Origin of the sequence: Pseudomonas sp. IT-P258, from assembly GCF_949767825.1 — a bacterium.
Lineage (GTDB): Bacteria > Pseudomonadota > Gammaproteobacteria > Pseudomonadales > Pseudomonadaceae > Aquipseudomonas > Aquipseudomonas monachiensis.
The window spans coordinates 1-54489 of the sequence record NZ_CATKPU010000012.1 but is presented as its reverse complement, the minus strand read 5'-3'; the positions used below and the strand labels follow the sequence as shown (position 1 = coordinate 54489).

General features: G+C 60.5%; 55 protein-coding genes and 4 pseudogenes (1 of these 59 only partly in view). 27 read left to right on the top strand and 32 right to left on the bottom strand.

The features are described from left to right. Positions 1 to 157, top strand: partial view of an HAD-IA family hydrolase gene (locus ACM6G4_RS01455; RefSeq protein WP_414912876.1) — the end only. Its footprint begins 509 nt before the window's first position; 157 of the gene's 666 nt are visible here — the last part of the coding sequence; its start codon lies beyond the left edge, outside the window; the stop codon is at positions 155 to 157. Between the two features lie 142 nt (positions 158 to 299). Here ACM6G4_RS01455 and ACM6G4_RS01450 read toward each other — a convergent pair whose 3' ends face one another. After that, a complete protein-coding gene (locus ACM6G4_RS01450; protein WP_056723888.1) occupies positions 300 to 959 on the bottom strand; it encodes a methyltransferase family protein in 660 nt (219 codons plus the stop codon). Between the two features lie 224 nt (positions 960 to 1183). On the opposite strand from ACM6G4_RS01450, the gene ACM6G4_RS01445 reads away from it, so the two are divergent. After that, entirely contained in the window at positions 1184 to 2116 is a 933-nt protein-coding gene (locus tag ACM6G4_RS01445) for a pyridoxal-phosphate dependent enzyme (RefSeq protein WP_414912875.1), read from the top strand. A gap of 53 nt (positions 2117 to 2169) precedes the next feature. On the opposite strand, the gene ACM6G4_RS01440 is transcribed toward ACM6G4_RS01445, so the two are convergent. Beyond that, complete coding sequence (locus ACM6G4_RS01440) at positions 2170 to 2490, bottom strand: DUF2388 domain-containing protein (RefSeq protein WP_414912874.1); 321 nt, start codon at positions 2488 to 2490, stop codon at positions 2170 to 2172. A 118-nt stretch (positions 2491 to 2608) separates the two neighbouring features. Here ACM6G4_RS01440 and ACM6G4_RS01435 point away from each other — a divergent pair, with 118 nt between their 5' ends. Further along, on the top strand, positions 2609 to 3718 hold the full coding sequence (locus tag ACM6G4_RS01435; protein WP_414912873.1) for an NAD(P)/FAD-dependent oxidoreductase: 1110 nt from the start codon (positions 2609 to 2611) through the stop codon (positions 3716 to 3718). Positions 3719 to 3790: 72 nt separating this feature from the next. Continuing rightward, positions 3791 to 4387, top strand: a complete 597-nt coding sequence (locus ACM6G4_RS01430) for a DinB family protein (protein ID WP_414912872.1) — start codon at positions 3791 to 3793, stop codon at positions 4385 to 4387. Positions 4388 to 4471: 84 nt separating this feature from the next. Here the strand turns inward: ACM6G4_RS01430 and ACM6G4_RS01425 are convergent, their stop codons facing one another. Beyond that, a complete protein-coding gene (locus ACM6G4_RS01425; RefSeq protein ID WP_414912871.1) occupies positions 4472 to 5632 on the bottom strand; it encodes an RHS repeat-associated core domain-containing protein in 1161 nt (386 codons plus the stop codon). A 289-nt stretch (positions 5633 to 5921) separates the two neighbouring features. Here ACM6G4_RS01425 and ACM6G4_RS01420 point away from each other — a divergent pair, with 289 nt between their 5' ends. Together ACM6G4_RS01420 and ACM6G4_RS01415 are read left to right on the top strand one after the other, a co-directional pair. Next, positions 5922 to 6719: an SDR family NAD(P)-dependent oxidoreductase gene (locus ACM6G4_RS01420; RefSeq protein ID WP_046043620.1), complete on the top strand. Its 798-nt coding sequence runs from the start codon at positions 5922 to 5924 to the stop codon at positions 6717 to 6719. 29 nt (positions 6720 to 6748) lie between these two features. Then, positions 6749 to 6928 (top strand): annotated as a pseudogene (locus ACM6G4_RS01415) (SRPBCC family protein); the annotation flags it as partial. A gap of 122 nt (positions 6929 to 7050) precedes the next feature. On the opposite strand, the gene ACM6G4_RS01410 reads toward ACM6G4_RS01415, so the two are convergent. From ACM6G4_RS01410 to ACM6G4_RS01400, 3 genes are all read right to left on the bottom strand, one after another. Next, on the bottom strand, positions 7051 to 8454 hold the full coding sequence (locus ACM6G4_RS01410; protein WP_056723897.1) for a sensor histidine kinase: 1404 nt from the start codon (positions 8452 to 8454) through the stop codon (positions 7051 to 7053). Further along, positions 8432 to 9115 (bottom strand): response regulator transcription factor, encoded by a 684-nt coding sequence (locus tag ACM6G4_RS01405; protein ID WP_046043625.1) that lies wholly within the window; start codon positions 9113 to 9115, stop codon positions 8432 to 8434. Before ACM6G4_RS01405 ends, ACM6G4_RS01410 begins: the two co-directional genes overlap by 23 nt. Before the next feature lie 196 nt (positions 9116 to 9311). Continuing rightward, on the bottom strand, positions 9312 to 9917 hold the full coding sequence (locus ACM6G4_RS01400; protein ID WP_414912870.1) for a glutathione S-transferase: 606 nt from the start codon (positions 9915 to 9917) through the stop codon (positions 9312 to 9314). Between the two features lie 370 nt (positions 9918 to 10287). Here ACM6G4_RS01400 and ACM6G4_RS01395 point away from each other — a divergent pair, with 370 nt between their 5' ends. From ACM6G4_RS01395 to ACM6G4_RS01385, 3 genes are all read left to right on the top strand, one after another. Then, positions 10288 to 10692 (top strand): TraR/DksA family transcriptional regulator, encoded by a 405-nt coding sequence (locus ACM6G4_RS01395; protein WP_007907888.1) that lies wholly within the window; start codon positions 10288 to 10290, stop codon positions 10690 to 10692. Between the two features lie 235 nt (positions 10693 to 10927). Further along, positions 10928 to 12535, top strand: a complete 1608-nt coding sequence (locus ACM6G4_RS01390) for a methyl-accepting chemotaxis protein (protein WP_414912869.1) — start codon at positions 10928 to 10930, stop codon at positions 12533 to 12535. Positions 12536 to 12666: 131 nt separating this feature from the next. Further along, positions 12667 to 12870 carry a hypothetical protein gene (locus ACM6G4_RS01385; protein WP_056723901.1) on the top strand — a complete coding sequence of 68 codons (204 nt, stop codon included), beginning with the start codon at positions 12667 to 12669 and terminating at the stop codon, positions 12868 to 12870. A gap of 5 nt (positions 12871 to 12875) precedes the next feature. Here the strand turns inward: ACM6G4_RS01385 and ACM6G4_RS01380 are convergent, their stop codons facing one another. The 3 genes from ACM6G4_RS01380 to ACM6G4_RS01370 all read right to left on the bottom strand — a co-directional run bounded on the left by ACM6G4_RS01380 (position 12876) and on the right by ACM6G4_RS01370 (position 13882). Then, positions 12876 to 13112: a DUF2789 domain-containing protein gene (locus ACM6G4_RS01380; RefSeq protein ID WP_056723903.1), complete on the bottom strand. Its 237-nt coding sequence runs from the start codon at positions 13110 to 13112 to the stop codon at positions 12876 to 12878. Between the two features lie 129 nt (positions 13113 to 13241). Then, positions 13242 to 13472 (bottom strand): hypothetical protein, encoded by a 231-nt coding sequence (locus ACM6G4_RS01375; protein WP_056723906.1) that lies wholly within the window; start codon positions 13470 to 13472, stop codon positions 13242 to 13244. A 161-nt stretch (positions 13473 to 13633) separates the two neighbouring features. Continuing rightward, the gene (locus ACM6G4_RS01370) at positions 13634 to 13882 is read right to left on the bottom strand and encodes a hypothetical protein (RefSeq protein ID WP_414912868.1); all 249 of its coding nucleotides are present in this window, start codon (positions 13880 to 13882) and stop codon (positions 13634 to 13636) included. A gap of 414 nt (positions 13883 to 14296) precedes the next feature. Between ACM6G4_RS01370 and ACM6G4_RS01365 the strand changes: the two genes are divergently transcribed. From ACM6G4_RS01365 to ACM6G4_RS01350, 4 genes are all read left to right on the top strand, one after another. Further along, positions 14297 to 14767 (top strand): hypothetical protein, encoded by a 471-nt coding sequence (locus tag ACM6G4_RS01365; protein ID WP_007986246.1) that lies wholly within the window; start codon positions 14297 to 14299, stop codon positions 14765 to 14767. Continuing rightward, complete coding sequence (locus ACM6G4_RS01360) at positions 14767 to 14970, top strand: hypothetical protein (RefSeq protein WP_056723908.1); 204 nt, start codon at positions 14767 to 14769, stop codon at positions 14968 to 14970. Before ACM6G4_RS01365 ends, ACM6G4_RS01360 begins: the two co-directional genes overlap by 1 nt. Before the next feature lie 118 nt (positions 14971 to 15088). Continuing rightward, entirely contained in the window at positions 15089 to 16102 is a 1014-nt protein-coding gene (locus ACM6G4_RS01355) for a glycine betaine ABC transporter substrate-binding protein (protein ID WP_223541953.1), read from the top strand. A 117-nt stretch (positions 16103 to 16219) separates the two neighbouring features. Further along, complete coding sequence (locus ACM6G4_RS01350) at positions 16220 to 16657, top strand: DUF3995 domain-containing protein (RefSeq protein WP_056723913.1); 438 nt, start codon at positions 16220 to 16222, stop codon at positions 16655 to 16657. A 133-nt stretch (positions 16658 to 16790) separates the two neighbouring features. Here ACM6G4_RS01350 and ACM6G4_RS01345 read toward each other — a convergent pair whose 3' ends face one another. From ACM6G4_RS01345 to ACM6G4_RS01315, 7 genes are all read right to left on the bottom strand, one after another. Further along, a complete protein-coding gene (locus ACM6G4_RS01345; protein WP_056723915.1) occupies positions 16791 to 17153 on the bottom strand; it encodes a Na+/H+ antiporter subunit G in 363 nt (120 codons plus the stop codon). After that, a complete protein-coding gene (locus ACM6G4_RS01340) occupies positions 17150 to 17428 on the bottom strand; it encodes a K+/H+ antiporter subunit F (protein WP_007986253.1) in 279 nt (92 codons plus the stop codon). The genes ACM6G4_RS01345 and ACM6G4_RS01340 overlap by 4 nt, the downstream gene beginning before the upstream one ends. Then, positions 17425 to 17913 carry a Na+/H+ antiporter subunit E gene (locus ACM6G4_RS01335; RefSeq protein ID WP_056723917.1) on the bottom strand — a complete coding sequence of 163 codons (489 nt, stop codon included), beginning with the start codon at positions 17911 to 17913 and terminating at the stop codon, positions 17425 to 17427. The genes ACM6G4_RS01340 and ACM6G4_RS01335 overlap by 4 nt, the downstream gene beginning before the upstream one ends. Beyond that, positions 17910 to 19592, bottom strand: coding sequence for a monovalent cation/H+ antiporter subunit D (locus ACM6G4_RS01330; protein ID WP_414912867.1), 1683 nt, complete (start codon positions 19590 to 19592; stop codon positions 17910 to 17912). The genes ACM6G4_RS01335 and ACM6G4_RS01330 overlap by 4 nt, the downstream gene beginning before the upstream one ends. Beyond that, entirely contained in the window at positions 19589 to 19933 is a 345-nt protein-coding gene (locus ACM6G4_RS01325; RefSeq protein ID WP_007973781.1) for a Na+/H+ antiporter subunit C, read from the bottom strand. Before ACM6G4_RS01325 ends, ACM6G4_RS01330 begins: the two co-directional genes overlap by 4 nt. Continuing rightward, the gene (locus ACM6G4_RS01320; RefSeq protein WP_414912866.1) at positions 19933 to 22851 is read right to left on the bottom strand and encodes a monovalent cation/H+ antiporter subunit A; all 2919 of its coding nucleotides are present in this window, start codon (positions 22849 to 22851) and stop codon (positions 19933 to 19935) included. The genes ACM6G4_RS01325 and ACM6G4_RS01320 overlap by 1 nt, the downstream gene beginning before the upstream one ends. Before the next feature lie 218 nt (positions 22852 to 23069). Further along, positions 23070 to 24005: a DMT family transporter gene (locus ACM6G4_RS01315; RefSeq protein ID WP_414912865.1), complete on the bottom strand. Its 936-nt coding sequence runs from the start codon at positions 24003 to 24005 to the stop codon at positions 23070 to 23072. An 84-nt stretch (positions 24006 to 24089) separates the two neighbouring features. Between ACM6G4_RS01315 and ACM6G4_RS01310 the strand changes: the two genes are divergently transcribed. Together ACM6G4_RS01310 and ACM6G4_RS01305 are read left to right on the top strand one after the other, a co-directional pair. Next, entirely contained in the window at positions 24090 to 24653 is a 564-nt protein-coding gene (locus ACM6G4_RS01310) for a helix-turn-helix domain-containing protein (RefSeq protein WP_056723924.1), read from the top strand. A gap of 14 nt (positions 24654 to 24667) precedes the next feature. Then, the gene (locus tag ACM6G4_RS01305) at positions 24668 to 26086 is read left to right on the top strand and encodes an FAD/NAD(P)-binding protein (RefSeq protein WP_056723926.1); all 1419 of its coding nucleotides are present in this window, start codon (positions 24668 to 24670) and stop codon (positions 26084 to 26086) included. 402 nt (positions 26087 to 26488) lie between these two features. Here ACM6G4_RS01305 and ACM6G4_RS01300 read toward each other — a convergent pair whose 3' ends face one another. Together ACM6G4_RS01300 and ACM6G4_RS01295 are read right to left on the bottom strand one after the other, a co-directional pair. Continuing rightward, positions 26489 to 28738 (bottom strand): Ig-like domain-containing protein, encoded by a 2250-nt coding sequence (locus ACM6G4_RS01300; protein WP_414912864.1) that lies wholly within the window; start codon positions 28736 to 28738, stop codon positions 26489 to 26491. Between the two features lie 35 nt (positions 28739 to 28773). Beyond that, entirely contained in the window at positions 28774 to 30120 is a 1347-nt protein-coding gene (locus ACM6G4_RS01295; protein ID WP_414912863.1) for a hypothetical protein, read from the bottom strand. 280 nt (positions 30121 to 30400) lie between these two features. Here ACM6G4_RS01295 and ACM6G4_RS01290 point away from each other — a divergent pair, with 280 nt between their 5' ends. The 4 genes from ACM6G4_RS01290 (at position 30401) to ACM6G4_RS01275 (ending at position 36143) form a co-directional block, all read left to right on the top strand. Beyond that, on the top strand, positions 30401 to 31846 hold the full coding sequence (locus ACM6G4_RS01290) for a sensor histidine kinase (RefSeq protein ID WP_056723931.1): 1446 nt from the start codon (positions 30401 to 30403) through the stop codon (positions 31844 to 31846). 184 nt (positions 31847 to 32030) lie between these two features. Continuing rightward, complete coding sequence (locus ACM6G4_RS01285; RefSeq protein WP_056723933.1) at positions 32031 to 33146, top strand: SCO family protein; 1116 nt, start codon at positions 32031 to 32033, stop codon at positions 33144 to 33146. Between the two features lie 101 nt (positions 33147 to 33247). Beyond that, positions 33248 to 34741 carry a sensor histidine kinase gene (locus ACM6G4_RS01280; RefSeq protein WP_414912862.1) on the top strand — a complete coding sequence of 498 codons (1494 nt, stop codon included), beginning with the start codon at positions 33248 to 33250 and terminating at the stop codon, positions 34739 to 34741. Continuing rightward, a complete protein-coding gene (locus tag ACM6G4_RS01275) occupies positions 34710 to 36143 on the top strand; it encodes a sigma-54-dependent transcriptional regulator (protein ID WP_056723936.1) in 1434 nt (477 codons plus the stop codon). Before ACM6G4_RS01280 ends, ACM6G4_RS01275 begins: the two co-directional genes overlap by 32 nt. 269 nt (positions 36144 to 36412) lie before the next feature. On the opposite strand, the gene ACM6G4_RS01270 is transcribed toward ACM6G4_RS01275, so the two are convergent. Further along, positions 36413 to 36790, bottom strand: a complete 378-nt coding sequence (locus ACM6G4_RS01270) for a hypothetical protein (protein WP_223542260.1) — start codon at positions 36788 to 36790, stop codon at positions 36413 to 36415. A 172-nt stretch (positions 36791 to 36962) separates the two neighbouring features. Between ACM6G4_RS01270 and ACM6G4_RS01265 the strand changes: the two genes are divergently transcribed. Then, on the top strand, positions 36963 to 37769 hold the full coding sequence (locus tag ACM6G4_RS01265; protein ID WP_056723939.1) for a class I SAM-dependent methyltransferase: 807 nt from the start codon (positions 36963 to 36965) through the stop codon (positions 37767 to 37769). Between the two features lie 150 nt (positions 37770 to 37919). On the opposite strand, the gene ACM6G4_RS01260 is transcribed toward ACM6G4_RS01265, so the two are convergent. After that, the gene (locus tag ACM6G4_RS01260; protein ID WP_414912861.1) at positions 37920 to 38960 is read right to left on the bottom strand and encodes an AraC family transcriptional regulator ligand-binding domain-containing protein; all 1041 of its coding nucleotides are present in this window, start codon (positions 38958 to 38960) and stop codon (positions 37920 to 37922) included. A gap of 71 nt (positions 38961 to 39031) precedes the next feature. Between ACM6G4_RS01260 and ACM6G4_RS01255 the strand changes: the two genes are divergently transcribed. After that, positions 39032 to 39946 carry a LysR family transcriptional regulator gene (locus tag ACM6G4_RS01255; RefSeq protein ID WP_056723942.1) on the top strand — a complete coding sequence of 305 codons (915 nt, stop codon included), beginning with the start codon at positions 39032 to 39034 and terminating at the stop codon, positions 39944 to 39946. Positions 39947 to 40082: 136 nt separating this feature from the next. On the opposite strand, the gene ACM6G4_RS01250 is transcribed toward ACM6G4_RS01255, so the two are convergent. Further along, positions 40083 to 41000, bottom strand: coding sequence for a LysR family transcriptional regulator (locus ACM6G4_RS01250; RefSeq protein WP_414912860.1), 918 nt, complete (start codon positions 40998 to 41000; stop codon positions 40083 to 40085). Between the two features lie 97 nt (positions 41001 to 41097). On the opposite strand from ACM6G4_RS01250, the gene ACM6G4_RS01245 reads away from it, so the two are divergent. Beyond that, positions 41098 to 41937 carry an AraC family transcriptional regulator gene (locus ACM6G4_RS01245; protein ID WP_223542257.1) on the top strand — a complete coding sequence of 280 codons (840 nt, stop codon included), beginning with the start codon at positions 41098 to 41100 and terminating at the stop codon, positions 41935 to 41937. A gap of 769 nt (positions 41938 to 42706) precedes the next feature. On the opposite strand, the gene ACM6G4_RS01240 is transcribed toward ACM6G4_RS01245, so the two are convergent. From ACM6G4_RS01240 to ACM6G4_RS01205, 8 genes are all read right to left on the bottom strand, one after another. Further along, positions 42707 to 43270, bottom strand: a complete 564-nt coding sequence (locus tag ACM6G4_RS01240; protein WP_056723948.1) for an NUDIX hydrolase — start codon at positions 43268 to 43270, stop codon at positions 42707 to 42709. 1 nt (position 43271) lies between these two features. Further along, complete coding sequence (locus ACM6G4_RS01235; RefSeq protein WP_046042558.1) at positions 43272 to 44024, bottom strand: GntR family transcriptional regulator; 753 nt, start codon at positions 44022 to 44024, stop codon at positions 43272 to 43274. An 88-nt stretch (positions 44025 to 44112) separates the two neighbouring features. Then, on the bottom strand, positions 44113 to 44502 hold the full coding sequence (locus ACM6G4_RS01230) for a carboxymuconolactone decarboxylase family protein (RefSeq protein ID WP_414912859.1): 390 nt from the start codon (positions 44500 to 44502) through the stop codon (positions 44113 to 44115). A 19-nt stretch (positions 44503 to 44521) separates the two neighbouring features. Next, positions 44522 to 45973, bottom strand: a complete 1452-nt coding sequence (locus ACM6G4_RS01225; RefSeq protein WP_056723950.1) for an NAD-dependent succinate-semialdehyde dehydrogenase — start codon at positions 45971 to 45973, stop codon at positions 44522 to 44524. Between the two features lie 71 nt (positions 45974 to 46044). Continuing rightward, positions 46045 to 46530: a flavin reductase family protein gene (locus ACM6G4_RS01220; protein WP_056723952.1), complete on the bottom strand. Its 486-nt coding sequence runs from the start codon at positions 46528 to 46530 to the stop codon at positions 46045 to 46047. A gap of 12 nt (positions 46531 to 46542) precedes the next feature. Next, the gene (locus ACM6G4_RS01215) at positions 46543 to 48024 is read right to left on the bottom strand and encodes an aldehyde dehydrogenase (protein ID WP_056723954.1); all 1482 of its coding nucleotides are present in this window, start codon (positions 48022 to 48024) and stop codon (positions 46543 to 46545) included. After that, positions 48021 to 48854, bottom strand: a complete 834-nt coding sequence (locus ACM6G4_RS01210; RefSeq protein WP_056723956.1) for an alpha/beta fold hydrolase — start codon at positions 48852 to 48854, stop codon at positions 48021 to 48023. The genes ACM6G4_RS01215 and ACM6G4_RS01210 overlap by 4 nt, the downstream gene beginning before the upstream one ends. 44 nt (positions 48855 to 48898) lie before the next feature. After that, positions 48899 to 49489, bottom strand: a complete 591-nt coding sequence (locus ACM6G4_RS01205) for an amino acid synthesis family protein (RefSeq protein WP_007978708.1) — start codon at positions 49487 to 49489, stop codon at positions 48899 to 48901. A gap of 798 nt (positions 49490 to 50287) precedes the next feature. Between ACM6G4_RS01205 and ACM6G4_RS01200 the strand changes: the two are divergent. From ACM6G4_RS01200 to ACM6G4_RS01185, 4 genes and pseudogenes are all read left to right on the top strand, one after another. Beyond that, positions 50288 to 51134, top strand: a pseudogene (locus ACM6G4_RS01200) (DUF6861 domain-containing protein); the annotation flags it as partial. 42 nt (positions 51135 to 51176) lie between these two features. Further along, a complete protein-coding gene (locus ACM6G4_RS01195) occupies positions 51177 to 51755 on the top strand; it encodes a hypothetical protein (RefSeq protein WP_414912962.1) in 579 nt (192 codons plus the stop codon). Positions 51756 to 51763: 8 nt separating this feature from the next. Next, positions 51764 to 52078, top strand: a complete 315-nt coding sequence (locus tag ACM6G4_RS01190; protein ID WP_056723957.1) for a hypothetical protein — start codon at positions 51764 to 51766, stop codon at positions 52076 to 52078. A 291-nt stretch (positions 52079 to 52369) separates the two neighbouring features. Beyond that, positions 52370 to 52558, top strand: coding sequence for a hypothetical protein (locus ACM6G4_RS01185; protein WP_414912858.1), 189 nt, complete (start codon positions 52370 to 52372; stop codon positions 52556 to 52558). Between the two features lie 354 nt (positions 52559 to 52912). On the opposite strand, the pseudogene ACM6G4_RS01180 reads toward ACM6G4_RS01185, so the two are convergent. The 3 genes and pseudogenes from ACM6G4_RS01180 to ACM6G4_RS01170 form a co-directional block, all read right to left on the bottom strand. Next, a pseudogene (locus ACM6G4_RS01180) lies at positions 52913 to 53036 on the bottom strand (IS30 family transposase); the annotation flags it as partial. A gap of 15 nt (positions 53037 to 53051) precedes the next feature. Next, positions 53052 to 53252, bottom strand: a pseudogene (locus tag ACM6G4_RS01175) (IS66 family transposase zinc-finger binding domain-containing protein); the annotation flags it as partial. Between the two features lie 51 nt (positions 53253 to 53303). Next, entirely contained in the window at positions 53304 to 53420 is a 117-nt protein-coding gene (locus tag ACM6G4_RS01170; RefSeq protein ID WP_162252412.1) for a transposase, read from the bottom strand. Positions 53421 to 54074: 654 nt separating this feature from the next. Here ACM6G4_RS01170 and ACM6G4_RS01165 point away from each other — a divergent pair. Further along, positions 54075 to 54434, top strand: coding sequence for a DUF6124 family protein (locus tag ACM6G4_RS01165; RefSeq protein ID WP_056723962.1), 360 nt, complete (start codon positions 54075 to 54077; stop codon positions 54432 to 54434). Positions 54435 to 54489: the final 55 nt, after the last annotated feature.

Genomic DNA, 54489 nt, shown 5'->3' with positions numbered 1-54489 from the left:
GGGGATTCTGGCGGCCGAGGCAGCGGGGGCGAACTTGATGATTGTCACGGCGACCCATGAGCAGCCGATCGAGACGTTGCATGGGACGTTGGCGGGTTATGACATGGTTGTCGCGAGCGTGGATGCCGGCGGTCTGATTCGTTTGCAGCTTTTGTGAACGAAACATTCCCCTGTGGGAGCGGGCTTGCTCGCGAAGGCGGTTTGTCAGGCAATTGCAATGTCGACTGATACTCCGCTTTCGCGAGCAAGCCCGCTCCCACACTTTTAATGTGTTGCCTGCACTTTTTGTGATCGACGCTTCAGTAAATTTTAGGGATCAACCGCCAGCTGCGGGCGCAATAGGCCTCGTACTCACTGCCGAACTGCGCCCTGAGCAAGGCTTCTTCCGAGTGAATGCGCGCGATCAGCGGGATCAGCGTCAGCGCCACCAATATCAGCCCGACCCCCGAACGAAAGGCCAGCGCCCAACCCATGCCGATGACCATCATCCCCAGATAACTGGGGTTGCGCAGGTTGCGGTAGATCCCCTCCGTGACCAGTCGGTGCCCCGGCTGAATGGCCACCAGCCCACTGAAGCGCTTGCCCAGCACAAACACCGGCCACAACCGCAGCGCGCCGCCGACGATGAACAACAGTGCGCCGAGCCAGCGCACGCCTTCACCGCCAAAGGTCCAGAAATCGATGCGGTCGGTATAGGCCGGCAGAAAACCGCTCAGCAACCCGATCACGCCGAAGGCCGGGATGACCCAGCGGTTGTCCCGGTCTTCGCGTTCCCCTGAACTCAGGTTGACCTCGGTGAACAGTGATGCGACAGCCATGATCAGGGTGGCCAGGGCAACGACAACCAGTGAGCCGTGGCTGAAAAAGGCTGCGAAACCACCCAGCCCCCAGATCGCCAGGGTGAGGTAGGCGAGGGTGCTGACGACGGCGAAAAACGCCAGTTTGACCGAGATTTTCATGGTGCCTCCACGAATTGGCTTACGTAGGAGCTGCCGTAGGCTGCGATCTTTTGATCGTTCATTGGCCTTCGAGTTTCCATGGGTAAAAGATCGCGGCCTGCACCTGCGCCAGGCCGCTGAGACGGTCGCCCCGAGGCCGCGTGAACTAAACTTGCATGAGAGGACCGTTCACCGCTGGTTCGTTGATCTGTTCGGCGAGCCGGTGGCGTGAAACAGGAGCCTGTATGCTTCACATCCGCACGCCTTTGATCCTGCACCCTGGCCTCTCGACCCCGACCCGCCGAATCTGGCTGAAACTGGAAAACCTGCAACCTGGCGGCTCGTTCAAAATACGCGGCATCGGCTTGCTGTGCAGCCGGGCGGCGCAGCAGGGCAAGCGCAAGGTGGTCTGTCCCTCCGGCGGTAACGCGGGACTGGCCACGGCCATGGCCGCTGCATGCCTGGGGCTCAAGGCATGCATCGTGGTGCCGAATACCACCGCGCAAAGCACCCGGGCGCGGATCAGCAATACCGGCGCCGAGGTGATCGTCCACGGCAAGGTCTGGGACGAAGCCAATCAACGGGCCCGGGAACTCGCCCAGGACCCACGCAGTGAATTTGTGCCGGCCTTCGACCATCCGCTGTTGTGGGAAGGACACAGCACCATGGTCGATGAAATCCTTGAAGACTGCCCGCCAGTGGATGTGCTGGTGACATCGGTGGGCGGTGGTGGCTTGCTGGCGGGGCTGCTCACCGGCCTGATTCGTCATCGGCACACCGATTGCCGCATCGTAGCCTGCGAAACGGAAGGCGCGGCGTCGTTCGCCGCGGCGGTGGCGGCCGGGCACCCGGTCAAACTGGCGAAAATCGACACGGTCGCCACGTCCCTGGGCGCCGCGCAAGTGGCCGCCTGGCCGGTCAGGCACATCAGCGATTTTTCCCATGAGTGCGTGGTGCTCAGCGATGATGAGGCGATCATGGGCGTGGTGCGTTACGCCAATGATTTGCGTCAGCTGGTCGAACCGGCGTGCGGGGTTTCGTTGGCGATTGCCTACCTGGATCACCCGGCGATTGCCGATGCCAATGACGTGGTGATCGTGGTGTGCGGCGGGGTGAGTATCAACGCGCAACTCGTGGCCGGGTGGGCACGATTGTCCACTGGCACGCACGCCAGGTAGGGCTGGAAACGCTATCCCGGTGTCACAAGCCCCACCGCTGGCGATGACGATCTTCAGTGATCGGTGGCAACGCCCTCCTGGACGAGAATGGCGCGGGCCAGGTCTTCGTCGCTTGCGTTGTTGAGGGCGGGATTGTCCTGGCGGACCTTTTTCAACAGCGCCTCCAGGTAAGCACCACGAATCGCACCGCCGCTGGCGACGAAGCTGGAAGCGTCATCCCGGGCGGGAATCATCAGTTTGTCGTCTTTGAATGTCGAGTACAGCGAGGCGGAAACCCCGGCGGAAGTGGCGACGTCACCCGCATCCACTTTGGCCAGAGCCGAGCCGAAGGGTAAACAAAGTACCAGGGAAGAAATGATAAACATCCGGCGCATGACGGTGTCCTCCGACAGCATGAAGCATAAGGGAAGTACCACATAGTTTAGGATGCGTGACGGTCGCCGAGAGTTCCCTGGCATTAGCGAGGAACGGGCTGAGAGGGAGGCAAGGTCGTTGAACGTCGATATTCAAAGCGTGGTAGTCGGGGCCGGCGTGGTCGGGCTGGCGGTGGCCAGGGCGCTGGCCAGGAGCGGGCGGGAAGTGCTGGTGGTAGAGGCCGGAGGGGGTATCGGCACGGGCATCAGTTCGCGTAACTCGGAAGTGATTCACGCCGGCATCTATTACCCGGGCGGCAGCCTCAAGGCGCGGTTGTGCGTGGAGGGCAAGCAGCGTCTCTACGCCTATTGCGATGAGCACGGTGTCGATTACCGGCGCGTGGGCAAGCTGATCGTGGCCACCGACGAGCAGCAGCGCGCGGCTTTGCAGCGTCTGTTGCAGCAGGGGCGTGTCAATGGTGTCGATGACCTGCAATGGCTCGATGGCCCGCAGGCCCGGGAGCTTGAACCGGCGTTGTCCTGCGTCGCGGCGCTGTGGTCGCCGTCGACCGGCATCGTCGACTCCCGCGGGCTGATGCTGGCGCTCCAGGGCGATGCCCAGAGGCTCGGCGCCACGCTGGCCTTGCATACGCCGTTGCTGTCGGCCCGTTGCATCGAACGGGGTTTCGAGCTGCACATGGGCGGCAACCAACCCATGACGCTGTGCTGCCGCGAATTGATCAACTGCGCGGGACTGTCCGCTCCCGAGGTGGCAAGCAGCATCGTCGGACTGCCTGGGCAATTCATTCCCCGGGCGTATCTGTGCAAGGGCAGTTATTTCAGTTTCAGTGGCCGGGCGCCGTTTCTCCACCTCGTGTATCCGGCCCCGGAGAGCGCCGGACTGGGTGTGCACATGACCCTGGACCTTGGCGGGCAGGCGCGCTTCGGCCCGGATGTCGAATGGGTCGAGCACATCGATTACCGCGTCGAGCCTCACAGGGCCGAGGGCTTCTATCAGGCGATCCGCCGCTATTGGCCGGGTTTGCTGGACAACAGCCTGCAACCGGCCTACAGCGGCATTCGCCCGAAAATCAGTGGGCCGACTGAGCCGGCTGCCGACTTTCTCATCAGCGCTCGCGCCGAACATGGGGTGCCGGGGCTGGTCAATCTGTTCGGCATCGAATCACCGGGACTGACCAGTTGCCTGGCACTCGCCGAACACGTGGTGAAACGCCTGGACGACCGATGATCAGGGCTGGCACTGCCGGGCGGCCATCGGGTCTATGCTAGTGGGTGCGCTTACCGCCATCGGAGAACTCTGATGATCACCGTACGCACTGCCTGCCTGCTGGCCGATTACAAACGCTGGGCCAATCAGCGCCTCTTTGACAGCCTCGCGGCGCTCCCTCCGGGCGAAGTCAAAAAAGAACGGGTGTCGGTGTTCAAAAACATGATCGGCATCCTTAATCACGTCTACGTGGTCGATTGCATCTGGCAGGCGCACCTCGAAGGCCGGGGGCATGGCTTCAAGACCTCGCACGACCTGCTGCATGCCGATCTGTCCGAACTGCGCATGGCGCAAAAAGCCATCGATCGCTGGTACTGCGACTGGAGCGCCCGGCAAACCGATGCCTCCCTGGACAAGCCCCTGGAATTCACCTTTGTCTCAGGCGAAAGCGGCACCATGAGCGCCGGCGCGATGCTGATGCACGTGGTCAACCACGCCAGCTATCACCGTGGCTGGGTGGTGCAGATGTACTTCGAGATTCCGGCCATGCCACCGGTGACCGACATGCCGGTGTACCTGCGCGACTCCGAGCCGGTGTTCCTGCAGTCGATCAATGCCCCGATAGTGGCGCCGCCATGTGCTGTGCAATTTTCCAGTGCGACGAGTGTTTTGCCGGATCGGTATCGTTGATCAGTTGAATCATGCCCACTTGGCACAGATCGTTCGGGATATGGCGAAAATAGCAGATCCCCAAACTTGGTGGGTGCTGCAGGTTTAACTATAGTAATAATCAATATAGAAATGGCTTTTGAAGATTTCATCTCTGGTTTTCTTGAGTTTTAATCTATCACTGCCTTTCCTGATGCCATTTAATTTTTCACGGTACCTTTTTGCAAGCTCCATGTTTAATGGTACTTCTGTACCGTTTTTCATGAGGTGTGTTTGGTGTTCTGCGGCCTCATTGAGTCTGATATTCCAATCATGCTTTGAAGATGCTGGACTTCCATGTATGTATTCCATCAAGTTGATTTGGTCGGATAATTGACTCGGTGACATATTGTGCTGGTGGTCAGGGAAGGCGCGGCCAGATTGATGATTGTGTAGTTTTGGTGGAATTTCATTCATTGAAAGCCCGGATGAATATATTTTTTTTCGAGTGAGCGCTTCTAGATGAAGCGTGGGTGATTCAAAAATGCTGAAACTTTTTCTTAGTTTGAAGTCGGATATTAATGTGGCGCTTTTTCCTGTGGATTTTAGATATTCTGTCATTTTGTTTATTTGGTCTGCGGCGTTTTTAGCGTGAATTGGGGTTTTGACTGCTTTGTTTGTCGCGAATAGTTGGCCATAGTGGAACGTGGATGTGTGGTTGGTTAGGTCAAATGCATGAATCAGTTTATAAAATTTATGCCCGCCAGGGTCTGATCTGTTTATGGGGTCGCCCGCACAATACGCATACGCATTAAATCCTCCATCTCCGAACGGACTCCAGCTATCGGGGCTATTAAATCGCATCAACACCGGATTAAAAGCCCGATATCCATTCCCCAACAAATAATGCCCGGTCACCGGATCGGGCCGTTCGCCATTGAATCCCAAAAGACCAAGCCATCCGTTTTCAGGGTGGCGGTGTCCGAAGGGTGAATAGGCGATGGGTTTTGGCTGCGGATTCACATTGAGTATGTGCAACACCGAACGCTGTTGGTCGGTTGCCAGCAAGTGTGCATTGCGTTCATTACCTTCGCAGTGTTGCTGTGCAAGCAGCAAGTCGCCGTGCTGAATGATGGAGTGCTGTATCGCACCCTGTATCTCGGTCGCAAGCCGGCTTTTACAGTAGAAGCGCTGATGTTGTGGTGCTTGCTGTGGACTACATTCGATCAACCGGTCGAGGGCATCGTAGCGATACTGGCAGAGTACGGTTTCGTGTGAGGATGACATGGGCGAGTGCTCCGAAAGAACCAAGTGCAGACCGCTCAGTATTGACGGCTATGCAACCGGTTGGAACTATCAGAACTGATAGGTAGGCCACACTTGGATACATCTGGCGAGGGCGCAAGTTCCTCTCCGCAGTAAGGTCTGCAGCTTTCATGAAGTAACACTGGCATCCGCTGAACAATCCCTTCAAAACGAGTGAACAGTCTCTTGACCCGGGCGGCCGCTACACTCTTCCCGATCCTTTTGCGCGGCGTCCGAGCGCACTCCGTTATCCCCTCATTGGAGCTTGAGCATGAAAATCGATTTGAGCGGAAAACTCGCAATTGTCAGCGGCAGCACCGCCGGCATCGGCTTGGGCATCAGCAAGGCACTGGCCGAGGCAGGCGCCACGGTGGTGGTGATCGGCCGCGACACGGCCAAGGTCGAGCAGGCAATGGCGAGCATTCGTCAAAGCGTGCCCGGTGCGCAGTTGCGCGGCGTGACCGCAGACCTTGGCACCGTTGAGGGCGCCGAAAAACTGTTCGCCGCCGAACCACGGGCAGACATCCTGGTGAACAACCTAGGGATCTTCAACACGGTGGATTTCTTCGACGCCCCGGACAGTGAGTGGACACGCTTCTACGAGGTCAACGTGATCTCCGGCGTGCGCCTGTCCCGGCATTACACGCCGGACATGGTCAAGCAGGGCTGGGGGCGGGTGATCTTCCTGTCTTCGGAATCCGGCGTGGCGACCCCGGCGGACATGATCAACTATGGCGTGACCAAAAGCGCCAACCTGGCCGTGTCCCATGGCCTGGCCAAACGCCTGGCCGGCACCGGCGTGACGGTCAATGCGATCCTGCCCGGCCCGACCTTTACCGATGGCCTGGAAGACATGCTCAAGGACGCCACGGCCGAGTCCGGACGCAGCGCCCGGGACGAAGCCGATGCGTTCGTGCGCAAGGCCCGGCCGACATCGATCATCCAGCGCGTGGCGGATGTCGAGGAAGTCGCCAATCTGGTGGCCTACATCGCTTCGCCGTTATCCTCGGCCACCACCGGTGCCGCCTTGCGGGTCGACGGCGGTGTCGTCGACAGCCTGGCCATCTGAGCCCCAAAAACTTTGAGAGAGCCCCCGACATGGCAACTGCATCATCAACGATCGAGGTCCAGGCATCGGCCGATCAGGTCTGGCAATTGATTGGCGGTTTCAACTCGCTGCCGGACTGGATTTCGTTCATTCCCAAGAGCGAGCTCAGTGAAGGTGGGCGGGTACGCCGGCTGGAAACCGGCGATGGCGCGGTGGTAGTCGAGCGCTTACCCCTGTGAGAGCGAGCTTGCTCGCGATAGCGGAGTGTCAGGCGATACATCTTTACCTGATACACCGTCATCGCGAGCAAGCTCGCTCCCACAGGTACTGTGTCCGCTCAGGCAGATTTTTATCAGGCCTGCGGAATCAGACTCTCCCGACAATCAAGCACCAGCCGCGCGCCACCCAGTTCGCTATTGCCCACCTCCAGGGTAAACCCGTGCAGGCTGACAATCGCCGCGACGATGGACAGCCCCAGCCCGAAGCCGCTTTTGTGATTGCCCGCTTCGGCGCGGTAGAAACGCTGGAACACCGCTTCACGTTCCGCCTCGGGAATGCCCGGGCCGGAGTCGAGCACTTCGATTCGCGTGTGCCCGCCATCATTGACCCCGCGCAAAATCACTGCACCACCGGGCGGGGTGAATTTGATCGAGTTGCTGAGCAGGTTCGCCACCGCTTCGAACATCAGTGCGCGGTCGCCATGGAGGGGCGGCAATGACGCGGGCAGGTGCAACTGGAACACCAGGTCGTCGTCTTCCGCCAGGGGCAGGTAGAACTCATGCAGTTCTTGCAGCAGCGCCACCGGGTCCACTTGCACGAATCCGGAGCGACGCTGGCGGTCCTCCAGTTCGGAGATCCGCAGCAAGCCACGGAAACGCGCCATCAGCGTATCGGCCTCGGCCAGTACCAGGTCCAGTTGCATGGCCTGCGGCGAGCCTTCGCCGGCTTGCTGTTGCATGCGGTAAAGCTGCGCGCGCAGACGGGTCAGGGGCGTGCGCAGGTCATGGGCGATGTTGTCGCACACGCCCTTGACCTCGTTCATCAAGCGCTCGATGCGTTCGAGCATGGCGTTGACGATGGCGGCGAGCATGTCCAGTTCGTCACGCCGATTGGACAGTGGCAAGCGCCGGCTCAGGTCGCCGGCGACAATGGCTTCGGCACTGGCCTGAATCCCGCGAATGCGCCGCAACGGCCGGCGGCGCAGCAAATACCAGCCAACGATGCCCGGCACGATGGTCAGGGTCATACCCCAGAACAAGGCGTGAAGGATGATCCGGGTCACGGCGAACAACGATCCGTTGTCGCGTACCAGCACCAGCCAGCGGCCGTCGAGGGTGCGGGTCGCCACGGCGTCGCAACTGTCGGCGGGCAGCGTCTGTTCGTCGCTGTCGTCGGAGGCATCGCAATCGAGCAGCATGTGGATCTTGCCATCGAGCGGCAAGCCGTCCGGAATGTAGCGCAAGGCGCCGCTGAGATAACGGTGTTGGGCATCGAACAGGCCGTAGGCGTCGATGCCGCGGATGTCGAAGGTCATACTCACGGCGAGGGCGTCCACCAGTTGCTCGCCGGAGAAGCGCGAAAACAGGTGCTGGCGTTGCATCAGCGAATGCTTGGCCAGGTTGTCCAGGTAAGCGGAAACCTCGTAGTACATGACCCCCATGAGGATCCCGCTCCAGATCACGAACAGCGAACTGTAGAGCGCCAGCAGACGGCTGCTGGAAGAACGCCAGCCTTTAGACGGGTTCGGCAATGACATAACCCGAGCCTCGCACGGTCCGAATCAGTGGGGCATTGCCAGGCGGGTCGATCTTTTTGCGCAGACGGCCGATGTGGACGTCGATCAGGTTGGTGCCGGGGTCGAAGTGGTAACCCCAGACCTCTTCGAAAATCATCATCCGCGAGAGGATTTGCCCGGTATTGCGCATCAGGAATTCCAGCAGTTTGTATTCGGTGGGCAATAGCGTCAGCAGTTGACCGTCGCGGCTGGCTTCGTGGCTGATCAGGTTCAGCTCCAGATCCGCCACCCGCAGCGTGGTGGCCTGGGCGGTCACGGTGTTCTGCCGGCGCAGCAGGACTTCGACCCGGGCGGCCATTTCATCGGTGGCGAAGGGTTTGGTCAGGTAGTCGTCGCCGCCGGCGCGCAGGCCGCGTACGCGCTCATCGACGTCGGACAGTGCGCTGATCATCAGGATCGGCGTGGCCACGCCCATGGTCCGCAGCGTGGTGACAATCGCCAGGCCATCGAGCTCGGGCAACATGCGGTCGAGGGTGATCAGGTCATAGTTGCCGTTGACCGCACGTTCCAGCCCTTCGCGGCCATTGTCGACCCAGTCGACGTCGAGGCCGTGGCTACTCAGTTCGGCGACAATTTCCCGGGCGGTCACGGCGTCGTCTTCGATGGTCAAGATGCGGGTCATAGGGCTGGCCTGATTAAATGTTCACAACGTTGTGCAGCATTTTGCCAAGAAATGATCGCAGGCTTTCTAAATAAAAGTTCATGGACATACCGGGTTTCGGTCAATGCGCCAAGCTCGCTGAACCTACCGGTTCACCGCAATTCCCTGTGGGAGCGAGCTTGCTCGCGATGACGGCAGAACAGGCAAAGTGAATCCGTCAGTCAATCGGCGTACTGACAAACACCTCAAGCCCCTCGGCATACGTCGTGAATGCGGCGATCCGCGGAAACCGCGCCGCACTCACCTGGTCCGGCACCACCAGGTTGGTGAAGCTCCAGGCCACTGCCAGGGTGATGCCATCCTGCTCAATCGAACCGCCAGTCTTCAACGGCTGCTTTTCCAGCTCCCGCTCCAGCGCCGAATAGGCTGCCGTCAGTTGACCTTCGACCCGCTGTACCCAGGGCTCGAATTGAATATCCTCGGGCCGCAGGTTGCGCTCGTAGTAAAGCTGAACGGATTTTTCGCTGGCGGCCAGGGCCAGGCCGATCAGGCGCAACGCGCGCAGGCGCTGACCCGGCTCGACGGGCATCAGGCTGTTGCCGGCCAGGGTTTCCAGGTAGTCGATGATCAGTGTCGAGTCCATCAACACCTCACCGTCATCCAGCACCAGGGTGGGCGCCTTGACCACCGGGTTGATCTGCTGGAATTGTTCGAAGTGGCGGAACACCGAGACCGGTCGGTGTTCCAGCGCGATTCCCAGGCATTTGGCAGAAATGGCGGCGCGCCTGACATAGGGCGAGTCCAGCATACCGATCAGCTTCATGGTCCTTTCCTTTATATGGCCATTTCGGGAGGGACAACCTTAGCTGAGGTTCGCGGCCCTGCAAATGACCGTGAATAATGCCCGGTGCCAGCCGTTTGTCTTCTATATACAGCCGCTCGATTGAATTTCTTGCTATAAACGCACTCCGATTACCGCCTCAAAGCCTGCCTTAGAGCATTTTCAGGGCTTTGTCGGACAAATTCGCAGTCTTTTCGGTTGCTGAGGCCTCAAGTCGGCCGTAGACTGCCGCCCCTCGTAAATTGAGTGCCGGGTGGCGCTTGGAACAAACGGCGCCTTTCCGATGGCCTGCCCAGGTCTGCCGGAACGCTCCCTTATTCGCCTTAATGCACGTTTTTTTATAGAGATATCAATGACAAAGGACAAGTTGCTGGCCATGCCGGCGGATGACTACATGAATGCCGAGCAACATGCTTTTTTCTCCGAGCTGTTGCAGAACATGAAAGTCGAAACCCATGAGCGCATCGAGCAGAACCGCATCGCCATCGAAAGCCTGGACACCCCGGCCGATCCGGCAGACGCGGCCTCGGTCGAAGAAGAACGCACCTGGCTGGTGAATGCGATCGATCGCGACCAGCGCATGCTGCCTCAGTTGGAACAAGCCCTTGAGCGCATCAAGGAAGACAGCTTCGGCTGGTGCGACGACAGCGGCGAGGCGATTGGCCTCAAGCGCCTGCTGATCAGCCCGACCACCAAGTACTGCATCGAAGCTCAGGAACGTCACGAGCAAATCGACAAGCACCAGCGTCAGGCCTGATTCTGCGAGGCAGCCCCTTTGATCCGGGCTGCCTTGAAAAGATCGCAGCCTGCGGCAGCTCCTACTTAATTGAAGTCGGGCGCTGTTGCAGGCTGCGATCTTCGTTTTCTGCCGTCTTCGATTTCCCGGTTCTTCTATTGATCTGCTGCAACGTTCGCGACTAAAGGCTCATGGATAATGGCTTTATGGTGGCGTTTAATGCGAAGACAACAATTAGAAGCTTTACGGGGTGACGATGATGACAAGAGACGGGTCTCTGGTTGCGGCAGTGCCCGCACCCGTGCTGTTGCCGAAAAACCGCTGGCTGACGCCAACACTGCAAAGCATCGCCCTGATGCTGTTGTTATGTGGCATGACGCTGGGCGGATGGTCGCTCTACCTTGGCCTGCCCCTGGCCATATTGATTGTCTGGCTGCCTCGCCTGCGCGCGCGCGCGACCCCTGAGGCTGCTGCCCCCGCCAACCGCGATGCCATCGGCGAGTTGGCTCGCGATCTTTCCTGCACCACCAGCCATAACGCACTGTCGGCCGCCGGCGTGGCGTTTTCGGTTCGGCAACTGGCGGACAAACTGCAATCGCAGCTCACGGCGGCGGCACAGATCGTCAGCAATGCCGAGGTCATGATCACCACCGAACAGGCCACCTCGACCCTCAGTCGCCAGGCGCTCAGTGCCGCCAGCGAGGCGCATCAAAGCGGAGTGGTCGGGCGTACGGAATTGATCGAGTCCATCGCGCGCATGCATCAGCTCAGCCAGCGCGCCAGCAACAGTCGTGAACTGATCGAAGCCTTGAGCCTGCGCAGCGATGATATCCAGAGGGTGACCCTGGTGATTCAGTCCATCGCCAGCCAGACCAATCTGTTGGCGTTGAACGCCGCGATAGAAGCGGCGCGGGCGGGGGAGCACGGTCGCGGGTTTGCCGTGGTGGCCGACGAGGTACGCGGGCTCGCCGCACGCACGGCGACCGCTACGGGGGAGGTGGGCGAAATGGTGGCCGACATCCAGCATCGCACGGCGCAGGTGGTGGAGCAGATCCGCCAACTGTCCAGCGACCTTGACTCCGGCGTCGAGCAGGTCGAGCGCACGGGCCAGCACCTGGAGAACATTGCCCGACTGGCGGCCAGCGTCGAGTCCCAGGTCGGGGAAATCGCCCAAGGGGCAGACATCAACCGTTTGCAACTCGACAGTCTGTTTCACGCCATCGGGCAGATGCGCAGCGATCTGGTGGTCAGCGACCAGCAGACACAGCGCCTGGCCCAGGCGGCGGTGCAAATGGAAGGGCAAGCCGAAACCATCAGCGAGCGTCTTGCCGAAGTGGGGCTGGATGACTATCACCAGCGCATCTATGACCTGGCCCGGGAAGCCGCGAGCCAGATTGCAGCGCGTTTTGAAGCGGATATCGATGCCGGTCGAATCAGCATCGACGATCTGTTCGACCGCAATTACCAGGTCATCCCCAATACCAGCCCGACCAAGTACCAGACACGTTTCGACCGCTACACCGATCAGGTATTGCCAGCGATTCAAGAGCCGTTGTTACCGCGTCATGAAGGATTGGTGTTCGCCATCGCCTGCACCCAACAGGGGTATGTGCCGACCCACAACCAGCTGTTCAGCCAGCCGTTGACGGGAGATGCGCAGGTCGATGCCTTGCAGAACCGGACCAAACGCAAGTTCGCTGACCGCACCGGGATCCGCTGTGGCAGCCATCAGAAGGCCGTGCTGCTGCAAACCTATACCCGTGATACCGGCGAGTTGATGCACGATCTTTCGGTACCGATCATGCTCAAGGGCCGGCATTGGGGTGGTTTACGTCTGGGCTACAAGCCGGAAAAGCCGCGCTAAAAAACAAGGCTGCGGGGCGACTGTTACGAATTCTGCAATTAACCTGTGCAGGGTGTTGCTGTTTCCTCGCCGGAAAACTAATTAACATGCCTACTAATTAGGTTGCTAATTAAGTTCGGAGGGGGGGCAGCATGCAAGGCAAAGTTGATGTCGCGGTCATGATCGGCAGCGGGGTACCTGCCAACCTTCGCTCCATGGGACGCAAGGTTTGCTGGGTCGTGTTACTCAATGGCGAGCGCCGGGGCACGGCGTACTCCAGTCGCGACGAAGCGGAGGAGTGCAGGGCCGCCTGGCTGGCACAATTGAACGCCGAAAGTCCTGGCAGCCTGCATTGAGGTTGTCAGTGGGTCTGGTGCATGCGCAGGTTCAGGTCGTCGACCACCCGCGCCCAGTCTGCGTCTTCGCGAAGTTGTTCCTTGAGGAAGCCGGCCTGTTGCGGTGACCAGAAGTCGGCGTCGATGAGTTTCTTGTCGTCAGGCAGGAAATGGCCGGCAATGAAGTCGTCGATCGCTTTCTGGCTGGAGTCCAGGCCAAGCTGGTCGAACAGGCCTTTCAAGTCATGGGTCGGTGATTCCATCTTCATCTCCTTGCAGGTCATCAGTCGGGTCGAGGGACGAGGCGCACCCAGGATTCGAGGGCGCCGCAGCGGTGGAGTTCGATCACGATGTTCAAGTGCAACCATGAGCATAGACCGCCAACCCGATCATCAGGCTTTCAATGCGCCCGCATCGACCGCGGCCTTGAGCTCCCGGGCCGATTCCTGGGCCGCCATGGCGGCGACATCCGGGGTTTTGAACCAGCGATCCTTTTCGACCTGGTGATAGGTCACGGTCTTGAGCGGTGGTTTGGCGCGCATGACAATCACGGCCTGGAATTCACCCTCGACTTCTCTGGCTTCACCCCGGATGAAAAACTCGCCGATATCAAATTCCGTCACGTTGCAGACTTCCCTTGGAAAAACATTGTTGTTGTCAACGCAACCCGATTTTCTGCGGATCCGTTTTATTGGGCGGGCAGTATGGCAGCAGTTGCCCGTCGACGGCTGAGATAAGTCGGCGGGCAGACGAAACGTCGATAGAGGCGAGCGCGGTGGGCCTGTCAACCGTGTGATTCGAGGAGCCGGGCGAGGGCACAGGCTTCGTTATGATTGGCTCGGAAACCTCTTACACTGCCTGTAGAAATATCCTTGATGTGAAAGAAGGCAATGCCCGCCATAACCACTTGAAATCGTGGGCGGGCCGAGGTATCGGGAGCTGGTTCATGTAGGGCGAGCCTTGTCGGGTGCAGGGCCGGTGCTGTTTCCGAATCAGGCACCAAGGGATAGGCAAAGTGTGTCAGCGTGCACATATGAAGTCCTTTTCATTGTTTTACCGACGTATGTACGTCGTTTTGGCTAGTCTCCAAGAGCATCGCTGCTCTAGAATCACCCCTACTGGTGGGTGAATGATGTTTATCTAAAGCAATTTTTTGCGGACGATATGTAGGAAAAGTTTTTTTCTTGATGAGATTTTTCCCCGAAGTTGATAGTCCATAATTTTCCGGCAGCAGGAAGGGCGTTTTCCTTCAGTCTGTGGCGAACACCAGTCAGGACGACGCGAGTGACGTTCCAGTAGTCTTCTCAAGCTTCGTGATGAATGAGTGCACTGCTCATTCAGGACTCTCAACCCGGGTTCTTTGGCTACACCTTCGGCATTGCCGCTTTTTTGGCTGTGCGTTCATTTTTCGCGCACGGCACCATTATTCAGATGTGGGGATGTTTCCTTGGCAGTAAGTAATCTCGATATGCATGCCTTGTTTGTGCTGGGTGATTTGCGCGCAAAGCTGGTCAAGCAGTTTCAGTCTCGTTTCGTTTACATCACCGAACAGAACGCCGAAGGCATCTACATTGCCGAAATCGACACCGAATCAGCCCTGGTGGTGGACGACAAGCCCGGACTCAAGCTCAAGGTCGGCGACCATTTCAGCGCGTCCGTGCTGCCCAGTCGCGAAGGCGGCAAGCTGGACATCAAGTTCCGCGACATCAAGCTGACGGTTTACGGAATAGGCGACTACGCCTTCGTGACGACGGCCGACGGTCAGGGAATCGTGTTCAAGGAAGGTCACAGCGTGGTGATGGTGTTCGCCGCCCATCAACAGTTGCAGGAAGGCCTGACCAAGACCCTCAAGGCCGTGACGGCCAAAGCGGCCAAGTGGCGCAAAGGCGAGCTGGTGACCTTCAAGGCCAGCGAGTGATGACCCTGACCCGCGCCGATTTCCACGAACAGAACCTGGCCAGTGCTCAAGACGAAGCGCGGCGGCTGTTCGGGCAGAAGACCATTCTGCAGGGAGCCTGGCTGAACTGGGTGGCGTCACAGCTTTACCAACTGCAACCGGCGCCATACGCCAGCATGGTCAGACGAGAACTGATGCGTTTGCAGGACACTGGCGAAAACTGATCCACGCACCTCGAAAGCAGGAACCTCTACTACAGTCATTGGACTGAGTATTCAGAGGCTTCGCGGTCTACTGCCAGGCCATCCTGCTATTGCTGTGAACAGCACGAGGTGCAAAAGCATGAACGGATTTCGACGGTTGCTGGCTGCGGTCCTGGCCACTTTCGGTTTGCTGGCGACACCCGTCCCGGTGTCTGCCGCTCAGACGCCGATCCACTTCGCCGACCTGAACTGGGAAAGCGGCAGCCTGATTACCGATGTCCTGCGCATCATTGTCGAGAAGGGCTACGGGCTGCCGACCGACACCTTGCCGGGCACCACCATCACCCTGGAAACCGCGCTGGCCAACAATGACATCCAGGTCATTGGCGAGGAGTGGGCCGGTCGCAGCCCGGTGTGGGTCAAGGCGGAAGCCGAAGGCAAGGTCGTCAGCCTCGGCGACACGGTCAAGGGCGCTACCGAAGGCTGGTGGGTGCCGGAGTATGTGATCAAGGGCGACCCGGCCAAGGGCATCAAGCCGCTGGCGCCGGACCTGCGCAGCGTCAGTGACCTGCCAAAATACAAAGACGTGTTCAAGGACCCGGAAGCCCCGACCAAGGGACGTTTTCTCAACAGTCCCATCGGCTGGACCTCGGAAGTGGTCAACAAGCAGAAGCTCAAGGCCTACGGGCTGGACGACAGCTACGTGAACTTCCGCAGCGGTTCGGGGGCGGCTCTGGATGCCGAGATCAGTTCGTCAATTCATCGTGGCAAGCCGGTGCTGTTTTACTACTGGTCGCCCACGCCGTTGCTCGGCCGCTTCAAGCTGATTCAACTCGAAGAGCCGCCGTTCGACGCCGAAGCCTGGAAGACCCTGACCGACGCCGACAACCCCAATCCACGGCCGACTCGTTCTTTGGCCTCCAAGCTGTCGATCGGTGTGTCCACCCCCTTCCAGAAGCAATATCCGCAGATTGCCGAGTTCTTTGCCAAAGTCGACTTTCCGATCGATCCCTTGAACAAAGCACTGGCCGAGATGAGCGAGAAACATACGCCACCGCGTCAGGCAGCGCAGGCGTTCATGAAGGCTCATCCGGACGTCTGGCGGGCCTGGCTGCCCAAGGACGTGGCGGATAAAGTCTCCGCCACCCTGTAGGAGCTGGCGCAGGCTGCGATGTTTTGATCTTGTCTAAAAAAAGCAAAATCAAAACATCGCAGCTGGCGGCAGCTCCTACAATGTTCTGTTCATATCCCTTTCAAGGATCTCTGAACCATGACCCTGTTGTTGGCTCAGTCGCTGGTGACGATCTTCGCCGTGATCAGTCTGGTGCATGTGTATTGGGCGTTGGGTGGCGAGTGGGCGGCGGTGGCGGCGGTCCCGCAAGTACCGCTGGAGGGCACTGCGCAACTGAGGCCAGCGTTCAAGCCGCGAGGCTGGATCACCCTCGTGGTGGCCGGGTTGTTGCTGTTGATTGCCGTGCTGGTGTGCTTGCGGGTGGGTTGGTGCCTGCCACCCTTGCATCACTGGTCGTTGCAGTGGGTGATCAGCGCGATCGCGATTTTGCTGTTTGCCCGGGCCATTGGCGATTCGGAACTGGTGGGTTTTTTCAAAGAGGTCAAAGGATCGAGGTTCGCCCGGCTCGACACCTGGGTTTACTCGCCATTGTGTGTGGTGCTGGGGGCGGGGTTGTTGGCGGTGGCCTGGATTTGAGACAGACCGCTCTTGCTGTGTTGGCTGGTCTATAGCCTTCGCGAGCAAGCCCGCTCCCACAGGGATTGCGCTGAACCCTGTGGGAGCGGGCTTGCCCGCGAAGAGGCCGGTCCAGTCAATACAAAATTTTGGTTTAACTACCGCTCTCACTCCGCCGGCTGCTCACTTCGGCCGGTACATCATCCCCGGCCATGCGTTTGCGAAACAGCGCCGCCCGGGCCAGCAGCAAGGTCGTCACCGGCACGGTAATCGCCAGCAGGATCGGAATCAGCCAGGCGTGCAATACCGGCGCGGACTTGAGTGCCGAAAAATAGATGATCGAAGCCAGCGCCACGCACCAGGTCCCGAGCGTCGAGGCCAGGGCGGGTGGGTGCATGCGCTGGAAGTAGTCTTTCATGCGCAGCAGGCCCGTGGCGCCGATCAAAGTAAACAGGCTGCCGAGTACCAGCAGGATCGCCACCGGGATCTCCACCCACAACGACAATGGCATATTCATTCGATCACCTCGCCACGCAGCAGGAATTTCGCCAGGGCGAACGAGCCGACGAAACCGAACAGGGCGATCAGCAACGCCGCCTCGAAGTAGGTGTCACTGGCATAGCGAATGCCCAGCGCGAGCATCATCAGCATCGCGACGATGTACAGGTAGTCCAGCGCCAGGACCCGATCCTGGGCCGACGGCCCCTTGAACAGGCGGATCAGGGTCAGGATCATCGCCAGGGAAAAGAAGAACAGGCTCAACAGGATCGCGTTCGACAGCAAGGGGCTCATTCGAAGATCTCCATCAACGGACGTTCGTAGGTCGTCTTGAAGTGCTGGATGAACAGCACCTCGTCGTCCAGGTCGAAGACGTGCAACAGCAGAATGCTGCGGTCCAGCGCCAGTTCCGACCAGACCGTACCGGGTACCACCGTAGTGATCATCGACAGCGCGGCCAGGCCGTTGGCGTCACGCAAGTCCAGCGGCACCTTGATGAATTGCGAGCGGGGCGGGCGGCGACTGGCATTGAGCACGCTCCAGGCCACGGCGAGGTTGGACACCAGCACATCGCGCCCGACCAGCAGGATCAACCGCAGGATTACCATGGGACGACGGATGCGCACCGGCAGCGGACGCAGCCTGCGCATCATCAGTGGCGCACAGAAGCCCAGCGCGGCACCCAGCAGCAGGTTGCCGGGGCTGATCGACAGGTTCAGCAACAGCCACAGCAGCCACAGGGCCAGCGACAGCAAGGGTGCCGGAAACAGGCGCTTCATGGCTGTACCTCCTGCGGGGCCACGGCCGACGGGCTCGGTACAACGCGTGTGTCGAGCACCGCCATCACGTATTGCTGCGGGTTGTACAAGGCATCGGCGGCGGCCTGGGTGTAACGCAGCAGCGGATCGGCCTTGAAGGTCAGTGCAATGCTCAAGCCCAGCAGGGCGAAGATCGGCACGCATTCCAGGCGTCGCAGCAGGGGCGATGGTCGTTCCGCTGGCGTCCAGAAACGCTGGATGCCCAGGCGCGAGAATGCGATCAGCGACGCCAGCCCCGACACAATCAACAACACCAACAGGCCCCAGGCGCCCTTGGAAACCGGTACGTCGCCGCTGTTACCCAGGCCCAGGGGATTGAGCAGGGCGCCGATCAACCCGAGTTTGCCGATAAAGCCCGAGAGCGGCGGCATGCCGATGATCAGCAAGGCGCAGGCGATGAAGCTCAGGCCGAGAAACGCCATGGTCCAGGGAATCACCTGGCCGACCACGGCTTTCTGGTCGTCGTCGAGGTTGGTGCCTTTGGGCGGGTGCAGGGATTCCAGGGGGCGGGGCAGCAGTTCGGTTTCATCTTCGAGCAGGATTTCGTTGGCCGAGCGTGAGCGCTCGATCAGTTCGGCCAGCAGGAACAGGGCGCTCAACGCCAGGGTGGAACTGAACAGGTAGAACAGCGCCGCGCCAACCAGGTTCGGCTGGGCGAAACCGATGGTCGACAACAGAATGCCCGCCGACACCAGGATGCTCAGGCTGGCCATGCGCTCCAGTCGCTGCGCGGCGAGGATCGCAATGGCGGCGCAGACGATGGTCGCCATGCCGCCGTAGATCAGCCAGTCGCCGCCAAAGAACGCCGAGGCCCCGGCCTGGGCGGAAAACAGCAGCGTCCACAGGCGCAGCAAGGTGTACACGCCGACCTTGGTCATGATCGCGAACATCGCCGCCACCGGCGCGCTGGCCGAGGAATAGGCCGGCACCAGCCAGAAGTTCAGCGGCCACATGCCGGCCTTGGCCAGGAACGCGATGGCCAGGATCCCCGCGCCCGCGTGAAGCAAGCCGCGATCAGCTTCGGACACCAGCGGGATTTTTACCGCCAGGTCAGCCATGTTCAGGGTGCCGGTGACCCCATAGATCAGCGCCGCGCCAATCAGGAACAGCGACGAGGCCAGCAGGTTGATCGAGATGTAATGCAGCCCCGACGACACCCGCGCCCGGCCCGAACCGTGGAGCATCAACCCATAGGACGCGGCCAGCAGCACCTCGAAGAACACGAACAGGTTGAACAGGTCAGCAGTGAGGAACGCGCCGTAAAGGCCCATCAACTGGATCTGGAACAGCGCGTGAAAACTCGAACCTGCGCTGTCCCAGCGTGCCATGGCGAACAGCAGGGCACTGACACCGATGATGCCGGTCAGCACCAGCATCAGCGCCGACAGGCGATCGACCACCAGCACTAGGCCGAACGGCACTTGCCAGTTGCTCGGCAGGTACACACCGATGGAGCCGGGCACGCCGGTGGTCTGCGTCCATTGCAGCAACGCCACGGCAATACCCAGGCCGAGCAGGCTGGAGAACAGATTGATCTTCGCCTTGAGCGGCCGGTGCTTCTCGCCGAGCATCAGCATGATCGCGGCGGTCAGCAGTGGCAGCAGGATGGGCGCGACGATCAGGTGAGTCATCGCCATCATTCCCTGGGCTCCCGGCCATCCACATGGTCGGTGCCGGTCAGGCCTCGGGAGGCCAGCAGCACCACCAGGAACAGCGCGGTCATGGCGAAGCTGATGACGATCGCCGTCAGCACCAGCGCCTGCGGCAACGGGTCGGTGTAGTGCAACAGATCCTGCGGCACGCCGTCTTTGATGATCGGTTCCTTGCCGATGAACAGGCTGCCCATGCTGAAGATGAACAGATTGACGCCGTAGGACAGCAGGCACAGGCCCATGACCACCTGGAACGTCCGTGGGCGCAGGATCAGCCAGACGCCGGACGCGGCCAGTACGCCGATGGCGATTGCGATGACTTCTTCCATCAGACGGCTCCTTTGGCGGCAACGGATCTGGGCTGGGCGGCGGTTTTGTGGCCGCGCACCGATTGGTGGGCGAGGGCGGTGAGGATCAACAGGGTCGAGCCGACCACCACGCCGTACACACCGATGTCGAAGAACAGCGCGCTGGCCAGGTGAATGTCACCCAGCAGCGGCAACGAGAAATGCCAAGTGTGGGTGGTCAGGAACGGATAGCCGACCAGCATCGCCCCCAGCCCGGTGGCCGTGGCAATCATCAGTCCCGTACCCATCCAGCGCAGTGGCCGCAGGCTCATTTGCGCCTCGACCCACTGCGTGCCGGCGACCATGTATTGCAGGATGAACGCCACCGACATCACCAGCCCGGCGACAAAGCCGCCGCCCGGTTGATTGTGCCCGCGCATGAACAGGTAGAACGACACCACCAGCGCCACCGGCAACAGCAGGCGCACCAGCACCGCCGGCACCATCATGAAGCCGAGGGCGGTGTCGCTGGCGTGGCGCGGGTTGACCAGGTCGGTGACCACGTCCGGGGCGAGCAGGCGTTGCTGGGCCGGTAGTTGAAGGCTTTCTTTCGGTGGGCGGAAACGGCGTAGCAGGGCATACACGGTCAGGGCCACGGCCACCAGCACGGTGATTTCACCGAGGGTGTCGAAACCACGGAAATCCACCAGCATCACGTTGACCACGTTGCTGCCACCGCCTTCGGGCAAGGCGCGACTCAGGTAGAACGAGGAAATGTCGTTGGGGGTCTGGCGGGTCAGCATGGCGTAGGCCAGCAATGCCATGCCGATACCGACCGAGGTCGACAGCAGCAAGTCGCGGATACGCCGTACCCGCGCCCGACGCAGGCTGCCCGGCAACGGCGAGACCTCCTCGATCCGTCGTGGCAGCCAGCGCAGGCCCAGCAGGATCAGCACCGTGGTCACCACTTCGACCGCCAGTTGGGTCAGGGCCAGGTCCGGCGCGGAAAACCAGACGAAGGTGACGCAAGTCATCAGGCCGCAGACGCTGACCATGGTCAGGGCGGCGAGACGGTGATACTTGGCCTGATAAGCCGCACCAAGGGCGCAGGCGATGGCCAGCAACCACAAGGTAACGAACACGATCGACCCGGGGATTTTCGGCCGGTCACCCCAGTGAAGGCTGCTGTGGAGCATGGGAATCAACCCGGCCAGCACGGCGGCGAGCACCACCAGGAACAACTGCATTTGCAGGCGCCGGGTGCCAATTCGCGGTTCCAGGCGACGGGCAAGGCGCATGATGGCGACCAGCGCGTATTCGAACAGGTGCTTGCCGTCCAGGCGACCGATGACGGGCGGCCGACCGAAGCGCCCGCGCTTGAATTGATTGCGCAGCAGCAGATAAAGCACGGAGCCGCAGGACAAGGCGATCAGGCTCATGATCATCGGCGCGTTCAGGCCGTGCCAGATGGCCAGGCTGTACTCGGGCAGCGTGCCGCCAACCACCGGTTGCGCCGCCGCCGCGAGCAGCGGGCCGACTATCTGGGCCGGGAAGATCCCCACCAGCAGGCAAGTGAATACCAGCAATTCCACCGGTGCGCGCATCCAGCGCGGTGGCTCGTGGGGCGTGTGGGGCAGGTCGGTCGCGGGCGGACCGAAGAACACATCCACGGTGAAACGCAGGGAGTAGGCGACGCTGAAGGTACCGGCAATGGTTGCCACGATCGGCAAGCTCAGTTCGACCCAGCGCGTGGCATTGATGAACACGGTTTCGGCGAAGAACATCTCTTTGGACAGGAAACCGTTGAGCAACGGCACGCCGGCCATCGAGGCGCTGGCGACCATGGCCAGGGTGGCGGTAAACGGCATCAACTTGTATAGGCCGCTGAGTTTGCGGATATCGCGGGTGCCACTTTCGTGGTCGATGATGCCGGCGGCCATGAACAACGAGGCCTTGAACGTCGCGTGGTTGAGGATGTGGAACACTGCGGCGACGGCGGCCAGGGGGCTGTTCAAGCCGAGCAACAGGGTGATCAGGCCCAGGTGGCTGATGGTCGAGTAGGCCAGCAATCCCTTGAGGTCGTTCTGGAACATCGCGCAGTACGCCCCGAGCAACAGGGTGCAGGCACCGGCGCCGCTGACGATGTAGAACCATTCTTCACTGCCCGATAGCGAAGGCCATAGCCGTGCAAGCAGAAAGACCCCGGCCTTGACCATGGTCGCCGAGTGCAAATACGCCGACACGGGCGTCGGCGCGGCCATGGCGTGGGGCAGCCAGAAGTGAAAGGGAAATTGCGCACTTTTGCTCAGGGCGCCGATCAGGATCAGGGGCAACAGAATGGGGTAGAGGGCATGGGCGCGAATAAGGTCGCCGGCGGCCAGGACCTTGTCCAGGTCATAGCTGCCGACCACATGGCCAAGCAGCATGACCCCCGCCAGCAGGCACAAACCGCCCGCACCGGTCACCATCAACGCCATGTAGGCGCCGCGCCGGGCATCGGCGCGATGGTGCCAGTAGCCGATCAACAGGAACGAGAAGAGGCTGGTCAGCTCCCAGAAAAACACGATCTGGATCAGGTTGCCGGAAATCACCAGGCCAAGCATGGCGCCCATGAAGGCCAGGAAAAACGCGAAGAATCGCGGCACCGGATCGTTCGGCGACATGTAGTAGCGGGCGTACAGCGAAACCAGGGTGCCGATGCCCAGCACCAGCATGGAGAACAGCCAGGCGAAACCGTCCATGCGCAGGACGAAGTCCAGGCCCAGGCTGGGCAGCCATGAAAACTCTTCGCGAATGACGCCGCCATCGGCGATCTGCGGGTACAGGAAGGCGACCTGAACGGTGCCGATCAGGGCGATCAGGCCAGCCAGCAAGGATTCGGCGTTACGGGCATTGTGCGGCAGCACGGCCGCCAAACAGCTGCCTATGAAAGGCAGAAGCAGTAGAACTATCAGGGACATAGGCTTCTAATCTGCGGAAGTTTGTGAAGCATCATACGTGCCAGCTCCCGGATCACCAAACGCCAAGCTGTCGCAGAATCCTACACGGTAGACGGAAAAGCCCTGATTCACATTGTTTCATCGGGAGGCAAAAAAGATCGCAGCCTGCGGCAGCTCCTACAGGGTACGCATTTCAATGTAGGAGCTGCCGCAGGCTGCGATCTTTTGATCTGTATGCTTCAGTTGCCGCTTTCGCTTTCCAGCACTTCATCAACCGCTGCACCCTTACCCTTGGTCTTCAACTCACTGACTATCACCGCCGCTACAATCAACCCGGCCCCGACCAGGGCAATGGCCGGCAAGCGTTCCCCGGCAATGCGCCCGACAATCCCGGCCCACACCGGCTCGCCGGCATAGATCAGCGTGGCGCGGGTCGGTGACACACTTTTCTGTGCCCAGTTCATCGCCACCTGAATCGCCGCGCTCGCCGCCCCCAGGCCCAGCGCGCTGCACAACAGCAACCAGGAGAAGTCCGGTATCGCTTCGTTGGTCGGCACCACCATCAGGAACGACAGCACCGAAGTGACCGCCAGTTGCACCACCGTCACCCGGCGCACATCGACCTGGCCGGCATAGGTGCTGATCAGGATGATCTCGGCCGCAATGGCCACGGCACTGATCAAAGTGGCGATTTCACCGGGGCTGAAGTTGAAAGACGCACCGGACGGCCCGGACAACAGCATCAACCCGGTAAAGGCCAGCATGATGCCGATGCTTGGCATCAACCCCGGACGCCGTCCCAGCACCAGCCATTGCAGCAACGGCACAAACGGGACGTACAGCGCGGTAATGAATGCCGATTGGCTGCTGGGAATGCTCTGCAACCCGACCGTCTGCAAGCCGTAGCCGAGCATGATGGCCACGCCGATAAACGCCCCGGCCTTGAGTTCGAGCAGGGTCAACTCGCGCAGGTGACGCCAGGAAAACAGGGCGACGATGCTTGCGGCGGCGGCAAAGCGCAGGCCGACGAAAAACATCGGGCCGCTGACGGTCATCGCATGCTGCACCAGCAGGAAGGTACCGCCCCAGACCATGGTGATCAGCACCAGCACGCATTCGGCCTTGCTGAACCTTGTAAAACGGGAGGAAGCCATTGGGGAGTTCACCGACGTCATGACCTTGCACGCTACTGGAGGGGGACGCACAATGCGTCGTATGTTGCGCAGTATACTGCCCAACCCCACTCAGTGAGCAATATAGTGCACAAAGATTCTACCCAACGGGCATCGGTCCTCCAGCACGTCAGTCAAAACGTCCGTCGTTTGCGTCATGCCGCCGAACTGAGCCAGACGGCGCTGGCCGAAAAGTCCGGTGTCAGCCGTCGCATGCTGGTGGCGATCGAGGCGGGGGAAAAGAACGTCAGCCTGACCACCCTCGACCGGGTGGCCGAAGCCCTCGACGTCGCCTTCAGTGATCTGATCCAGGCCCCCGACGCCCGGGATCCCAGTCGTATCAATGAACTGGCCTGGACCGGCACGATCCCCGGCAGCAGGGCGGTGTTGCTCTCCAAGGCCCAGGCCAGCCGTGAAGTCGAGCAGTGGGAGTGGTGCCTGCAGCCGGGCGAGGTGTATCCGTCGGAACCGGACGCCGATGGCTGGAGCGAGCAGATTTATGTCTTCGAAGGTTGCCTGACCGTTATGCTCGGCGACCAGGCGCAGAATATCGCGGCGGGTGAATTCTTCATGTTCGCCAGCAACCAGCCGCACTGTTATCGCAACGACGGGGCGGTGGCGGCGAAGTTTGTGCGTAATGTGGTGATCTGAACAGGGAGTGCACGATGGGCCAGAACTTGACCAATGACGCCGATATCCTGATTGTCGGCGGCGGCCTCAGTGGCGCGATGCTGGCGGCGCAGTTGATGCGTTTGCCGGGCCGGCGCCGGGTGCTGGTGTTCGAGCCCCGGGCCGAGTTGGGGCGGGGTGAAGCCTACAGCGCGGTGGAACCGGGCCATACCCTTAACGGCAACGCGGCGCGGATGAGTGTCGACCCGGACAACGCCGACGACCTGACCCAATGGCTGACCGGGTACATCGAGGCGGGCGGCTGGCCGGAGTCGGATCAGCAGCACGTGCCGATCAGCGAACTGTTTCCGCCACGGGGCGTATTCGGCCTGTACGCCCGGCAACGCCTGGCCGAAGCGCAGGCGGTGGGCGCTTTGAACGGTTCGACGGTCGAGCATGTGCAGGCCGAAGTGGTCGACTTGCAAGCCGATGCCGATGCCGTGCGGTTGACCTTGAGCGACGGCCGATGCGTGCAGGGCGCGTTTGCGGTACTGGCCACCGGGATGTTTCCCGCCGCGCGTACGCCACAAACCCGCTCCAGCGGCTTGAATGCGGCGGCCCTCGATCCGTGGGACGTGACAGCCATGCAGCGACTCGATCCGCAATCGACGGTCATGATCATCGGCTCGGGCCTGACCATGGTCGACGCCGTGGTGTCCCTGGAGCAGGCCGGGCATCGCGGGCCGATCGAAGTGTTTTCCCGCCATGGCCTGCTGCCCCATGTGCGCCGCCAGCCGCCGGCCTGGGTGGACTTTCTCGCTGAAGATCAAAACATCCGCACACCCCGACAGTTGATGCGTGAACTGCGTCGCCACTGCCGGGACGCCATCGCCCTGGGCATCGACTGGCAAGCGCCACTGGACACGGTGCGGGCACACATCGGCCGCTTGTGGCATCAGGCGACGGATATACAGCGTCGGCAGTTCGTGCGACATGTGCGACCGTGGTGGGAAAGCCACCATCACCGCTCGCCACCCTTGAGCGCCGAACTGGTGGAGCGCTTGTATAAAGAAGGGCGGTTACGTATTCACGCAGCCTCTTACCAGGGCCTTGAGCCCTCGCTGAATGGCGAGGTGAGTATTCGCCTTCGACGGCGCGGCGAGGCGCAGACCTGCGTGGTCAGCGGTGCCGCCCTGATCAATTCCAGCGGTATCGAGTACGACTGGCGCCGGGTCGCGAGACCGTTGCCACGGCAACTGCTTGCCCGTGGCCTGGTCCGGCCCGGGCCCTTGGCTCTGGGCATCGCCGCAGAAGTCGATGGCGCGGTCCTGGACGCCGAGGGTCATCCCGCCAGTCGTCTGTTTGCCATGGGCCCGCCGTTGCGCGGGATGTGGTGGGAAAGTACCGCCGTCACCGATGTGGCGAGCCAGGCCAAGGCGCTGGCCGAGCGGCTGTCGATCAGGTTGTGGGGCTGAGTACATATCCGTTGCTGCGGTAACGGCTGCTTATGGTTTCGCCCTTACGGCGACTCACTGCAATGAGTTCGACTGCGTCGAACGGCGCTGCGCGCCAATCCCCGGATGAACACCTCCACTCAGCCTTCCGAGGGGGCGGGTGGATCAAGATCAAGAGCTGCAGGCGAGCTAACACTCGGCCTGATGAGTGGTGAGAAGCGTCGGTGTACGCCGCTCTGCCTTTGCTCTTCTGTGGGAGCGACGGTGCGGCGATCCGACTTGCTCGCGATGACGGCCTGTCAGCCGACTCAATTCTCACAGACGAACAAACCCGGCAAAAAACCGCGGCCCCCACCCGAGGCCGCGTTTTTCCATAGGGTTCAAGCCGGCCCCATCAACCAACGTGGCGAATGGGGCGCAGGCTCAGTTGGCGATCACCGGCACTGTCCGCACGGAGCCTTGGGACGAGGTGATCGTGGCGGTCGGGTTCGCCGACGGTACGACCGTGGTGGTGTTGTTCACCGTCAACCGCCAGCGACCATTCACCGGTACGGTGGTGGTGCCCAGGGTGACGAGCCCGGTCGGCGTGGTGACTTTGATAGTGATGGTGTTGCCGGTGGTCACCGATGAGGTGCCGGCAAAGTTCCAGGTGAAGCGGTTATTGGAACGGGCACTCACCGTTGCGGTGGTCACTGCGAAGGTTTCCGCCGCGGGCCGTGGCGAGACCTGCACCGTGACCGTGGCCGGCGACGTCGACTGGGCGCCGAAGCTGTCCCGGGCGATGTAGGTGAAGGTCGTGGTGAAGGCCGTGGTGATGGTGGCCGGTGGGGTATAGGTGAGCACCGTGCCGTTACTGCTGACGGTGCCGCGATTTGCCGGTGGCTGAGTGAAGCTGGCGACCGCGAGTGGCACATTGCCTTCTGGGTCGGTGTCGTTGGCCAGCACGTTGATTGGAATCGCCACACCCAGTGTCGTGACGGCATCGGCGACTGCCACCGGAGGCCGGTTAGGCGCCACGGTAATGGTCACGGTTGCCGCCGTCGTCGAGGCCAGGCCTTTGACGTCTTGGGCCTTGTAGGTGAAGGTCGCGGTCAGCGGCGCGTTGACGACAGCGGGAGGGGTGTAGACCACCGCCGTAGTGCCGCTCAATGCCACGGAGCCCTGGTCGGTGGCCGGTTGGGTCAGCGCAGTAATGCTCAGCGGGGTATTGCCGTCCGGGTCGCTGTCATTGGCCAGCACGTTGAGGGTGAGCGGCACACCGAAGCTGGTGCTGCCAGCGTCGGCAACCGCAAGCGGCCGCTGGTTCAGGCCGCTGTCCGGCGCCGTACCCACGACGACAACGGGCTCGGTGTCACTGCCGCCAGCGGCGGACTTGACCGTCACGGTTGCAGGAGGTTGGGTCAGGTCAGTCACCGTCAGGCGCTGCAGGATTCCGGTTTTCGACAGCCGCCCGTAACCCTGGGCGACCATGTCCGGTACCACCACTTCGTCCGTGGAGGTGGCCTCGATCAGCAGGCTGTGGTTGCTCCAGCTGTAACGGGCGGTCTGGATTTTCACCACGTCCGAGAGCTTGCTCGACACCGCGGTCGGGCGAGTGGTCCCGGCGGGGTCGGTGGCGGTGACTACCACGAGTGGCGGCACCGTCCCGTTGACCAGCAGATGCTGGGCGAAGAACACGCCGTTGTTATCGCTCACCATGTTGGTCTGGCAGGGCGATACAGGCGGGCCGGGGACCAGGGCGATGCTTTCGCGAAAGCACAGGGTCGAGCCGTTGGCGGCTTTGGCAAACACTTCAACCCGGGTGTTGTTGCCGCCCGTGCCGGCTATCCGGCGGTAGGTGGCACGGGTCATGTCCACCGCGGTTTGCGCGCGGTTGTCGAGCACCTTGCCGGACAGGGTGAACAGGTTGGTCTGGATAGTCCCGGCCGGACCCTGGATGCGCACGAAGTTGGTGTTGGTGGGGCTGCCGGTCACGGCTTCGGTGAGGTTGGGGTCGCCGACGAAGGTTTCGACGGCGCCGGAGTCCGGGTTCACCTCGGTGTAGGGGCCGTTGACGCTGCGCAGGAACGGCCCGATCGCACCGTTGACCGCACCGCTGAAAACGCCCGGCGCACCGATGCCGACGTCCCTGGTGATGTTTATCGCACGACGCCCGGTGGTGGTGACGTTCACCGTTTCCACGCCATAGGGGTGGGTAATGGTGTAGGTCCCGGCAACGGGAATGTTCACCCGCATGCGAATCCGCGCGAAGCTGACCTGGTCGCCATCGAGCGGGTTGCCACCGGCAAACGCGGCCTCGATCCCGGCGACATAGGCGTCCATGCCATAGCCTGCGGTGTCGTTGGGGATGCTGGTCTCGGCAAGGAACCAGAAGGCTTCGTCTGGCCAGTTATCCGGGAACACCATCGGCAGGGTGTCATCGAAAATACCCGGCGTCGGCAGCAGGGTGCACATGTAGGCCGGTGGCACACTGGCGGCCACCCGCGAGCTGGCGGCGCGGGACTGGCACAACTCCATCGACAGCAAATTCGTGTCCTGATACCAGATCGGGAATTTTCCGGTGGCAAAGGTGTAAGGGCCGGGATCGACGGCGGCGAGTTGCGCGAAGGCACTGCCGGTCAGCGATAGAGTCAGTCCCAGGGCGTTGAGCGCCAGGCGTGGCCATTTGTTCATGATGCCTCCTGATGAGGATCCGGGCATGTGGGCGTTCATTGCACGATGACCACTTCTTCGGTATCGCTGCCGCCATTGGAGGACGACACACGAACCTGGGCCGGCGGAATCGGCGAGATGCCGGTGGCCAGGCTTTTCACGGCGCCGTCACCACTCAAGGCGCCGATGGCGATACCGGTGCCGGAGCTGGCGGTGAGCACCGGAGGCGACGTTTCATCGCTGGTCGAGGCCACGATGGTGATTTGCCCGGTGCTCAGGCTGTACTCGGCGCGTGAGATCGTCACCAGGTCGGTCAGCGGCATGGGCAAAATGGTCGGCGTGCTGCTGGCGATGGCCAGGTGGTTGTCGGCAGTCACCTGCAAGGTGCTCGGCAGCGTCGGATTGTTCGGCGACTGCGCATACCAGTGGCCGGTGGTGTTCGCTTCGGTGAAGTTCAGTACCGGGTTGTTGCTGTCCAGGGTCACGGTGGCCGGTGGCGGCGGGGCCAGCACGAACACGTCCTGCTGGGCCACCGGGGCGCTGGTGCCGGCTTGTCGCGAGTAGGTGCTGCGCTCGGCGATTACCGGGGTCGGCCGGACCACCTTCGACAATTTGCCGGATACGGCGAAGAGGTTGGTGCGCAAGTCCAGGCCATTGGGGCCTTCGATGCGCACGTAGTTGGTGTTGAACGGGCTGCCGGTGACGGCTTCGGCGAGGTTCGGATCACCGACGAATTGTTCGGCCTGGCCAGTGCTCGGGTTGGTTTCGGTGTAGGGACCGTTGACGCTGCGCAGGAACGGCCCGACATCGCCCTTGAGCGCGCCGTCGTAGGTTTTCGGCGCACCGATGCCAATGTCCCGGGTCATGTTGATCGCCCGTCGGCCGGGAGTGTCGACGTTGAACACTTCGACGCCGTAGGGGTGGGTGATGACGTAAGTGCCGGCGGTGGGCACGTCGATGCGAACACGAATGCGGGCGAAGCTGATCTGGTCACCCTCCATTGGATCCCCACCACTGAAGGCTGCTTCGAGCGCCGAGACATAGGTCAGGTCGATGCCTCGGGCGGCATCGACGATGGTCGTTTCGCCTGTGGCCCAGAACGCTTCGTCGGGGAAATTGGTCGGAAAGACCAACGGTTGATTGTCATCGAAAATGCCGGGATTAGGGATCAGCGAGCACATGTAAGTCGGAGCGCCTGGCGCGCTGGCAACCCTGGAACTGACAGCCTTTGATAAACATAGGTCAAGGGTGCGGCCGTGGCTGTCTTGATACCAGGCGGCGAAATTGCCATTGGCTGGCAGGTAGGGTCCGGGGTCTACGGCAAACAGCGCTGCCTGGGCCATGCCTTGGGCTAGAGCGGTCATGACCAGGGCAGTCGCGGTTTTGCACAGTAACGGGTGCATGGGTATTCCCTCTGTCGAAGTACCTGCCCCTTGGGGATGGGGCAGTTGGCAGGGATATCGGCAACTTCCATACCAATCGGCAAAAACGCCCGTGAGAAGCCCGCAGTAAAGGCCTTGGCGCAATCGTTGGCGGCAGTACGGGAGGTTATGGCGCGGGCAACTGTCCCCCGCTTTGGGGGTGACGGGGCTGCGGGGTGGGTGGGGTATCGCAGTCCCCAGGTTCGGGCAAACGGCCATGGCTGGGCTATAAACCTATAGGGGGTTTCCGGGAACCGTGTCCATGAACACCATCGCCAAAGTACTTGCGACCGACAGCGAAGTTCGCTTGAACACGCGCAAGGAGCCGTTCAATCTGCTGCGCTGGTTTTCACTGGTCAGCATGGTGGTGATCGGCACGGTGGCGGTGGCGCTGGGGGCGGTGTCCACGCGGTTCGTGATTACCGAAAGCGTGCAGCGCGATGCGCTGTTGACCTCGCAATTCGTCCAGGCGATTGCCGCGGCCGAAGTGCGGCATGTGGCGATTCCCAACGTCAGGACCATGGGCGAGTTGCTCGACCCACGAAAAGACAAGGACTTTCCTGACGTCGACCCGCTGTCCCGTGCCAGTGCCCGTGATGAATTCCTCGACCACATCGAAAACTTGCCGGACGTGATCCTGGCCAACATCTATGCCCCCGACCGCATGGTGATCTGGTCGACCAATCCGGCCTTGATGGGCATCACCAACCGTGCCGATGAAGACCTCGACCGTGCTTTCAACGCCAAGACTTCGGTGTCGACCAGTTTCCACGGTGTGGACACATCCCGCATGGAGCAGAAGTTTGTGGAGCCCCCCAAATACATCTTCATCGAAAACTATATTCCCCTGTTGGACGCCGATGGCAGCACCGTCACGGCGATGGTCGAGATCTACAAGGAACCGCAGGACCTGATCAACCGCATGGAGCGCGGCCTGGTGCTGATCTGGCTGGCGACCGCCCTGGGCGGCGGTCTTATTTACCTGGGGCTGTACTGGATCGTGCGGCGGGCGGCGATCCTGCTGGCGACGCAGCAAAAGCAATTGATCACCAACGAAACCTTTGTGGCTCTGGGAGAGGTGTCCTCGGCGGTCGCCCACAGTCTGCGCAATCCTTTGGCGAACATCCGTTCAAGCGCCGAGTTGGCGATAGAGTTCGACAGCGGCCCGGCACACAGGAACATCAACGACATCATTGGCCAGGTCGATCGCATGTCGACATGGGTGCGGGAGTTGCTCCAGTCCCTGCGACCGCTCAATGACGAGGCGGAACCGGTGAACCTGGTGGCGGCCCTGCATGACAGCCTGATGGCTTACGAGCACCAGATCGGCAAGGCCAGGGTCAGCGTGGTGTTCGAGCCGGACCAGACGCCCATGGTGCTGAGCCAACACGTGCAACTGACCCAGATCCTCAACAGCCTGCTGTCCAATGCGGTGGAGGCCATGGACGCGGGTGGCACCCTGACCATCCAAATCGAACCGTGCGATGCCCAGAGCGTCAGCGTGAGGGTGAGCGATACCGGCAAAGGCATGAGCGAAGAACAGCGCACAATGGCCTTCCGGCCGTTTTTCACCACCAAGCAGGGCGGGCTGGGCGTCGGGCTGGTGTTGGTCAAGCGGATCATGGAGCGATTTGGCGGTGCGGTGAGCCTCGACAGCAGTGAAGGCGAGGGCACCACTGTGCGGCTGTCATTTGTTCTGGCCACCTGAAAACGGGGATGAACTACCCCCAACATTGGGTATCAATCCCCGGTCATCTCCCCGGTCATCGCCCATTGATTTTGATAAATCATTGTTTTATGGAGTGTTAGTACTTTTTTATAGAAAAACACATGATTGGCGAGGTCCTTGCAAAACCACCATTACCCCCTTCACCACATCGAGGCGGCTGGTGATGGAAAAAAAAGAGATACATTCACCACGCTCACGAGCCCTGGGCATGCACCTGGTGCTGATGCTGGTGACCGGTTTGCTGGCCAGCCAACTGCTGGTCGCCAGCCAGCCGACGTCGACGCCCGCACCTGCCCCGGCATCCACTGGCGAATCCGCTGTCGTTGAAGCCGTCACTCCGTGGGGGGCCGACTATTTCCCCAACACCCCGCTGACCGACCAGGACGGACAGCCGCTGCATTTTTTCGATGACTTGATCAAAGACAAGGTGGTGGTGATCAACTTCATTTTCACCTCGTGCAGCGACTCCTGCCCCCTGGAAACCGCGCGCTTGCGTCAGGTGCAGAAACTGCTGGGGGATCGGGTCGGCAAGGACATCTTCTTCTACTCCATCAGCATCGACCCCTTGAGCGATACCCCCGAGGTGCTCAAGGCCTATGCGCAACGCTTCCAGGTCGGGCCCGGGTGGAAATTCCTCACAGGGGAATTCGCCGACGTCACCGACCTGCGCAAAAAACTGGGGCTGTTCATCGAAGGCGTCGATAACGGGCGCAATAAGGACCACAACCTGAGTCTTATCGTCGGCAACCAGGCAACGGGTCGCTGGATGAAAGCCTCGCCGTTCGAAAACCCGTGGATTCTGGCCGATCAACTGGCCAATACCCTGCATAACTGGAAACAGCCCAGTGTCGAAGAAAGCTATGTCGATGCACCGGAAATTCGCCCGCCGAGCAATGGCGAAGAGCTGTTTCGCACCCGCTGCGCCTCTTGCCACAGCCTCGGTCCGCTGGACGGGCAGGGCATCGGCTTGCGCAGCATCGGCCCGGACCTGATCGGTGTGACCTACCAGCGCGATCCGGCCTGGCTCAAGCGCTGGATCCGCGAACCTGACCGCATGCTCGAGGAAAAGGACCCGATTGCGATGGAGCTGTTCGAGCGCTACAACCGGATCTCGATGCCCAACTTGCGCCTGGATGCGAAATCCGCCCAGTCCCTCATCGATTTCCTGCGAGAAGAAACCGACCGTCAGCATCCGCCAGCGGCGCCATTGGTCAGTGTGAAGGAGGAGCCTGAACAACATCATTCGGTCGCGCACCCCGAGACGCCCCGGGTGCAGTAGTGTCAAAAAAATCACGCGGGTCGGTCAAGGCAGTCAATGCCACCTACACTGATCCTGAAAGCGGCTGAAAACGCTCGATTTCAGGCACCCAGGACACAGCCATGCAGATACTCGAACAACAAAAAGTAGCTGCGCCGCAGGCTCCGGTAGCACAACGCAAGGGTTGGCGGCCGCAGTTCAACTTGCTGCGCTGGTTTTCCCTGGCAAGCTTTCTGATCATCGCTGTGGTGGCACTGGGGTTGGGTTACATCTCCACGCGCTTTGTTGTCGATGAAAGTATCGAGCGTGATTCGATGCTGACCGCCCAGTTCATCCAGTCCATTGGCGAGGCCGAAATCCGGCATGCCGGCATTGCCCCAGGGCGGACCATGGGTGAAATGCTCGACCCGCGCATGGACGATGCCTACCCCGACGTCAACCCCGTATCCCGGGCCGCCGCCCGCGCTGAGTTTCTCGACCATGTGAGGCATCTGCCGGACATCCTGCTGGCGACGGTGTACGCCCTGGACCGCACCGTGGTCTGGTCGACCAACTCCGATTTGATTGGCGTGCGCATCGAAGATGACTTTGAACTGGACGAGTCCTTCGAAATGAAATCGCCGGTGTCCACCAGCTACCACGAAATCGATGAGGAGCGTCCCGAGCAGCGCTTGCTGCGCGAACCGGAGTATTTGTTCGTCGAGAACTACATTCCGATGTTCAACGCCGACCGAAGCAAAGTGATTGCCATGGTGGAAATCTATAAGGAGCCGCTGGATCTGGTGGAGCGCATTCAGCGTGGCTTCAAGGCGATCTGGCTGGCCACGCTGATCGGCGGGGCGGCCATTTACCTGGGTTTGTTCTGGATCGTGCGGCGCGCGGCGACGCTGTTGCAGAGCCAGCAGAAACAACTGATCGCCAACGAGACCTTTGTCGCCCTTGGCGAGATGTCCTCGGCGGTGGCCCACAGCTTGCGCAACCCGCTGGCCAATATCCGTTCCAGCGCCGAACTGGCCCAGGACATCGCCAGCCAGACCGCACAGAAAAACATTGGCGACATCATCAGTCAGGTCGACCGCATGTCGCGCTGGGTCCGTGAATTACTGGTGTCGTTGCGGCCGATGAATGACGACTGTGAAACGGTCGATCTGGTGCTGGCCCTCGAAGACACCCTGAGTGCCTTTGAGTCCCTGATCAAGCGGTCGGACGTCGAGGTGCGTTTCTCTCCTGTCAGCGTGCCACCGGTCGTCAGCCAGCAGGTGCTGCTCACGCAAATACTCAATAGCCTGTTTGCTAATGCACTGGAAGCAATGCCCAAGGGCGGCGTGCTGACGATCGAGATCGATTCCTCGGTGTCCGGCGACGTGAGAATGACATTGACCGACACCGGCAAGGGCATCTCAAAACAACAGCAGCAAATGGTCTTCAAGCCGTTTTTCACCACCAAGCAAGGTGGGTTGGGCGTGGGCCTGGCCCTGGTCAAAAGAATAATGGAGCGGTTTGACGGCTCGGTCGAACTGACCAGCCGGGAGCAGGAAGGAACCCGTGTTTGTCTCAATTTCAAAGTGGCAACGGGAGGGGCATATGGAGCACAGCATTCTGCTGGTCGAGGATGACGAAATCCTCGCCGAGAATATTCAGACTTACCTGGAGCGCAAGGACTTCGAGGTGACCGTCTGCCACTCGGCTGAAGATGCACTGGAGCAATTGGGTTCTTTCGCGCCTGACGTGGTACTGACCGACAACTCGTTGCCAGGCATGAGTGGTCACGACCTGATCCAGAAGCTGCGCATCAGCGCGCCGGATCTGAAAGTGATCATGATGACCGGCTACGGCAACGTCGAAGACGCCGTGGTGGCGATGAAAGAGGGCGCCTTTCACTACGTCACCAAACCCGTGGCCCTGCCAGAGCTCAAGCTGCTGCTGGACAAGGCCCTGGCCACCGACCGCATGGAGCGCACGCTGTCGTTTTACCAGGAGCGCGAGGCCCAGAAGTCGGGGGTACAGGCACTGATTGGCGAATCGGCACCGATGGCGTACCTCAAGGGCACCATCACCCAGTTGCTCGACGCCGAGCGGCGCATGGCCAACAGCGACCTGCCGCCGGTACTGGTCGAAGGCGAGACAGGCACCGGCAAGGAACTGGTGGCCCGGGCCTTGCACTTCGACGGCCCGCGCGCCAAAGGCCCGTTCATTGAATTCAACTGTGCTTCGATCCCGTCCAATCTGGTGGAATCGGAACTGTTCGGCCACGAGAAGGGCGCCTTCACCGACGCCAAGGATCGTCGCATGGGGCTGGTGGAAGCGGCCGACGGCGGCACGCTGTTCCTCGATGAAATCGGTGAAATGGACTTGCTGCTGCAAGCCAAGCTGCTGAAACTGCTGGAAGACCGGACCATTCGCCGGGTCGGTTCGGTAAAGGAACGCAAGGTCGATCTGCGGGTGATCAGCGCCACCAACTGCAATCTCGAACAGATGGTCCAGCAAGGCAAATTCCGCCGTGACCTGTTCTTCCGCCTGCGCATCATTTCCATCAAGGTGCCGCGCCTGTATGCCCGTGGCGCCGATATCCTGCTGCTGGCCCGGCACTTCCTGGCGCTACATGGCAAACGCTACGGCAAGCCGAACCTGCATTTCAGCGACCAGGCCGAAGATTTGCTGCTCAGCTACAGCTGGCCGGGCAACGTGCGCGAATTGCGCAACATGCTGGAGCAAACCGTGTTGCTGGCGCAAAGCGACACCATTGCCGCCCATCAGCTGAACGTCTGCCTGAGCCTGATGGATGAGCCACCGATGTTTCATCACGAGCCAGCACATTTCAGCGAACAGCGTGCGTCCTTCAACGGTAGTGATTCCATGAACCTGCCGGAAGTGGAGCGCGACATGGTGCGCAAGATGCTCGACAAGACCGACTGGAACGTCACCAAATCGGCACGCCTGCTGGGTCTGAGCCGTGACATGTTGCGCTACCGGATCGAAAAACTCGGCCTCGCCCGTCCGGACAAGCGCCAGTGGTAGGGGGCGTTCTCAATTAGTTTCCCTACCGCGCCGGGTCTGCTGTTGTGCAGGGCAAGGCGCGAGAAGCGTAGTTTGGTCATTCCAAATCAGCTTCGAGCAACACAGCCCTGCACAACAGCAGGCCCGGCCCTTCGGGTTGTGCCTTAAAGCTGGCCATGCTGCTTTGCAGGCCTTGGAAAGGGAACAACCATTCCAAGGCCTACGCCTTGCCTGGCCAGCTTTAAGGCGACAACGCGGTGGGGAAACTAATTGAGAACGCCCCCTAGTGTTCACTGCAACACCGGGCCTTCCCTCAGACAGGACATCATGCAACTGGGGTTCTCGACTTCCTGGTTGACGTACACGCCACGCTCCGGATCGTAGGAGCGGATAAATACCCGGACCGTGGCGTCGGCCACTGTCGGCAGGCGCGAGTCGGAAAACACGTGCTCGCTGGAAACCGGGATGAAATTCCCGGGTGCGGTCGGGATGTACGAGCCCGGCGGGATGATGTTCATCGACGGTGGTGCGGGGTGCGCGAAGGGTTGGTCGGCGCCGTAATAGTTGAATTCGCTGCTGTAGTTGGTGGTGGGCAAGTCGTCGGCGTGGACGACAGCGGTTGCGCCCAGGCAGACGGCGAGCAAAAGCGTCAGGTCGGTCTTTTTCATGGCAACACCTGCTAGATCGGTTTAACCACATTACCCTCAAGGTCTTTAACTATAGCTGGCGCCGTGGACAGCCGTCGATGCTGCGCGGATTACAAGTTCACAACACCTGCCCGGATGAGGTTGATCTAGACTCCGGCCGGTCAAATCGACGACCCGGACCCTGGAGCATGCAATGGAACTGCCGACAAAAGAACAAGCCATCGCCAGTAACCGCGAGGCCTGGAATGATTCCGCCCGTCACCATAAGGACTCCAGCGAATGGCAAGCCTTGTTGAAGGGCGTGGAACACGCGGATTTCTCCTGCCTGGATGACACCCTGACCGCTTTGCTGACCCAGACGGGTGTCGAAGGCAAGGACGTGGTGCAACTGGGCTGTAACAACGGTCGTGAAAGCCTGTCGCTGTTCGCTTTGGGGGCGCGCAGCGTGGTGGGCGTCGACCAGTCTGAAGCCTTTCTCGGGCAGGCACGGGAACTGGCGTCCCGCTCGCCCCACGCGCCGCAATTCATCGAAGCGGACATCCACCACTTGCCGGTCGAACTGCAGGAGCGCTTTGACCTGGCGCTGATCACCATCGGGGTCTTGAACTGGATGCCGGACATCGGTGAGTTCTTCCACCATGTGGCGCGCACGCTGAAGCCGGGTGGCGCACTGGTGGTTTACGAAACCCACCCGTTCCTGGAAATGCTCGACCCCGAGGCGGCCGATCCTTTTCGTCTGGCCAGTTCATACTTCCGCCGCGAACCGTTCATACAGCACGAACCGATCGTCTACGAAGGCAAGATCGAACAGCCAGCCGCGCCGTCCTACTGGTTCGTCCACACCCTGGGCGACCTCTTCAGCGCGGCCATTGCGGCAGGGTTGCAGATCCGTCACTTCAGGGAATACCCGCACTCCAACCGCGAAGAACTCTATGACCGCTATCAACAGCAGGTGGCGCAGCTGCCTTTGTGTTTTACGTGGGTGGTGGTGAAGGGCTGATGCCCTGGGCTCAATAGTGTGCGGGTCCTGCTGGCCCCATCGCGAGCAAGCTCGCTCCCAAAGGTGTTCAGTGTCGTACGCCGGTCTTGCAAACGACAAAATGGGGGGACGCAAAAAACCAAGGCACCCGTGGCGCACGGGCGTGGTTTTCTATTGACCTTGCCGGGTTCGCCAGGCTCCCGGCGCGCACCCCAGCCACCGCAGGCAGGCACGGTTGAAGCTTTGCACATCGCTGTAGCCCAGGCGGTCGGAGATCTCCACCAGCTCCAGGTCCGTTCCCTGCAAAAAGTCTTCGGCCCGGTAGCGGCGGTATTCGTCGAGCAACTCTGAAAAACTCCAGCCCAATGCCTTCAAGCGTCGGGCGGCGGTGCGCTCGAGCAAGTGCTGGGTGGTACAGAATTGCTGCCAGTTGGCCCCGGCGAGGTCGCCGATCAAATGGTCGCAGACTTGCTCGAGCAAGGTCGGTTCGCTGTTGCGTCGGGTCTGCTCCAGCAGCTCTATCAGCGTGTTTTCCAGGTCATGATTGCCCGGCGTCAACGGGATGACGAACAGCTGCGGATCGAGGCGGATCGAGTGCTGCGCCTGTCCCCATTGCACCGGTGCGCGAAAGGCTTGTTGATGGTCCTGCGCATTGGCCGTGCAAGCGCCGGCCAGCCCGACGCCCAGAACCGGATCACGCTCCAGGCCGCTGGCGAGGAACTTTCGCCGCAACATGCTGCACAGGCTGATGAGGATGTAATCGGTGGTCGCCGCGCTGGCTTTCACGCTGCCACGGTCGAGCAGGCGTAATTCGACGCTGTCGTCGCCGCGCACGATCCGGGCCTGGAAGTGCCCGTTGAAAAACGGAAAGAAGCGCACGAAATACTGGCAGGCGCTGTCCAGTGAGGCGGCCACGTCGAACAGGTATGTCAGTCCGTTGGTGGCGGTGGAAACGAAACGCCGGCCAGCCGCCAGGCCGATCAGCGGGTCGCCGGTCTGCTCCAGGGCAAACGCCCAGAAGCGCCGCGACATGAACAGCGGAATGCGCATGAATGGCGTGCGCAACTCGAACAGGCTGCGGCGAAACAGGTCTTCGATACTGTCCCGGTCCACGCCACGGGCCAGCAACTCTTCGATCGCCGGCAACAGGGTCGGCGCATAGAACGCGTTGGGTATCGATTGATCGTGCAGTGGCTGATCGCTTTTTGTCATGTAGGGCTCACAGCTTGTTCCGGAACACTGGTTAGGCTGCCCGACGTTAAGCGATTTGCCGGAGCAAGACCATGCTTGATTTACGCCAGCTCGATTTGAACCTGTTGCTCGCCTTCGATGCGATTTACCAGCAGCGTAGCGTCACCCGTGCGGCCGAGGTGATGTGTCTGTCGCAACCGGCCATGAGCAATGCGTTGCGTCGCCTGCGGGAATTGTGCGGCGACCCGCTGTTCATCAAGAGTCGCCTGGGGGTGACGCCGACACTGGTCGCCCATCGTCTGGCTGACTACGTGCGTGCCGCGCTAGAGTCATTGCGCGATGGCTTGCGCATGATTCCCGCCGCGCGGCAGAGCAATCCGCTGCTGCGCATCAGTTGTCTGGACTGCCTGCAACCGGTGTTGCTCGATGCCTTGCTCGAATCGCCCCACGCCGATTGGCAGGTGCGTTATTTCCAGCCCCGGCGCCGTGACGCCCTGCAGGACCTGGCCAGCGGCAAGCTGGATATCCTGATCGACCTCGACCAGCCGCTGGCCGGACTTGCCGGCCTGCACAAACAGGCACTGCCCGCCGACCATTACGTGTTCGCCTATGGCGCTGCGCTCAAGGAACCGCCGCGCACCCTGCAGGCGTATCTGGAGCAGCCGCAGATCCAGGTATCCAGCCGCCGCGACGGGCTCAGCCCGGTGGACTTGCAGCTTGGTTTGAAAGGCCTGAGGCGGAATGTGGCGATGAGCACCCAAAGCACCCTGGCCGCGAAGCTGATCGCCGATCGCCAGCCGTTCGGCATCAGCCTGCCAAGCCGGGTCGCCAACGTGCTGGGCCTGCAACACGTGCCGCTGCCCCTGGACGAACCGGTGGAATTGAAACTGGCGCTGTACATCGAGTCGCGCTATCGCTTCGAGCGCAGCCGCGAGGAGGCGATGCATTGCCTGCTGCGCGCCCTCGGTGAGCCCCGGGCATTGCAGGCGCTGGCGCGGCGTGCGTGACTTCGTGGTGAAATCAGCCCCTGTGGGAGCGGGCTTGCTCGCGAAGGGGCCGTGTCAGTCGACATCATTGTTGAATGACATACCGCTTTCGCGAGCAAGCCCGCTCCCACAAGGATTGCGGCGTTGCAGGCAGGCCTTAATTCGAGGCCAGCAAGCGCCGGTCAACCGACAGCACCGCATCGACCATCGCCAGCGCGGCCGGTGTCAGGGAATGCCCGGCACGGCTGACAATGCCGTAGTGCAATTGCAGGCCGGGATCGTCCTTGGGCACATCGGCAAACTCCAGAAGGTGGATCAGGCCCTGATCGACCAGTTCGGCCAAGGCCTCCACGGTGGCGATACCCACCGCGTCGGAGCGCATCACCACACGGCGGATCGCATCGAATTGCGCGCATTCCACGCTCGGGTTGAAGTCTGCCTCGCCCTGCACGTCGGCGAGGATCTTGCGGATCATCGGCGGTATCCGCGTGCCGACCACCGCGTAGTCGAGCAGGGCGCGCAGGGTCGGGTTCTGCTGCTGCACCAAGGGATGACCGACACGGCAAAAGAACCGCCCGCGTCGAGGGCGCAGCAGCTGAACCTGGTATTGCGGGTCGCCGGTGAAGTACCGCGCGTCGGCCACCAGGAATTCGATCTGCTGCTCACGAAGCCAGACCGCCAGTTGCTCCCAGTCGCCCTGGTGGAAACTGATGCGGATCGCCGGGTGCGCCTGGATGAATTCCGCCAGCGCCTCGGGCACCAGCACCTGGGCCGGGTACGGGCCGCAGCCGAAGTGCAACTCGCCACCGGTCAGGCCGTTGTATTGCGTCAGTTCGTTGTGCAAGGCCTGGCTGCCGGCGAGCAGGCGCCGGGCGTGTTGCAGCACCAGTTCACCCTGGCCAGTCAGGCGGAATTCGCGACTGCTGCGTTCTACCAGCGCGCAGTCGAGGTCGCGCTCCAGGGTCTGGATGCTGCGACTGAAGGCGGGTTGGCTGAGGTTGATCGCCTCGGCGGCCCGGCCGAAGTTGCGGTAATCGGCCAGGGCGACAAGGTGGCGGAGTTGTCGTAGGTCCATCATGCGTCTCCTGCATTCGGCGGATACTTTTAATGCATTGGATCGATAGCACAGAGGCTGGCATAAGTACACGCCTGTCTTCTCGCCGTAACCTGCCATGACCCCTCAACTGTTCATTTCCAGCGCCTTCACCCGCACCATTCTCAGCCATGCCCGGCAGTCCGGCCTGTGTCAGGACCAACTGCTGGAACGGGCCGGCATCTGCCTGTCATTGCTCGAAGGGCAGGACCTGCATGTGCCCGTGCATCTGGTCGAACGCCTGTGGAGTGAATGCGAACGTGCGGGCGCGGGGGTGTCGTTTGGTTGCGATCTGGTCAACGGCATGGCGACCACTACGCTGCGGGGGTTGAACATTCTGCTGGACTCCGCCGCGACCCTGCGGGCGAGCCTGGCGTGTTTCACCGATTTCCTGCCGCGGGTAACCAATTACGTGGTGGCGGAATTGGAGGAGGGTGACGGGCAGGCTCGTTTGCACTTGCGCAGTGCTGACCGTCAGCCACATTTTTTCGGCCTCGATGCGGCGACCCTGACGTTGGTGCGCAACATCGCCCGACGTTTGGGGCGAGCGCCGGCCAAAGTGTTCATCGCGGTCCAACTGACACCGCAACAGGCTGCCGGGCAATGGTTGCGTAGCGCTGGTGTCGAGGTGCTGGAGGGTTCACATCCGTGCCTGAGCCTGCCGGCTGCCAGTCTCGATGAGCCTCTGCTCGGGGCCAACGGGTTTTTGCATCAGAGTATGTTGCGGCACTGGCAGACTGCGGCGGTGCAGCATACCCGCAGTGACAGCCTGGAGATGGCGCGGCACTGGTTGACGGCGGGGGATCAGCCGATCGAGCGGATTGCCGAGCGGTTGGGGTATCGGCAACCGAGTAATTTCATTCGGGCGTTTCGCAAGCAGTTCGGGATTACTCCGAAGCAGTTTCGTCTTGGTTTGTAGTTTTGGTTGAGTACATATCCGTTGCTGCGGTAACGGCGACTTATGGTTTCGCCCTTACGGCGAGTCCCTTTGGCAAACGCCGGAGTGCCGGCCCAGCCCAAAGGAACCAAAGGTCTCGCCCCGAACGTACGGCCCCTCGCTGCGGTATTCATCCGGGGGCATTGCCCTCCGGTCGGCTTCGCTTCGACCTACATGCAATGAGTTCGACTGCGTCGAACGGCGCTGCGCGCCCATCCCCGGATGAACACCTGCGCTCAGCCTGCCGAGGGGGCGGGTGGATCAAGATCAAGAGCTGCAGGCGAGCTAACGCTCGGCCTGATGAGTGGTGAGAAGCGTCTGTGTACGCCGATCTGTCTTTGCTTTTCTGTGGGAGCGAGCTTGGTCCGGGCGGCGTTCCGACGATGGCGGCCTTATGGCCGACCAATCTCTTTCGGCTAAACGCATTCCCCCTGTAGGAGCTGCCGCAGGCTGCGATCTTTTGATCTTGATTTTCCGCACCCTTCGACATTGTCAAAAATCAAAAGATCGCAGCCTCGTTGCACTCGACAGCTCCTACAGGGAAACACGCACACATCAGAACCAGGCCGGTAGGCCGCCTCGGGCGCTGTTGCGGTGCACGCCCCCTCGTGAGGCCGAATGTCAGGGGCAAGAGCGTTTGGTTACTTTGCGCCGGGCCGCGCAGGCTTTTCCAAGTGACCCGCCGTAAGGGCGGAACCTTAAGCGGCCGTTACCAAAGAAACGGATATGTACACGGTCAAAACCCGCAGCATCAGCGAATAAAGTGAATCTTCCCGCTGTCATCATTACCCATGTAGATGCCATACACCCCGGCCTGGCGCTCCTCGATATAGCGCTCAAGAATCTGCCGGATCGCCGGGTAGTAGATGCTGTCCCAGGGAATATCCTCAGGCGCGAAGAACTGGTAGTCGAGGGTTTCCGGCCCGTACTGCCCGGTGATCTCCAGCGCGATGGCGCGAAAGATGATGTACACCTCGCTGATCTGCGGCACGCTGAAGATCGAATAGGGCGAGACGATTTCCGCACGCACGCCGCTTTCTTCCCAGACTTCGCGCAAGGCCGCCTGCTCGGTGGTCTCGCCGCTTTCCATGAAGCCCGCCGGCAGGGTCCAGGTGCCGGGGCGCGGTGGAATCGCGCGCTGGCACAACAGGTACTTGCCGTCCTGCTCGATGATGCAGCCGGCAATGATCTTCGGATTGACGTAATGGATGTAGCCGCAGCCGCGGCACATCAGGCGCTCGTGCGTATCGCCCGGCGGCAACTGTGACCTAAGGTCTGCGCTGCCGCACTTGGGGCAAAAGCTCGGGCTGAACATGTCAGCGACCTATGCGCGGTTCTTTCAGCGCGATGGGCTGGGTGATCGCCGGGATGTCGCCGGTTTCTTCCTGCTTGCGCTTGAGGTAGTCCAGGGCCACGGCAGCGGCTGCACGCACATGGTCGACGCATGCCTGGTGGGCGGCCAGCGGGTCACCGCCCTTGATCGCCTCGACCATGCGTTCCATTTCCTGGTTGCTGGCGCCGCGACGGTTTTCCTGGGACACCGAGGTTGCGCGCAGATAGCTGATGCGTGCCTGCAACTGGCGCAGTTGAGTGGCCGCGACATGGTTGCCCGAGCCTTCGAGCAGCACGTCGTAGAAACCCTGCACCGAGTCGATGACCTGTTGCAGCTCGCCGTCTTTCAACGCCTTGCGGTTTTCTTCCAGGGCTTTTTCCAGGGCCTTGATGTCCTTGGCCTTGGCGCGCAGGGTGAACAGCTGAACGATCAGCCCTTCGAGCACGCAGCGCAGCTCGTAGATGTCCACGGCATCGGCCAGGGTGATGATCGCGACACGCGGGCCCTTGGCGTCGGCGAATTCCACCAGGCCTTCGGATTCAAGATGACGCAAGGCTTCGCGCACGGAAGTACGGCTGACGCCCAGGCGATCGCACAGATCGCGTTCGACCAGACGGTCTCCCGGCAGGAGCTGGAAGTTCATGATGGCGCTTCGCAGTTTATCCAGCACGATTTCGCGCAGGGTAACGGGGTTGCGATTGACCTTGAAGCTGTCGTCGAGTGGCAGGCGTTTCATGGGGTCCGCTCTGATTGTGGCTGTCCATGCAAAAAGAACACTTCGATTACGGGAATCTGGGTGCCCGGTCAGATCAAACAGCCAAGGGTTAACTGGAGGCCTCGGCATCGGCTTCGGCGAAGGCTTCACGGGCGAGCCGGAAACTGTCTACGGCAGCGGGGACACCGCAATAAATGCCGACCTGAAGCAATATTTCGCGTATTTGCTCACGACTCAGGCCGTTACGCAAGGCGCCGCGCACATGCAGCTTGAGTTCATGGGGCCGGTTGAGGGCCGAGATCATCGCCAGGTTGATCATGCTGCGCTCCTTGAGCGACAAACCCTCACGACCCCAGACATGACCCCAACAATATTCGGTGACCATTTCCTGCAACGGTCGAGTGAAGTCGTCGGCGTTCTCGATGGAACGGTTGACGTAGGTCTCGCCCAGCACCTGGGTGCGGATCTTCAGGCCTTTTTCGTATTTTTCGTTGCTCATTTGCGTCGCTCCCGTGGGCTCAGAGGCCGCCCATCAAGGTGTATTTGAGTTCCAGGTAATCCTCGATGCCGTACTTGGAACCTTCACGGCCCAAGCCTGAAGATTTGATGCCGCCGAACGGTGCGACTTCGGTGGAAATCAGCCCTTCGTTGATCCCGACCATGCCGTATTCCAGTGCCTCGCTCATGCGCCAGGCGCGGCCCAGGTCGCGGGTGTAGCAGTAGGCGGCCAGGCCGAATTCGGTGTCGTTGGCCATCTCGACGGCCTGGGCCTCGGTGTTGAAGCGAAACACGGCGGCCAGCGGGCCAAAGGTTTCATCCCGCGCGACCTTCATCTGCGTGGTGACGCCGATAAGCACGGTCGGCTGGAAGAAGCCGTTACCCAATGCATGGCGCTCGCCGCCGCACAGCAGTTGTGCACCGTGGGCCAGTGCGTCTTGCACGTGGTCTTCGACCTTGGCCACGGCACGCTCGTTGATCAGCGGCCCTTGGGTGACGGCATCATCGAAACCGCTGCCGACCTTGAGCTGCGAAACCCGCTCGGCCAGGCGCGCGACAAAGGCGTCGTGGATGCCGTCTTGCACCAGGAAGCGGTTGACGCAGACGCAGGTCTGCCCGGCGTTGCGGAATTTGGCGATCAGCGCGCCATCGACGGCACGCTCCAGATCGGCGTCGTCGAAGACGATGAATGGCGCGTTGCCGCCCAGTTCCAGCGAGACTTTTTTCAGGGTCGGCGCGCACTGGGCCATCAGCAATTTTCCGATCCCGGTGGAGCCGGTGAACGACAACTTGCGCACGAGAGGGCTTGAAGTCAGCTCACCACCGATGGCAATGGCATCGCCAGTGACCACGTTGAAGATGCCCGCTGGAATGCCGGCCTGTTCCGCCAGTGCGGCCATGGCCAGCGCCGAGAACGGCGTTTCCGGGGCCGGCTTGACGATGCACGGGCAACCGGCCGCCAGCGCCGGGCCGGCCTTGCGGGTGATCATCGCCGCCGGGAAGTTCCACGGCGTGATGGCCGCGACGACGCCAATCGGCTCCTTGCTGACCACAATGCGCGCATCACCCTTGTGGCTGGGAATGGTGTCGCCGTAGATGCGCTTGGCCTCTTCGGCGAACCACTCGATGAAGCTCGCGGCATAGAGGATTTCACCCTTGGCCTCAGTCAGTGGCTTGCCTTGTTCGAGGGTGAGGATTTCAGCCAGGGCGTCGGCGTTCTCCAGCATCAAGGCATGCCAGCGCTTGAGCGTATTGCTGCGCTCCTTGGCGGTCAGTGCGCGCCAGGCCGGCCAGGCTTTGTTGGCGGCCTCGATAGCCTGGCGCGCGTGCTCGGCACCGAGGTTCGGCACCCGGCCGATGAGTTCACCGGTGGCCGGGTTGAAGATGTCCTGACAGGCGCCATCCGGCGCGTCCAGCCATTGGCCGTTGATGTAGGCCTGCTGGCGGAACAGTAACGAGGCTGCTGGGCTCATGCCGGCTCCCGAGTAAAGTGGTGGACCCTGTGGGAGCAAGCCCGCTCCCACAGGGGGATTGTGTTCAACCATCAGGCCAGGGTGGGCAGCGGCCCCAGCTTGCCTTTGTGGTAGATCATCGGCGTGACCGGTTGCGCGGGCAGGATCAGGTTCTTCACCGCGCCGACGATGATCGCGTGATCACCGCCGTCGTATTCGCGCCACAGTTCGCACTCGATGATCGCCGTCGCCTTGGCGAGGATCGGGTTACCCAGATCGCTCAAGTGCCACTCGATACCTTTGGCCTTGTCCTTGCCTTTACCGGCGAAGGCATAGGCTTCGGCGGTCTGCTCGGCGGACAGCAAGTGAATCGCGAACTGCTTGCTGTCGCGCAGCACCGGATAGGTGTCGGAGCCGTAGTTGGGGCAGAACAGCACCAGTGCCGGATCGATCGACAGCGCACTGAAGGCGCTGGCGGTGATGCCGACGATGCCGCCTTCCGGGTCCAGGGTGGTGACCACCGTGACCCCGGACGGGAACGAGCTCATGACGTCTTTGTAAATGCCGGGTTCGATCATTTTCCAGGACTCCTAGCGCATCACGAAGGGATCAGGCATCGGTGCCTGGGACAGGTTGATCCACACCGTTTTCAGCTCGGTGTAGGCCAGCACCGAATCGATGCCGCTTTCGCGTCCATAGCCGCTGTTCTTGAAGCCGCCGATCGGCGCCATGGCCGAGACCGCGCGGTAGGTGTTGACCCAGATGATCCCCGAACGCACGTCCCGGGCCAGGCGATGGGCACGGCCCAAATCTCGGGTCCAGATGCCGGCGGCGAGGCCGAACTGCGAGTCGTTGGCAATCGCCAGCGCTTCGGCTTCGTCCTTGAACCGGATGACCGAGGCCACCGGGCCAAAGACTTCTTCCTGCATGATCTTCATCGAGTTGCGGTCGCATTCGAACAGCGTCGGCTCGTAGAACCAACCGTCGCCCAGATTCTCCGGACGCTTGCCACCCAGACGCAGGCGCGCACCTTCGGCGATGGCATCGGCCACCAGGCCTTCGACCACGGCCAGTTGCTGCGCGGTGGCCATCGGGCCCATTTCGCTGCTGTCGTCCTGGGGGTTGCCGATGCGGATGCGCTGGGCGCGTTCCACCAGGCGGCCGACGAACTCATCGTAGATTTCGTCCTGCACCAGCAAGCGCGAACCGGACACACAGCTCTGCCCGGAGGCGGCGTAGATCCCGGCGATGGCGCCGTTGATCGCGCTGTCGAGGTCGGCGTCGGCGAAGATGATGTTCGGCGATTTGCCCCCCAGTTCCAGCGACAGCTTGGCGAAGTTCTCCGCGCTGCTGCGTACCACATGCCGCGCCGTGGCCGCGCCGCCGGTGAAGGCGATCTTGCGGATCAGCGGATGGCGGGTGAGGGCGGCACCGGTGCTCGGGCCGTAACCGGTGACAACGTTGACTACGCCCGGTGGAATCCCGGCTTCCAGCGCCAGACGCGCCAGTTCAAGAATCGTTGCCGAGGCGTGTTCCGACGGCTTGATCACGATGGTGTTGCCCGCCGCGAGGGCCGGGGCAAGTTTGATCGCGGTCAGGTACAGCGGGCTGTTCCACGGAATGATTGCGGCGACCACGCCCATGGCTTCGTGCACGGTGTAGGCAAACAGATCTGGCTTGTCCAGCGGCAGGGTGCCGCCTTCGAGCTTGTCCGCCAGGCCTGCGGTGTAGTGGAAGAACTCTGGCAGATAACCAACCTGGCCACGGGTTTCGCGGATCAGCTTGCCGTTGTCGCGGCTTTCCAGCTGCGCCAGTTGTTCTTTGTTTTCGGCGATCAGGTCGCCCAGGCGTCGCAGCAGTTTGCCACGAGCGGTGGCGGTCAAACCGCGCCAGGCCGGGCTGTCGAACGCGGTTTGCGCGGCTTGTACGGCGCGCTCGACATCGGCTTCGTCGGCATCGGGCAATTCGGCCCAAGGTTCGGCCAGCGCCGGGTTGAGGCTTTCGAAGGTCTTGCCGGACAGGGCATCGACCCATTCACCGCCGATGCACATCTGGAAGCGTGCGAGTGTCATGCAACGATCCCCTTGATCTGGTTTTGTTGGGAGTGCGCGGTCTGCAGAAACTCCAGCAACAGCTGGTTGACCAGGCGCGGCGACTCTACCGGCATCATATGCCGTTGCTCGGCGAGCACGGCAACGGTCGCACCGGGAATGCGTTCGGCCAGTTGCCTGGCCATTTCCGGGGTCGAGCCGGGGTCCAGTTCGCCGGTGGCGATCAACGTCGGCACCCGGATGCTGGCCAGGTCGTCGGCGCGGTACATGTCCTGAGTGGCGAACAGTTCATAAGTGGTCAGGTAACCCTGCGGATCATTACCGGCCAGGGTCTGGCGAATCGCGGCGATCTGCGCCGGATTCGCGGCCTGGTATTCACGGCTGAACCAGCGCGACAGCGCCGCTTCGGCATTGGCGTCCGGCCCGTGTTCGGCGGCCTGGCTGGTGCGGGCGATGACTCCGGCGCGCTGTTCGGCGCTGCGGTTGAACACGCTGTTGAGCACCACCAGGCCCTCCAGGCGTTGCGGGTAGTGCAGGGCAAACGCCCGCGCCACCAGCCCGCCCATGGAAAAACCGATCACCGTGGCCTTGGGCAATTGCAGATGGTCGAGCAGCTCCAGCAATTGGTCGGCATAGCCGAGCAGCGGCGTACCGCTTTCCGGGCGTGGGCTGGCGCCATGGCCGAGCATGTCGTAGGCGATGACGCGGTACTTCGTGGCCAGGCCAACGATCTGGCCGCCCCACATTTCTTTGTTCAGGCCCACGCCGTGGATCAAGACCACGGGCTGGCCTTGGCCGGTCGCCAGGTAACTGGTGCCAGCCGGGGTGAGTTCAGCGGTGAGCCGAATCATGGAGCGCTCCTGCAATGCCTTCTTGTTGTCGTTCTGCTGGCCGGTTACTGGGCTTTTTCGGCTGCCAGTTCTTCCAGGTCGATGTAGCGGTTGCCGATGCGCGGGTGCAGGCGGCCGCCGTCGGCGCAACCCAGGACCACGACGATTTCGTCGGCACGGGGTGCATCTTCGATCTGCATTTCCAAAGTGATGTAGTGCGAGCGAAGGCCTTCGTCGTCCTTGTGCATCATCGGGATCTGGATCGAAGTGCCCGGGCCGCCGCGCTTGTTGGTGAAACTCAGGTAACTCTTGGCCTTGACCGCTTCGCGGTAGTGGTTACCGAAGCGCAGGGTGTGGATCACCGCCGAAGCGTGTTCGATTTCGCCATCGGCGCCGACCACCGCAGCCTTGCCGTAGGCCTCGATTTTCTCGGCACCGCCAATGATGCCCACCAGACGCTCGACCATCAGCGCGCCGAGGTCGGAGCAGTTGGCGCGGATCTGCGGTTTCAGGTCTTCGACGAAACCGTTGCCCAGCCAGGGGTTTTTCATCACCACGGCCAGACCGACCATGGTCACGGGCTTATCGGTGGCTTTGCCGCCTTCAATAAAGGTTTCTTCGACATAGCTGACGATCTTGCGGATTTCGAAACTCATGAGCTGCTCCGTAGAGGTTTTGGGTGTCTGTGCGTCTGATGGTATACCATAATACCGATAGCACAAGTCCCTGAACGGAGTTTCTGGCTGGATGGCAGGTAAAAGTTCGCGCAGTGGGCAGCAGCGGACAAACGGCGGGCACGGGTTTACGCCGGGCACAGGCCCGGCATGAGAGGGAAGAGAAGGGTAAGGAAAGGGGTCAGAGGTGAAGCAGCGTTAAGTTGATGCCTTGCGCGAAAAAAATCGCGAGCGGGCATAGTTTTTCGCCCGACACCTGGCTTTTGATCCTCGCTGCAGGTCAGCCGTAGGTAATCCGGGTTGGTAAGCAGGAACAGAGCGGTATGATCATCGAGTTGGCCATCGCCTGGCCCATGCACAGCAACATCGAAGATCAACTGATGCACTACCAGAGCGTGAAATCGATATAAACACCATGCCGCTGCATGAGATTGGTATGCGCCCGGGCATCACGTCTTGCGTGATTAAACCGGTTGTCACTTATGTATAAGCAACTGCTCGATTTCACCCCCCCGTTGTGTGGGCAGGCGCGTGAGGACACCCTTTGGCATGTGCGTATCGAACAGATCATCTATGCGCATTTTACGTACACCGCTTTATAAGAGCAGCCGACATTACGCTCACCAGCTGATCACGATCATCCGCCCCCCGATGAGAAAAATAGCCCCCGTTTGAAAATGCTTTCGAGCATTCGCGGCCATAAATGGGCAACCTGCCATACCCGGCCGAGCTATCAACAAGTGTGGCAGCCCCGCCTCCTTTCAAGGACGTCACAAGTAAATGGATCTTTTAACCAACCTGCCCAGCTGGGACGACATCGAACGAAATTTCGACCAGAAATTCAATGCGTTGAATGAGGGCGTTGATAACGGCTTCCAAAGCGCCCACGACGGCTGGAACGGCTTTACCCGCCGCGTCAGCAACGGCGCCACTCAAGCCTACGGGTACGTGGGCGGGCATCGGATCGATAACGTCCGCCACGCGATGGCCCTATCTGTCCCCATTATGCAGATGAACATCAGCCGCAAATGGGCGTCGATCAATATCAACGAAATTCTGCCGGTGTTGCTCAAACTGTTGCAGGAAGTTGTGATGATCGTGGGCGGTAGCGTGACGATCGGCGCAGCTCTGGGTGGAGCGGTTGGCTCGTTTGCCTTTGGTGCTGGCGCAGTGCCTGGCGCAGCAATCGGCGCCGGTGTCGGATTGCAGGTCGGTAATTTGATCATGGCAGCGCTGGGGTTGTACGCCATCACCGGTTATTTCTCGGCGGGAATCGGGCCCTGCCTATCCACGATATTTGAAGGTCTCTGTACCGCGTGGCAAAGCGGAAGACGGCTTGAAAAATCCAGGCCTCGACCCGACTGGCGGTTCAGCGGCGATGATCCAGGAACGCAAAGAACGCGCAGCCAGACAGTTGGCCCAAGGGCAAGAGCAATTGGTGTTGCTGCTACTGACGGCAATTGTCACCTATCTCACCCGAGGGCAGATGAAAGCGGGTGTGGTCAACAGCCTGGAAAGTATTGCGACGAGAAGTGCCAAGCTTCGATCAGAGATTTCCAACAAGCCGTTTGCTGTATGGCTCACGAAAAACGAAAAACTACTTTTGGAGCATCCGGAGCTACAGATTAGGGGAGTGACCTCGCTGGAGAGGCTTGCGAAGGAAAAGGAGATGCGTGAGTTCTATGCTCAGCAGGATCCGAAATTCGTGGCAGTCGAAAAACAGCGAGAGCTTGCTAAAACATTCAAGCCAGTAGGATTGAGTGACCAGCAAGTCGATGACTATTTGCTTAGCGCAGAGGGGCAGAAATACTCAGCCAAACTAATTGCAGCAGACCCGACACTGACTGCTGAAGCGCTTTACAACAGGGCTCTTAATCAGATCGCCTCAGGAAGCACTGTGCCAGTAACAATTCGTATGTCAACGCCGCTGGTGAAGGTCGTACCTCAGGGCGCAGAAGGAATTTCCGACTACTCGCCTTTTTTCACCACCATGGATGAGTTAAAGGCTGCAGCTAGAAGTGATAAAACTTTAGCCGATTCGCTCGGCCTACCGGTCCTCAGTGAAGACGCTAGATATTCAATTTTTGAAATCACACCACTCGAGCCTACCGATGTTTTTGTTAGTAAGGTCGCGCCAACGGTAGAGTTCGGAGGTAAAATCACAAGAGCTGGGGAAGCGGCGCAGTATTTAGTACCTAACAGAAATGAGTGGTCATCTGCTAAACTCATCGGCGAAATCGATAATTAGGAATTGCCATGAATATTCTAGCTTTAAAACAGAGCGCTATTGATCTTCGTGAGAAATTGGATTTTTACAAAGACAAAGATTCGGCCGCGCTAGCCTTATATCAACAGCTTGAACATTTAATATCAGCAGCTGAACGTGGAATGATCAAGGAAAAAATGCAAGCGAGAGATATTCCTGGATACCGTACCTTTGTCGAGTCAAATTTAGAGCAATACTCTGATCTTTCGAAAGCCTATAATAATTTCTTTATTGAACTGAATGATGGTAGAAATTCAGAGGCCTTCAAAATGTTACAAGAGATGTTAAGAAAAAGCAGATTATAAGAATGCTTGAATCGTTTGCGTGCCTTGCCGCGACTGCTACAGCCAGTATGATATTTGGGATCAGCCAACTGTCTCGAAAAAGCGGCTAACGGTGATCTTGCGTCTTGAATGATGTATCGCTGGCAAAGGAAACGATTCCCCCAGCATCGCCATTTATCTTGCCTCGGGCACCGTAGATGCAAACGAACGACCTGCAGTATCTCGACAACCAATCTTGGCTATTCGCTTCCCACGCTCACATCGAGCAAAAGCCGCAAAACTCATTGTCGAAGTCGACAATTAGGAATGCATTTGGATACGTCATTATTGAAACAAGCAGCTCTGGATTTACGTAAAAAGCTTGAATTTTACAAGTTGACAGATCGCTCCGTACTAGCTTTGTACATACAGATGGAACCTTTAATTTCAGCAGCCGAAAATGAGATGATTCAGGAAAAACTCGAACCTCGAGATATCCCAGGCTATCGGCTGTATCGCTGATACAGATCTGCAACAATATGACGATCCTCGAAAGCCTATAGTAAGTTCTATGTTGAAATTACCGACGGTAGGAATACGAAGGCATACAAGATTATCCAACAGATGCTAGACAAGGCTCCTTGATTTGACAAAATAAACGACCTACCGGTGTCTTGCATCTTGGATGATCGGTCGCTGGCACAGGTACCGTACCGATGCCTTCCTCCCAAAAATGTGGTAGTCGTTTTTGATTTGTTATTTATCGCCTGTTTCCGAGCCAACCATTAGACCTTCCCGGCGCTGTTCGATGAGGCATGGCGGTTGCAAGAGTTGGCCGCAACACAGCTGTTGAACGGAAGTGGGAGTCATGTCCGCCACCTCTGTAATGACTTCAATTGGACATTTATAACCGAAGCGTTTACGAGGGCGAATATTCATTTGGTAGGAAATGGCGTCCAAAAGCTTCCTGGCTGTGTACCGACAAGTCCGTACCCTTGGGCCACTACTGTAAATTCGGCGCCGGCGCCTGGATCAGTGTTTCGCACTGCCGGCAGGCCCATTTCCCCCGAACGTGCTGTTCGACGGTGAACACGCCCGGCGTGTAGTCCAGCTTCTCGCTGACGTCTTCACCGATGCGCTGAAGCTGGCAGCCGCAAGCGCACTGAGTGTTGTCCGGCTCGTGATGGATCACAGTGCGTGGGAACTGCAACGAAAGCCGGCAATGTTGCGGGTGATTGATCCCGGTAAATCGGTAGCCACTTGCGGATCACGTTGGCGCTGATGCCGTGATGATGGCTACGCTGGAAATCGTCGCCCCGGGTTGCAGGCATTCCTGGACGACCTGGGCTTTGAATGGTTTGGGGTAAGAGCTTCGTTGGCGCATGAAAATCATGGTGATAAGGGCGATCGCGTCCGCTTAAAAATATGCGGACACCATCGCCCCTGATGCTGGAGTTCGGTAGATGACTTGGCCGCACGCTTACTTGACGTCGCCATTCACCTACAGGTTGCCGTTTACAGTGACCTACGGGATATCCAGAGTCGCTGAAGGTACCTTCACCACCTGTTCACCGGCTTCAAGCGTGATACTCCGGCCAGGCGGTTAGGGGTTATTTCGTGTCGGGCTGTGATCAGGTAGTTGCCACCGTGCAAGCACCCACGTTGTAATTTTTCAAGTTGAAAAACTCGAGGGGCGTGGCTGTATAAAGGTCGTCAGGCTTACTTGATGAAAGCTACAAGACCTTGCGCCGTTGCCTACGGTTACGCCAGAATCCGCCGGCTTGTGCGCCTGGGGCCCGCTCGGTAACTTGATTCGCATCACTGCCCATCAGTGATCGGGTTTAGCAGCCCGTTGATGTCAAGACGCATGATGTCTCTATCAAACAGGTATCCCATACCTGCACTTGATGGTGGCTGTGCGCAGGGCGCTTCGGCGCGCCGATTTCTTGGCTCATCGGTCTGCTAACCTGCGCACAGCTGCCTCCCCATCGTTTAGCAGCGAACGGGTTGTAGCCTCACTCTTATGAGGATAGAGCCAATGTTCAAGGTCACCCCCAACCCGCCGGACACCGATCCGGCATCCCCGTACGAACCCGACTCAAACAAACTCAACGAAGCCGCCGAGCGCGCCCTCGATTTCCACTTCCCCTCGACTGCCGATATCAAAGCCACGCCGCGTACGGTCAGCACTCTGTTTGCCGTCGACCCGCAGGTCGATACCGAAACCTTGGTGGTTTACCTGGTGGAGACGTTGGCCTCGGTGGATGTGATGGTCCACCAGTTGGTGGATCATCTGGATGGAGAGTCGCGCAATGCGCTGCTGGGGATTTCCAACAGTGTGATGTTGGCGGAGATCACGGCGAATCGGGTGCTGGATCAGATTGATCCGCCTGCGTAGGTTCGGTTCACTTGAGAGAGTGGGTTGCTCACGGTGATGCGCGGCGGTTTTTTTT

Excerpts from the sequence above, each read along its gene's own strand:
- ACM6G4_RS01425 (WP_414912871.1), bottom strand. The coding sequence starts at position 5,632 with ATGTCATCCTCACACGAAACCGTACTCTGCCAGTATCGCTACGATGCC.
- ACM6G4_RS01285 (WP_056723933.1), top strand. The coding sequence starts at position 32,031 with ATGGAAAAAAAAGAGATACATTCACCACGCTCACGAGCCCTGGGCATG.
- ACM6G4_RS01405 (WP_046043625.1), bottom strand. The coding sequence starts at position 9,115 with ATGACCCGCATCTTGACCATCGAAGACGACGCCGTGACCGCCCGGGAA.
- ACM6G4_RS01210 (WP_056723956.1), bottom strand. The coding sequence starts at position 48,854 with ATGATTCGGCTCACCGCTGAACTCACCCCGGCTGGCACCAGTTACCTG.
- ACM6G4_RS01225 (WP_056723950.1), bottom strand. The coding sequence starts at position 45,973 with ATGAGCCCAGCAGCCTCGTTACTGTTCCGCCAGCAGGCCTACATCAAC.
- ACM6G4_RS01325 (WP_007973781.1), bottom strand. The coding sequence starts at position 19,933 with ATGGAAGAAGTCATCGCAATCGCCATCGGCGTACTGGCCGCGTCCGGC.
- ACM6G4_RS01370 (WP_414912868.1), bottom strand. The coding sequence starts at position 13,882 with ATGTGCACGCTGACACACTTTGCCTATCCCTTGGTGCCTGATTCGGAA.
- ACM6G4_RS01360 (WP_056723908.1), top strand. The coding sequence starts at position 14,767 with ATGACCCTGACCCGCGCCGATTTCCACGAACAGAACCTGGCCAGTGCT.
- ACM6G4_RS01265 (WP_056723939.1), top strand. The coding sequence starts at position 36,963 with ATGGAACTGCCGACAAAAGAACAAGCCATCGCCAGTAACCGCGAGGCC.
- ACM6G4_RS01255 (WP_056723942.1), top strand. The coding sequence starts at position 39,032 with ATGCTTGATTTACGCCAGCTCGATTTGAACCTGTTGCTCGCCTTCGAT.
- ACM6G4_RS01295 (WP_414912863.1), bottom strand. The coding sequence starts at position 30,120 with ATGCACCCGTTACTGTGCAAAACCGCGACTGCCCTGGTCATGACCGCT.
- ACM6G4_RS01240 (WP_056723948.1), bottom strand. The coding sequence starts at position 43,270 with ATGTTCAGCCCGAGCTTTTGCCCCAAGTGCGGCAGCGCAGACCTTAGG.
- ACM6G4_RS01165 (WP_056723962.1), top strand. The coding sequence starts at position 54,075 with ATGTTCAAGGTCACCCCCAACCCGCCGGACACCGATCCGGCATCCCCG.
- ACM6G4_RS01330 (WP_414912867.1), bottom strand. The coding sequence starts at position 19,592 with ATGATGGCGATGACTCACCTGATCGTCGCGCCCATCCTGCTGCCACTG.
- ACM6G4_RS01335 (WP_056723917.1), bottom strand. The coding sequence starts at position 17,913 with ATGAAGCGCCTGTTTCCGGCACCCTTGCTGTCGCTGGCCCTGTGGCTG.
- ACM6G4_RS01390 (WP_414912869.1), top strand. The coding sequence starts at position 10,928 with ATGATGACAAGAGACGGGTCTCTGGTTGCGGCAGTGCCCGCACCCGTG.
- ACM6G4_RS01215 (WP_056723954.1), bottom strand. The coding sequence starts at position 48,024 with ATGACACTCGCACGCTTCCAGATGTGCATCGGCGGTGAATGGGTCGAT.
- ACM6G4_RS01340 (WP_007986253.1), bottom strand. The coding sequence starts at position 17,428 with ATGAGCCCCTTGCTGTCGAACGCGATCCTGTTGAGCCTGTTCTTCTTT.
- ACM6G4_RS01395 (WP_007907888.1), top strand. The coding sequence starts at position 10,288 with ATGACAAAGGACAAGTTGCTGGCCATGCCGGCGGATGACTACATGAAT.
- ACM6G4_RS01430 (WP_414912872.1), top strand. The coding sequence starts at position 3,791 with ATGATCACCGTACGCACTGCCTGCCTGCTGGCCGATTACAAACGCTGG.
- ACM6G4_RS01270 (WP_223542260.1), bottom strand. The coding sequence starts at position 36,790 with ATGAAAAAGACCGACCTGACGCTTTTGCTCGCCGTCTGCCTGGGCGCA.
- ACM6G4_RS01400 (WP_414912870.1), bottom strand. The coding sequence starts at position 9,917 with ATGAAGCTGATCGGTATGCTGGACTCGCCCTATGTCAGGCGCGCCGCC.
- ACM6G4_RS01420 (WP_046043620.1), top strand. The coding sequence starts at position 5,922 with ATGAAAATCGATTTGAGCGGAAAACTCGCAATTGTCAGCGGCAGCACC.
- ACM6G4_RS01315 (WP_414912865.1), bottom strand. The coding sequence starts at position 24,005 with ATGACGTCGGTGAACTCCCCAATGGCTTCCTCCCGTTTTACAAGGTTC.
- ACM6G4_RS01220 (WP_056723952.1), bottom strand. The coding sequence starts at position 46,530 with ATGATCGAACCCGGCATTTACAAAGACGTCATGAGCTCGTTCCCGTCC.
- ACM6G4_RS01345 (WP_056723915.1), bottom strand. The coding sequence starts at position 17,153 with ATGAATATGCCATTGTCGTTGTGGGTGGAGATCCCGGTGGCGATCCTG.
- ACM6G4_RS01275 (WP_056723936.1), top strand. The coding sequence starts at position 34,710 with ATGGAGCACAGCATTCTGCTGGTCGAGGATGACGAAATCCTCGCCGAG.
- ACM6G4_RS01320 (WP_414912866.1), bottom strand. The coding sequence starts at position 22,851 with ATGTCCCTGATAGTTCTACTGCTTCTGCCTTTCATAGGCAGCTGTTTG.
- ACM6G4_RS01350 (WP_056723913.1), top strand. The coding sequence starts at position 16,220 with ATGACCCTGTTGTTGGCTCAGTCGCTGGTGACGATCTTCGCCGTGATC.
- ACM6G4_RS01280 (WP_414912862.1), top strand. The coding sequence starts at position 33,248 with ATGCAGATACTCGAACAACAAAAAGTAGCTGCGCCGCAGGCTCCGGTA.
- ACM6G4_RS01380 (WP_056723903.1), bottom strand. The coding sequence starts at position 13,112 with ATGGAATCACCGACCCATGACTTGAAAGGCCTGTTCGACCAGCTTGGC.
- ACM6G4_RS01205 (WP_007978708.1), bottom strand. The coding sequence starts at position 49,489 with ATGAGTTTCGAAATCCGCAAGATCGTCAGCTATGTCGAAGAAACCTTT.
- ACM6G4_RS01195 (WP_414912962.1), top strand. The coding sequence starts at position 51,177 with ATGCGTGAGTTCTATGCTCAGCAGGATCCGAAATTCGTGGCAGTCGAA.
- ACM6G4_RS01355 (WP_223541953.1), top strand. The coding sequence starts at position 15,089 with ATGAACGGATTTCGACGGTTGCTGGCTGCGGTCCTGGCCACTTTCGGT.
- ACM6G4_RS01290 (WP_056723931.1), top strand. The coding sequence starts at position 30,401 with ATGAACACCATCGCCAAAGTACTTGCGACCGACAGCGAAGTTCGCTTG.
- ACM6G4_RS01305 (WP_056723926.1), top strand. The coding sequence starts at position 24,668 with ATGGGCCAGAACTTGACCAATGACGCCGATATCCTGATTGTCGGCGGC.
- ACM6G4_RS01230 (WP_414912859.1), bottom strand. The coding sequence starts at position 44,502 with ATGAGCAACGAAAAATACGAAAAAGGCCTGAAGATCCGCACCCAGGTG.
- ACM6G4_RS01300 (WP_414912864.1), bottom strand. The coding sequence starts at position 28,738 with ATGAACAAATGGCCACGCCTGGCGCTCAACGCCCTGGGACTGACTCTA.
- ACM6G4_RS01385 (WP_056723901.1), top strand. The coding sequence starts at position 12,667 with ATGCAAGGCAAAGTTGATGTCGCGGTCATGATCGGCAGCGGGGTACCT.
- ACM6G4_RS01190 (WP_056723957.1), top strand. The coding sequence starts at position 51,764 with ATGAATATTCTAGCTTTAAAACAGAGCGCTATTGATCTTCGTGAGAAA.
- ACM6G4_RS01410 (WP_056723897.1), bottom strand. The coding sequence starts at position 8,454 with ATGTCATTGCCGAACCCGTCTAAAGGCTGGCGTTCTTCCAGCAGCCGT.
- ACM6G4_RS01445 (WP_414912875.1), top strand. The coding sequence starts at position 1,184 with ATGCTTCACATCCGCACGCCTTTGATCCTGCACCCTGGCCTCTCGACC.
- ACM6G4_RS01440 (WP_414912874.1), bottom strand. The coding sequence starts at position 2,490 with ATGCGCCGGATGTTTATCATTTCTTCCCTGGTACTTTGTTTACCCTTC.
- ACM6G4_RS01260 (WP_414912861.1), bottom strand. The coding sequence starts at position 38,960 with ATGACAAAAAGCGATCAGCCACTGCACGATCAATCGATACCCAACGCG.
- ACM6G4_RS01250 (WP_414912860.1), bottom strand. The coding sequence starts at position 41,000 with ATGGACCTACGACAACTCCGCCACCTTGTCGCCCTGGCCGATTACCGC.
- ACM6G4_RS01235 (WP_046042558.1), bottom strand. The coding sequence starts at position 44,024 with ATGAAACGCCTGCCACTCGACGACAGCTTCAAGGTCAATCGCAACCCC.
- ACM6G4_RS01170 (WP_162252412.1), bottom strand. The coding sequence starts at position 53,420 with ATGCGCCAACGAAGCTCTTACCCCAAACCATTCAAAGCCCAGGTCGTC.
- ACM6G4_RS01245 (WP_223542257.1), top strand. The coding sequence starts at position 41,098 with ATGACCCCTCAACTGTTCATTTCCAGCGCCTTCACCCGCACCATTCTC.
- ACM6G4_RS01450 (WP_056723888.1), bottom strand. The coding sequence starts at position 959 with ATGAAAATCTCGGTCAAACTGGCGTTTTTCGCCGTCGTCAGCACCCTC.